This window comes from uncultured Ruegeria sp. (assembly GCF_947500045.1).
Taxonomy (GTDB): Bacteria; Pseudomonadota; Alphaproteobacteria; order Rhodobacterales; family Rhodobacteraceae; genus Ruegeria.
In genome coordinates this window covers 1-57,671 of the sequence record NZ_CANMQQ010000016.1, presented here as the reverse complement: position 1 = coordinate 57,671, position 57,671 = coordinate 1, and the positions used below count along the sequence as shown (strand labels likewise).

50 protein-coding genes and 1 pseudogene (1 of these 51 running past the window's edge) are annotated in these 57,671 nt (G+C 56.0%); 25 read left to right on the top strand and 26 right to left on the bottom strand.

What is annotated here, in order from left to right; translation table 11 throughout:
* Nucleotides 1-503, top strand: partial view of a flavin-dependent oxidoreductase gene (locus tag Q1B46_RS20225; protein WP_299951286.1) — the 3' end only. The gene continues 745 nt to the left of window position 1, outside the view; 503 of the gene's 1,248 nt are visible here — the last part of the coding sequence; its start codon lies off the left edge, out of view; it ends in the stop codon at nt 501-503.
* Between the two features lie 29 nt (nt 504-532).
* On the opposite strand, the gene Q1B46_RS20220 is transcribed toward Q1B46_RS20225, so the two are convergent.
* A complete protein-coding gene (locus Q1B46_RS20220; protein ID WP_299951284.1) occupies nt 533-1,009 on the bottom strand; it encodes a MarR family transcriptional regulator in 477 nt (158 codons plus the stop codon).
* Between the two features lie 282 nt (nt 1,010-1,291).
* The gene (locus Q1B46_RS20215; protein WP_299951281.1) at nt 1,292-1,807 is read right to left on the bottom strand and encodes a MarR family transcriptional regulator; all 516 of its coding nucleotides are present in this window, start codon (nt 1,805-1,807) and stop codon (nt 1,292-1,294) included.
* A gap of 125 nt (nt 1,808-1,932) precedes the next feature.
* Here Q1B46_RS20215 and Q1B46_RS20210 point away from each other — a divergent pair, with 125 nt between their 5' ends.
* Genes Q1B46_RS20210 through Q1B46_RS20200 form a run of 3 tightly spaced genes read left to right on the top strand, consistent with a single transcriptional unit; the run spans nt 1,933 to nt 6,431 of the window.
* A complete protein-coding gene (locus Q1B46_RS20210) occupies nt 1,933-4,284 on the top strand; it encodes an FAD-dependent monooxygenase (RefSeq protein WP_299951278.1) in 2,352 nt (783 codons plus the stop codon).
* 24 nt (nt 4,285-4,308) lie between these two features.
* On the top strand, nt 4,309-5,874 hold the full coding sequence (locus tag Q1B46_RS20205; protein WP_299951275.1) for a class I adenylate-forming enzyme family protein: 1,566 nt from the start codon (nt 4,309-4,311) through the stop codon (nt 5,872-5,874).
* Nucleotides 5,871-6,431 carry a carboxymuconolactone decarboxylase family protein gene (locus Q1B46_RS20200; protein WP_299951273.1) on the top strand — a complete coding sequence of 187 codons (561 nt, stop codon included), beginning with the start codon at nt 5,871-5,873 and terminating at the stop codon, nt 6,429-6,431. Before Q1B46_RS20205 ends, Q1B46_RS20200 begins: the two co-directional genes overlap by 4 nt.
* Before the next feature lie 93 nt (nt 6,432-6,524).
* Here the strand turns inward: Q1B46_RS20200 and Q1B46_RS20195 are convergent, their stop codons facing one another.
* The 10 genes from Q1B46_RS20195 to Q1B46_RS20150 all read right to left on the bottom strand — a co-directional run bounded on the left by Q1B46_RS20195 (nt 6,525) and on the right by Q1B46_RS20150 (nt 17,284).
* On the bottom strand, nt 6,525-7,127 hold the full coding sequence (locus tag Q1B46_RS20195) for an amino acid synthesis family protein (RefSeq protein WP_299951270.1): 603 nt from the start codon (nt 7,125-7,127) through the stop codon (nt 6,525-6,527).
* A 16-nt stretch (nt 7,128-7,143) separates the two neighbouring features.
* Nucleotides 7,144-7,935: an alpha/beta fold hydrolase gene (locus tag Q1B46_RS20190; protein WP_299951267.1), complete on the bottom strand. Its 792-nt coding sequence runs from the start codon at nt 7,933-7,935 to the stop codon at nt 7,144-7,146.
* Nucleotides 7,928-9,001, bottom strand: a complete 1,074-nt coding sequence (locus Q1B46_RS20185; RefSeq protein WP_299951264.1) for an ABC transporter ATP-binding protein — start codon at nt 8,999-9,001, stop codon at nt 7,928-7,930. The genes Q1B46_RS20190 and Q1B46_RS20185 overlap by 8 nt, the downstream gene beginning before the upstream one ends.
* Before the next feature lie 11 nt (nt 9,002-9,012).
* On the bottom strand, nt 9,013-9,816 hold the full coding sequence (locus Q1B46_RS20180; protein ID WP_299667997.1) for an ABC transporter permease: 804 nt from the start codon (nt 9,814-9,816) through the stop codon (nt 9,013-9,015).
* On the bottom strand, nt 9,816-10,640 hold the full coding sequence (locus Q1B46_RS20175; protein ID WP_299667999.1) for an ABC transporter permease: 825 nt from the start codon (nt 10,638-10,640) through the stop codon (nt 9,816-9,818). Before Q1B46_RS20175 ends, Q1B46_RS20180 begins: the two co-directional genes overlap by 1 nt.
* A 27-nt stretch (nt 10,641-10,667) precedes the next feature.
* A complete protein-coding gene (locus tag Q1B46_RS20170; RefSeq protein ID WP_299951260.1) occupies nt 10,668-11,744 on the bottom strand; it encodes an ABC transporter substrate-binding protein in 1,077 nt (358 codons plus the stop codon).
* Nucleotides 11,745-11,797: 53 nt separating this feature from the next.
* Entirely contained in the window at nt 11,798-12,850 is a 1,053-nt protein-coding gene (locus tag Q1B46_RS20165) for an LLM class flavin-dependent oxidoreductase (protein WP_299668003.1), read from the bottom strand.
* A 13-nt stretch (nt 12,851-12,863) separates the two neighbouring features.
* Nucleotides 12,864-14,372, bottom strand: a complete 1,509-nt coding sequence (locus tag Q1B46_RS20160) for an aldehyde dehydrogenase (RefSeq protein ID WP_299951256.1) — start codon at nt 14,370-14,372, stop codon at nt 12,864-12,866.
* A complete protein-coding gene (locus Q1B46_RS20155; protein WP_299951252.1) occupies nt 14,369-15,367 on the bottom strand; it encodes a flavin reductase in 999 nt (332 codons plus the stop codon). Before Q1B46_RS20155 ends, Q1B46_RS20160 begins: the two co-directional genes overlap by 4 nt.
* A gap of 93 nt (nt 15,368-15,460) precedes the next feature.
* Nucleotides 15,461-17,284, bottom strand: coding sequence for a helix-turn-helix domain-containing protein (locus tag Q1B46_RS20150; RefSeq protein WP_299951249.1), 1,824 nt, complete (start codon nt 17,282-17,284; stop codon nt 15,461-15,463).
* Between the two features lie 253 nt (nt 17,285-17,537).
* On the opposite strand from Q1B46_RS20150, the gene Q1B46_RS20145 reads away from it, so the two are divergent.
* Complete coding sequence (locus Q1B46_RS20145; RefSeq protein WP_299951246.1) at nt 17,538-20,072, top strand: CoA transferase; 2,535 nt, start codon at nt 17,538-17,540, stop codon at nt 20,070-20,072.
* Nucleotides 20,073-20,232: 160 nt separating this feature from the next.
* Here Q1B46_RS20145 and Q1B46_RS20140 read toward each other — a convergent pair whose 3' ends face one another.
* On the bottom strand, nt 20,233-20,946 hold the full coding sequence (locus Q1B46_RS20140; protein WP_299951243.1) for a GntR family transcriptional regulator: 714 nt from the start codon (nt 20,944-20,946) through the stop codon (nt 20,233-20,235).
* Between the two features lie 229 nt (nt 20,947-21,175).
* Between Q1B46_RS20140 and Q1B46_RS20135 the strand changes: the two genes are divergently transcribed.
* The 6 genes from Q1B46_RS20135 (at nt 21,176) to Q1B46_RS20110 (ending at nt 26,509) form a co-directional block, all read left to right on the top strand.
* Nucleotides 21,176-22,363: an ABC transporter substrate-binding protein gene (locus Q1B46_RS20135; RefSeq protein WP_299668015.1), complete on the top strand. Its 1,188-nt coding sequence runs from the start codon at nt 21,176-21,178 to the stop codon at nt 22,361-22,363.
* A gap of 95 nt (nt 22,364-22,458) precedes the next feature.
* Nucleotides 22,459-23,328 carry a branched-chain amino acid ABC transporter permease gene (locus Q1B46_RS20130; RefSeq protein WP_299668017.1) on the top strand — a complete coding sequence of 290 codons (870 nt, stop codon included), beginning with the start codon at nt 22,459-22,461 and terminating at the stop codon, nt 23,326-23,328.
* 19 nt (nt 23,329-23,347) lie between these two features.
* Nucleotides 23,348-24,319: a branched-chain amino acid ABC transporter permease gene (locus Q1B46_RS20125; protein ID WP_299668125.1), complete on the top strand. Its 972-nt coding sequence runs from the start codon at nt 23,348-23,350 to the stop codon at nt 24,317-24,319.
* Nucleotides 24,316-25,098: an ABC transporter ATP-binding protein gene (locus tag Q1B46_RS20120; protein WP_299668020.1), complete on the top strand. Its 783-nt coding sequence runs from the start codon at nt 24,316-24,318 to the stop codon at nt 25,096-25,098. The genes Q1B46_RS20125 and Q1B46_RS20120 overlap by 4 nt, the downstream gene beginning before the upstream one ends.
* A gap of 12 nt (nt 25,099-25,110) precedes the next feature.
* Nucleotides 25,111-25,824 carry an ABC transporter ATP-binding protein gene (locus Q1B46_RS20115; protein ID WP_366871609.1) on the top strand — a complete coding sequence of 238 codons (714 nt, stop codon included), beginning with the start codon at nt 25,111-25,113 and terminating at the stop codon, nt 25,822-25,824.
* Between the two features lie 7 nt (nt 25,825-25,831).
* On the top strand, nt 25,832-26,509 hold the full coding sequence (locus tag Q1B46_RS20110) for an aspartate/glutamate racemase family protein (protein WP_299951235.1): 678 nt from the start codon (nt 25,832-25,834) through the stop codon (nt 26,507-26,509).
* A gap of 45 nt (nt 26,510-26,554) precedes the next feature.
* On the opposite strand, the gene Q1B46_RS20105 is transcribed toward Q1B46_RS20110, so the two are convergent.
* A complete protein-coding gene (locus tag Q1B46_RS20105) occupies nt 26,555-27,478 on the bottom strand; it encodes a LysR substrate-binding domain-containing protein (protein WP_299951232.1) in 924 nt (307 codons plus the stop codon).
* A 145-nt stretch (nt 27,479-27,623) separates the two neighbouring features.
* On the opposite strand from Q1B46_RS20105, the gene Q1B46_RS20100 reads away from it, so the two are divergent.
* The 7 genes from Q1B46_RS20100 to Q1B46_RS20070 all read left to right on the top strand — a co-directional run bounded on the left by Q1B46_RS20100 (nt 27,624) and on the right by Q1B46_RS20070 (nt 33,677).
* Nucleotides 27,624-28,115 (top strand): TRAP transporter small permease subunit, encoded by a 492-nt coding sequence (locus Q1B46_RS20100; protein ID WP_299951228.1) that lies wholly within the window; start codon nt 27,624-27,626, stop codon nt 28,113-28,115.
* The gene (locus Q1B46_RS20095; RefSeq protein ID WP_299951224.1) at nt 28,112-29,410 is read left to right on the top strand and encodes a TRAP transporter large permease; all 1,299 of its coding nucleotides are present in this window, start codon (nt 28,112-28,114) and stop codon (nt 29,408-29,410) included. The genes Q1B46_RS20100 and Q1B46_RS20095 overlap by 4 nt, the downstream gene beginning before the upstream one ends.
* 36 nt (nt 29,411-29,446) lie before the next feature.
* Nucleotides 29,447-30,439 (top strand): TRAP transporter substrate-binding protein DctP, encoded by a 993-nt coding sequence (dctP, locus tag Q1B46_RS20090; protein ID WP_299951221.1) that lies wholly within the window; start codon nt 29,447-29,449, stop codon nt 30,437-30,439.
* Between the two features lie 74 nt (nt 30,440-30,513).
* Nucleotides 30,514-30,822 carry a (2Fe-2S)-binding protein gene (locus Q1B46_RS20085; protein ID WP_299951218.1) on the top strand — a complete coding sequence of 103 codons (309 nt, stop codon included), beginning with the start codon at nt 30,514-30,516 and terminating at the stop codon, nt 30,820-30,822.
* Nucleotides 30,809-32,206 (top strand): NAD(P)/FAD-dependent oxidoreductase, encoded by a 1,398-nt coding sequence (locus Q1B46_RS20080; protein ID WP_299951216.1) that lies wholly within the window; start codon nt 30,809-30,811, stop codon nt 32,204-32,206. Before Q1B46_RS20085 ends, Q1B46_RS20080 begins: the two co-directional genes overlap by 14 nt.
* On the top strand, nt 32,203-33,318 hold the full coding sequence (locus tag Q1B46_RS20075) for an FAD-binding oxidoreductase (protein ID WP_299951214.1): 1,116 nt from the start codon (nt 32,203-32,205) through the stop codon (nt 33,316-33,318). Before Q1B46_RS20080 ends, Q1B46_RS20075 begins: the two co-directional genes overlap by 4 nt.
* A 14-nt stretch (nt 33,319-33,332) precedes the next feature.
* Entirely contained in the window at nt 33,333-33,677 is a 345-nt protein-coding gene (locus tag Q1B46_RS20070) for a RidA family protein (protein ID WP_299951212.1), read from the top strand.
* Nucleotides 33,678-33,965: 288 nt separating this feature from the next.
* Here Q1B46_RS20070 and Q1B46_RS20065 read toward each other — a convergent pair whose 3' ends face one another.
* The 3 genes from Q1B46_RS20065 to Q1B46_RS20055 form a co-directional block, all read right to left on the bottom strand.
* Nucleotides 33,966-35,114 carry an amidohydrolase gene (locus Q1B46_RS20065; RefSeq protein ID WP_299951209.1) on the bottom strand — a complete coding sequence of 383 codons (1,149 nt, stop codon included), beginning with the start codon at nt 35,112-35,114 and terminating at the stop codon, nt 33,966-33,968.
* Between the two features lie 69 nt (nt 35,115-35,183).
* Entirely contained in the window at nt 35,184-36,554 is a 1,371-nt protein-coding gene (locus tag Q1B46_RS20060) for an aspartate aminotransferase family protein (RefSeq protein WP_299951206.1), read from the bottom strand.
* Nucleotides 36,555-36,628: 74 nt separating this feature from the next.
* Nucleotides 36,629-37,138, bottom strand: coding sequence for a MarR family winged helix-turn-helix transcriptional regulator (locus Q1B46_RS20055; protein WP_299951203.1), 510 nt, complete (start codon nt 37,136-37,138; stop codon nt 36,629-36,631).
* A gap of 313 nt (nt 37,139-37,451) precedes the next feature.
* Between Q1B46_RS20055 and Q1B46_RS20050 the strand changes: the two genes are divergently transcribed.
* The 3 genes from Q1B46_RS20050 (at nt 37,452) to Q1B46_RS20040 (ending at nt 42,105) form a co-directional block, all read left to right on the top strand.
* Complete coding sequence (locus Q1B46_RS20050; protein WP_299951200.1) at nt 37,452-39,008, top strand: sulfatase-like hydrolase/transferase; 1,557 nt, start codon at nt 37,452-37,454, stop codon at nt 39,006-39,008.
* A gap of 88 nt (nt 39,009-39,096) precedes the next feature.
* Nucleotides 39,097-40,107: a TAXI family TRAP transporter solute-binding subunit gene (locus tag Q1B46_RS20045; protein ID WP_299951197.1), complete on the top strand. Its 1,011-nt coding sequence runs from the start codon at nt 39,097-39,099 to the stop codon at nt 40,105-40,107.
* A gap of 78 nt (nt 40,108-40,185) precedes the next feature.
* Entirely contained in the window at nt 40,186-42,105 is a 1,920-nt protein-coding gene (locus tag Q1B46_RS20040; protein ID WP_299951193.1) for a TRAP transporter fused permease subunit, read from the top strand.
* A gap of 179 nt (nt 42,106-42,284) precedes the next feature.
* Here the strand turns inward: Q1B46_RS20040 and Q1B46_RS20030 are convergent, their stop codons facing one another.
* The 5 genes from Q1B46_RS20030 to hpaD are packed head-to-tail and all read right to left on the bottom strand — an operon-like array spanning nt 42,285 to nt 46,956.
* Nucleotides 42,285-43,688 (bottom strand): aldehyde dehydrogenase family protein, encoded by a 1,404-nt coding sequence (locus Q1B46_RS20030; RefSeq protein WP_299951190.1) that lies wholly within the window; start codon nt 43,686-43,688, stop codon nt 42,285-42,287.
* On the bottom strand, nt 43,685-44,578 hold the full coding sequence (locus Q1B46_RS20025) for an NAD(P)-dependent oxidoreductase (RefSeq protein WP_299951187.1): 894 nt from the start codon (nt 44,576-44,578) through the stop codon (nt 43,685-43,687). The genes Q1B46_RS20030 and Q1B46_RS20025 overlap by 4 nt, the downstream gene beginning before the upstream one ends.
* Complete coding sequence (locus tag Q1B46_RS20020) at nt 44,575-44,958, bottom strand: RidA family protein (RefSeq protein WP_299951184.1); 384 nt, start codon at nt 44,956-44,958, stop codon at nt 44,575-44,577. The genes Q1B46_RS20025 and Q1B46_RS20020 overlap by 4 nt, the downstream gene beginning before the upstream one ends.
* Complete coding sequence (locus tag Q1B46_RS20015) at nt 44,958-45,950, bottom strand: fumarylacetoacetate hydrolase family protein (protein ID WP_299951181.1); 993 nt, start codon at nt 45,948-45,950, stop codon at nt 44,958-44,960. Before Q1B46_RS20015 ends, Q1B46_RS20020 begins: the two co-directional genes overlap by 1 nt.
* Before the next feature lie 4 nt (nt 45,951-45,954).
* A complete protein-coding gene (gene hpaD, locus Q1B46_RS20010) occupies nt 45,955-46,956 on the bottom strand; it encodes a 3,4-dihydroxyphenylacetate 2,3-dioxygenase (protein ID WP_299951178.1) in 1,002 nt (333 codons plus the stop codon).
* A 164-nt stretch (nt 46,957-47,120) separates the two neighbouring features.
* Between hpaD and Q1B46_RS20005 the strand changes: the two genes are divergently transcribed.
* Entirely contained in the window at nt 47,121-48,455 is a 1,335-nt protein-coding gene (locus tag Q1B46_RS20005) for an aminomethyl transferase family protein (RefSeq protein ID WP_299951176.1), read from the top strand.
* A 171-nt stretch (nt 48,456-48,626) separates the two neighbouring features.
* Here Q1B46_RS20005 and Q1B46_RS20000 read toward each other — a convergent pair whose 3' ends face one another.
* The 4 genes from Q1B46_RS20000 to Q1B46_RS19985 all read right to left on the bottom strand — a co-directional run bounded on the left by Q1B46_RS20000 (nt 48,627) and on the right by Q1B46_RS19985 (nt 52,248).
* Nucleotides 48,627-49,007, bottom strand: a complete 381-nt coding sequence (locus Q1B46_RS20000; protein WP_299951173.1) for a TRAP transporter large permease subunit — start codon at nt 49,005-49,007, stop codon at nt 48,627-48,629.
* A gap of 205 nt (nt 49,008-49,212) precedes the next feature.
* Complete coding sequence (locus Q1B46_RS19995; RefSeq protein ID WP_299951170.1) at nt 49,213-49,965, bottom strand: DNA-binding transcriptional regulator; 753 nt, start codon at nt 49,963-49,965, stop codon at nt 49,213-49,215.
* Nucleotides 49,966-49,990: 25 nt separating this feature from the next.
* Nucleotides 49,991-51,610: a thiamine pyrophosphate-dependent enzyme gene (locus Q1B46_RS19990; protein ID WP_299951167.1), complete on the bottom strand. Its 1,620-nt coding sequence runs from the start codon at nt 51,608-51,610 to the stop codon at nt 49,991-49,993.
* Between the two features lie 170 nt (nt 51,611-51,780).
* On the bottom strand, nt 51,781-52,248 hold the full coding sequence (locus Q1B46_RS19985; protein WP_299951165.1) for an Lrp/AsnC ligand binding domain-containing protein: 468 nt from the start codon (nt 52,246-52,248) through the stop codon (nt 51,781-51,783).
* Nucleotides 52,249-52,370: 122 nt separating this feature from the next.
* Here Q1B46_RS19985 and putA point away from each other — a divergent pair, with 122 nt between their 5' ends.
* The 3 genes and pseudogenes from putA to Q1B46_RS19970 form a co-directional block, all read left to right on the top strand.
* Nucleotides 52,371-55,844: a bifunctional proline dehydrogenase/L-glutamate gamma-semialdehyde dehydrogenase PutA gene (gene putA / locus Q1B46_RS19980; protein WP_299951162.1), complete on the top strand. Its 3,474-nt coding sequence runs from the start codon at nt 52,371-52,373 to the stop codon at nt 55,842-55,844.
* Between the two features lie 234 nt (nt 55,845-56,078).
* Nucleotides 56,079-57,209 carry a reductive dehalogenase domain-containing protein gene (locus tag Q1B46_RS19975; RefSeq protein ID WP_299951360.1) on the top strand — a complete coding sequence of 377 codons (1,131 nt, stop codon included), beginning with the start codon at nt 56,079-56,081 and terminating at the stop codon, nt 57,207-57,209.
* A gap of 369 nt (nt 57,210-57,578) precedes the next feature.
* Nucleotides 57,579-57,671 (top strand): annotated as a pseudogene (locus Q1B46_RS19970) (amino acid ABC transporter ATP-binding protein); the annotation flags it as partial.

The window sequence follows — 57,671 nt, the reverse complement described above, 5'->3', positions numbered from 1 at the left end:
CCAAGATGGTGCCGCTTAGCACGGTTTTACCACATGCCAGACGGTTTTCGGTGCCCGGTTTTGATCTGGAAGGGTTGGTGCGCGCGACGCCTGCGGTTTTCGAATATCCGATGGCCGACCGCGATCCGCTGCCACGCTGGACCCACGGTCGGATCACGCTTTTGGGTGATGCGGCGCATCCCATGTATCCGGTCGGCTCGAACGGGGCGTCGCAGGCCATACTGGATGCGCGTTTCTTAAGTGACGCATTGGTCAGTGCGCCACATCCGCGCGAGGCTTTGTACCGTTATGATCAGGAACGACGCCCAAAGACCGCGGAAATAGTTCGATTGAATCGCAAAGGTGGCCCCGAACGTGTCATTGATGAGGTGGAAAAGCTGTGCCCGACCACGTTCAACAAAATCGAGGATGTGATGAGCCACGCCCAGCTTGAGGCCATTGTGAAAGGTTATGCCGGTACAGCCGGATATTCCGTGGATCAGACCGGCTTGAAACGTGTCTGAGGGGCTCAGGGCTGGTGGAGATCCAGTGATTACCGAGCCTGCCGCGCCTCCATCCCCTGAATGAAACCCAGCAGATGCTCTTCCAGATGTTCTGCTTCATCGGTGCTGACGTCCTGAAGCAATTCGTCGATCCAGCATTTATGCGCTGCGGCTTGCCGTTCGAACTCCTGCAAGCCGCGTTCGGTCAGGCAAACTCGCAATGCCCGACGATCCCCTTCGACTGCAGTGCGTTCCACCAGCCCTTCGCTGGTCAACCGATCGACGATGCCGGTAACATTTCCGTTCGATACCCGTAGCACATCTGAAATCTGGCTCATCTTCAGCCCGTCCATATGCCGCGAAAGCGCAACCATAACGTCGAACCGAGGCAGAGTGGTGTTAAATTCGCGTTTCAGATTGGTTCTGATCTGCGCTTCGATCATGCGGGACGTTTTGAGGAACCTGAGCCATAGCCGCAGTTTCTCTTTGCCATCGCCGGGTTGAGAAGGGCCTGTTTCCAATTTCATTTCCCTGACATTTTCCCGGATATTACGCTGACATAGCCGCAGAAATGCTGGCTTTTTGTCACCGTAGGCCGCCTGTTTTGGATATCGCGAATTAAATACAGCATTAAATGTTAATGCCTAAACTATCAATACTGAAGCAAACCGAAAGAATCAATGTGGTATTGTCTTGCTGGATGTAACGGATCATTCGCCAATTGATGTTTTCAGCGGCAATTTTGACTGCGCCTATGGCGGAGCAATCGCTCATTCTGTCGCGCAACACTGGACGCAGGTTCTAACCTGTTACCTGTTACCTGTCTTCCTAGGTTGAGGGGTTGAAGCAAAGCCACCACCGCTTCTTGAGCGAAAAACGGTTGCCGCGTTTTGCTGCAACTGCACAAGCGTTGCATTGAAGGCTTGAAGGTTCTTCTGACTTAACCCTGCAAACAGCTCGCCTCGGGCTGAGGCAACCGCTGCATCACATTCATCAACCAGCCGCGCACCGGCTTTGGTCAGAACCACCTGAATAGAACGGCGGTCATTCGGCAAACTGGTCTTTTCCACCAGCTCCCGTGCGACCAATTTGTCAACCAAGCGGCTGGTGACAGTTCGTTCTATCACCGCCATTTCTGAAAGGTCGTTGATCGTCAGGGTGTTCAACTGTCGCAGGCACTGTAGAATCCGCCACTCCGTCAACTTCAACCCGAATGGACGCACGACAAGGTTCATCATTTCTCGGATTTTTTGGTTCAGCACAGCAAGGTGATACTCTGGCGGGTCCCGATCTTCGATACTGTCTTTGACACCGCTTTCATTCATGTCCGTATCATCTTTTTCAGCTTCAGTTTCCTCCTTCGTACCACAACTGAGCTTTTTTTCTAGATATGTTCGAAAAATGTGCTAAACCATAATTTCAAGCTTAAAGGAAATGATGAGGCGTGCTCATGAAGATCTCGATTATCGGCGGCGGTCCCGGTGGCTTGTACACAGCGTTATTGACCAAAAAGGCACGACCGGACTGGACCGTAGAAGTGTTCGAGCGCAATCAGGCCGATGACACATTTGGCTTTGGCGTCGTTTTCTCGGACGAAACGCTGGATGAGTTTCTAAGCCGCGATAAGCAGGTATTTGAACGCATCCGGGGTGAGTTCGCCTATTGGGATGATGTCGCAGTTCACTTCAAAGGGCATGAGATGCGCTGTGCCGGGAACGGTTTTTGCGGAACCTCACGCCACACCCTGTTGCGCATTTTGCAAGAGCGCTGCGTTGAACTTGGCGTCGAAATGACGTTCGGAGCCGAGATTGATGCGGCAAATTTGAAATCCCAGTTTGCCGATTCCGACGTGATCATTGCCGGCGATGGCGTCAATTCCGCGATCCGCGAGCAGTATAAAGAGGCGTTCCAGCCTTCGGTTGTCTGGAAATCCAACAAGTTCTGCTGGATGGGTTCAACCCGACCTATGGGAGAATTCAACTACTTCTTCCGCGAAACCGAACATGGGTACGTGGTTGCCCATTGCTACCAATATGAAAAAGACCACTCGACTTGGGTGTTCGAGATGGACGAAGCCACATGGGCCGGGCACGGATTTGAAGATTTTGATGAAGAAGGATCAAAGCGCAAGCTCGAACAAATATTCGCTGAGGAGCTGCAAGGGCATCCTTTGATGCTGAACAGGTCGAACTGGCGCAACTTCCCCCGCGTATTTTGTGAGAACTGGTACACGGACAACATCGTTATTTTGGGCGACGCCAAGGCCAGTGCGCATTTTTCCATCGGGTCGGGAACAAAGTTGGCGATGGAATGTGCCATATCCCTGTCTGACGCCCTGTTGGAGCATGCCGAAACGGATGTCGAGGCAGCGTTCAAGGCCTATGATGATGCGCGCCGGACACCCTGCCAAATCACGCAACACAATGCCGATGTTTCGCTGGCCTGGTTCGAACATATGGACCGGTCCTGGGACATGGAACCCTATCAGTTCGCTATGGTGGTTATGTGCCGGGCAAAGTCGATTACCTATGACAACCTGATTATCCGCGACCCCGAGTTTGTGCGCAAAGCGGATGATGAATGGTATGCGCGTCACCTGCGTGAAACGGGCGAGGATTTGACGAAGACACGTCCGACACCGATGTTCTCGCAATTCAAACTGCGGGATATGCGCCTCGGCAACCGGGTTGTAATGTCGCCAATGGCGCAATATTCTGCCAAGCCGAATGGCGATCTGACCGATTGGCACAAGGTTCACTATGGTGGCCATGCGACTGGTGGTATGGGCCTGATCTATACGGAAATGACTTGCCCATCCCCCGACGCCCGGATCACGCTGGGATGCCCGGGCCTGTGGACTGATCAGCATGAAAGCGATTGGAAGGAAATCGTCGCGTTCATTCATGAACACTCGGACGCCAAGATTGCATTGCAGCTTGGCCACGCAGGGCGGAAGGGTTCAACTCAATTGGGGTGGGAGAAGATGGATTACCCCATCGCCGATGAAGGGTCCAACTGGCCCTTGGTTTCGGCCTCGCCCCTGCCATGGGTTGATGGGGAAAATCAGGTCCCGGTCGAGTTGGACCGCACCGGAATGGACCGGATCAAGGCCGAGTTCGTGCAGGCGACCGAACGGGCCGCGCGGGCCGGGTTCGACATGATCGAACTTCACTGCGCCCATGGCTATCTGCTGGCGTCCTTCCTTTCGCCGCTGACCAATATCCGCACTGATGACTATGGAGGCAGCCTGGAAAATCGCATGCGATATCCGCTTGAGGTGTTCGAAGCAATGCGCGCCGCATGGCCCACAGAACGGCCGATGGCCATCCGTGTTTCGGGCACCGACTGGAAAGAAGGCGGTCTGTCAGAGAATGATCTGCTGCACATCGCCGAAGTCTTCAGCGCAGCAGGATGCGATCTGATCGATGTGTCGGCTGGCCAGACTGTCTCTGATCAGGAACCGGTTTATGGCCGTATGTTCCAGACACATCTGGCCGAGGCGGTGCGCAACGTACCCAAAATCGCCTCGATGGCAGTTGGCGCCATCACCGAAGCGGCGCAGGTCAACACCATCCTGCACACACGCCGTGCCGATCTGGTGGCAGTCGGGCGTCCGCATATGTGGAATCCATATTTCACGCACCAAGCTGCCGCGTGGTATGGTGCTGTGAACCGCCGCGCCTGGGCCAAACAATACGAGGCCGGTGCGATGCAGGTATTCCGCGAAGCCGAGAAATCCCGCGAGCGCCTTCAAGATTTGCAGCGCAAGGCTGCGCCCGGCAGACATATTGCCTCAGAGTGACCGGATGGCGGAAAGGGACGTTCAATGACCGTTGAAAACAATCAGACTCTGGGCGACTGGCTAGCCGCACAAGCCAGCCTGCGCCCGGATGCCACCGCGCTTGTCGATATGGACGGCGCCATGAGCTATGGCGAGCTGGCATCGGCGGTATCGGCACTTGAGTCAGGATTGGCCGGGCTGGGTATCGGCAAAGGTGACGTGGTTGCGGTGCAACTGCCCAATATACGCGCCTTTGTTATCGCGTTTCTCGCCATCGCCGCCCGTGGCGCGATTGTTCAGACGTTGCACATGCCCTACCGCAGCAAAGAACTGGGTGAATTGTTGAAAGACTCGGCGGCCAAGGCGGTTATTGCCACAAACGCCGCGAAGGACAGCCGTACTGCAGACATTTTGTCCGTTCGCGATCAGTTACCCGCGCTAAACCATGTCATTGTCGCAGGGCCCGTGCCGGATGGCTGTTCCAGCCTGTCAGATCTGATGCAGACGCAGGTATCTGCAGCCGATGCTGTGCCAGTGGCAACCGATGACCGTTATCTGCTGCTATATACTTCGGGAACAACAGCAGCGCCCAAGGGCGTGCCCCATATCTACCGCAGTTTTCTCAACAACGCGCGGTCGTCCTCTCATGAACTTGGTGTTGGGCAGGATGATCGCATTCTTTCGTTGGCCCCGATGAGCCACCTTTACGGCTTGTTCACGGTGCATTTGGCACTGGCAAGCGGTGCAGCAATAATCCTGTTACCTGCGTTTGATCCAAAAACCGTGCTGGAGGACCTGCAAAACACAAAGCCCAGCCATGTTTTTGCGGCACCGGCCCATTTCGCCCCGTTTGAGGCGCAAGGAGTGCTGCACCCAGACCACTTAACCTCGGTCCGGTTGCTGTGCCTGTCGGGCGCGACCGTGCCCCGAGCGCTAGCCAGCGCCATAGACTCTCGCATGCCTGAGGGAAAGGTCATCCAGCTGTGGGGCATGAGCGAGCTTCAGGCCGGTACGTTCGGACGCCTGACGGACCCGGAAGACAAACGGTTCTCAACGGCTGGAAAGGCGGTTCCAAACACCGAATTGCGGGTTGTCGACGATGCGGGAACACCGCTTTCTGCCGGTGAAGAAGGTGCATTACAGGTGCGCGGCCCATCGGTCTTTGGCGGATATCTAAACCGTCCCGAGGAAACCCAAAGGGCATTTGATGCCGATGGGTGGTTTTCAACCGGTGATCTGGCGATTATCGACGACGACGGCTTCATGTCGATTACGGGCCGTACCAAGGAAATTATCAATCGCGGGGGGGTCAAATTCAATCCAGTGGAGATGGAAGAGATCCTCTTGAACGACCCATCCATCCAGCAATGCGCCATCATTCCCATCCCTGATCCGATCTTGGGTGAAAAAGGATGTCTTTGTGTACAACTTGCCCCGGGGGGTGAACTTGCACTGGAGAGCGTAACCGCCCGGCTGGAGAGGGCCGGTGTTGCAAAATACAAATGGCCGGAAGATCTGTTGATCCTCAACGAACTTCCTGCGACGCCCACCCGCAAAATCATGCGAGGTGCTTTGATAGAAATCGTACAAAATCAAAAGGAAAAGTCATGAGTGCTGAACTCTATACAGCAGAAAATGCACCTGAAGGGGCCCGGCCTTTGCTGGAGGCTGTTCAAAAGAAGATGGGTGGTTTCCTGCCCAACTTGTATCGTCAGATGGCTGGTGTGCCGGGCGTTCTGGATACCTATCTGATGTTGTCAGACCGATTTGGCGGGACCAGCTTTACGCCTGCAGAACAACAGTTGGTTCTGCTGACGGCCAGTGTGCGAAACGGATGTGTCTACTGCGTCGCCGCACATTCCTCGGGCGCTCGTATGGCGAAACTGGACAAGGGTTCAATTAATGCCATCCGTGACGGGGCTGCCATCGAAGACGCCCGACTGCAGGCGCTGCGCAGCTTTACCGAAGCCGCCATTGCATCGCGCGGCAAGGTCGAAGAGTCGGCGCTGAGCGAATTCACAAGCCATGGGTTCACACGGGACCAAGCGGCAGAGGTTTTAATCGGGATTTCGATGAAAGCGCTGTCAAACACCTATGCACGCATGTTCGACACGCCACTGGACGAACTGCTGCAGGCCATGGCCTGGGAAGGAAATGACCGGGTTTAAGAAAACTTTGCTGCGACCCTCGCCAGTCGAAAAACTAATTGTTCAGCGAGGGCCGCGGTTTTCCCGGTAGCGCCTTGGCTCAGAAGCCTCAGCTCAGGTGTTGTCGGGGCGCACTGTCTGATCGTGGTCCAGCTCTTCCATATCCTGGTAGCGGTCTCCGATGCGATGATGCGGCCGCCCGCCATTGGCGACGCCGATGGCGATCAGAATCTCATCCGGGCCGGGGGCATCGGGGATGTTGAATTCCACCGTCATGAAATGAGACCGCGCCCCACCCTTGGAAATATGGCGCAGCGGGAACGTAATTGAATTGCCCGGCCCACCGCGTTTGTTGGTAAAGGGGATAAACCCACTGCTTTGCACTGCATCACGCAGAAAATTACCGTATCGCAGCGTGTGGATGAGCGCCGAACCGTGCTCGATCTCGCCATTCACGCCAACGATAGCGGTTTTACCAAAGGCCTCGACATTCTCGCCTCCACCGATCAGCGGCATTAGGCGCTCCACCATCTCTTTGCCCAGTACGGGGGCAAAGGCGTGGATTTCGGGGCGCAGATCCTCGACAAAGCGGCCTGCCCAAGGATTACGAAGCACAGCGGCTACGGCCGCCATGCGCAGGGGGGGGTCTGCAGGCTTGTGGCCTTCGATCAGGACATCTTCAACAAAGGCAACATATTTTCGGACTTCGGGGGTCATAGTGTGGTCTTTCAAGTTAGCGGTCGATGTATTTTGCAAGGAAGGGTTCGATCAGCCCGCCGATCTGGTCAGGGGCTTCCAACAGGACAGAATGTTTCAGTCGCGGCAGGATATGCAGTTCGGACCCGGTAATCCGGTCATGGATGAACCGCGACATGCGCGGGTTTGACCCGATATCATTCTCTCCGGTCATGATTTGTGTGGGCACAGTGATGCGATGCAATTGATCGCCCAGATCACTGCCCGCCAGCACGCGGTAGGCCGCGACGTAGCAATCGGGATCGTTGAGCATGGATTTGCGGCGGCGTGCCTCCAGCACCTCGGGATGAGTGGCGACAAATTCAGGTGTGAACCAGCGGTCCACGGCATTGGACAGATGGGTCAGCGCGCCCTCTTGCGCCAATGTCTCGGCGCGGGCATCCACGCGCGTCTGCTCTTCCGCTGTCCGCCCGGCGACGGTCGAAACCAGTGTCAGGCTGGCCACCCGGTCGGGGTGGTTCAGTGCAATCGACTGCGCCACCAACCCGCCCAGCGAGAAGCCCACGATCGAGGCACGAGCCAGCCCAAGGTGATCCAGCAACGCCACGGCATCACCCGAGAGATCGTCCAGCGAATAAGGCCCCGGCGTGCGCCGCGACAGCCCATGCCCACGTTGGTCATAGCGAATATAGCGGCGGTCCGGCGACATGTGCGTCAGCACACCGTCCCAGCTTTCAAGATCTGCCCCAACGCCATGGATCAGCAACACTGGCGCGCCGCTGCCCTCATCGCTGACATTTAGCGCGACATCGGCATTCCGTTCAAACATCAGCTAGGATCCGAGCGTCACTTGAACGAAAACCAAGTGTTGCCTGTGCCCCCATTTCCAGCGCCGTCGCCTCGGCCTGTGCGGCCTGTTCCAGCGCGGTCACTTCGGTGCCGTCTTCAAGCGCGATGATCGCCTTGCGCGACTGGCCCAGATAGATCAGCTCTTTGACCGTGCCCGTTAGGCTGTTGTCATCCCCTGAGGCGTCGCCACCCAGAACGTGCAGTCGCTCGGGCCGGATAGCCAGCACAGCGCGGCTGCCTTCGGCCAACTGGGTGCTGAGTTGCCCATCAAGGCCTCGTACCTTTGCCACGCTGCCATTGACCGCCTCGACCGTGCCCGAGACAAAATTGGTCTCTCCGATGAAATCGGCAACGAATTTGGTTTGCGGAGCCTCGTACAGATCGCGCGGTGTACCGATCTGTTCGATCCGGCCCGCATTGAAAACGGCGATCCGGTCAGACATGACAAGCGCTTCTTCTTGATCGTGGGTGACGTAAAGGACAGTTGCGCCAAGGTTCTTGTGCAGGTGCATGATTTCCAGCTGCATATGTTCGCGCAGCTTCTTGTCGAGCGCGCCCAGCGGTTCATCCATCAACAACAGGCGTGGCTTGAACACCATGGCGCGGGCCAGTGCCACACGCTGTTGCTGCCCGCCCGACAGCTCTTTCGGCAGGCGGGTACCAAATCCGGCCAGGCCGACCATTTCCATCGCCTCTTCAACCTTTTTACGGCGATCTTCTTTGGCCACACCGCGCATTTCCAATGGGAAGGCTACGTTCTGCGCAACCGACATATGTGGAAACAGGGCGTAATGCTGAAAGACCATGCCGATATCACGCTTCCAGACCGGGATCGGATCAAGCGGCTTACCTTCCAGCTGGATGTTGCCCTGTGTCGGCGCAGTAAAGCCTGCCACCATCATCAGAGTCGTGGTCTTGCCTGACCCGGAAGGGCCAAGGAAAGTGACAAACTCACCGGGTTCTACGTCAAGGTTGATGTCGCGTGCGGCATTAACCGGGCCATAGGCCTTGCCGATGTCGCTGAGTTGCAGGATCGGGTCAGTCATTGGTCAAATCCTCAAAGTCCAGGTGCCTGGCCCGAGCGGCGGCGTGCGATGCCATCCATCAATAGGGCGAGGAGCGAAAACATAAACAACACGGTGGCGATGGCAGCGATGGTCGGGTCCGTGTCACCCTTGATATTAGACCACATCTGCACAGTGACGGGCCGCACGCGCGGCGTCGACAGGAAGAGCGAGACGATCAACTCGTCAAACGAGATCACCATGGCAAAGAGCATGCCCGACATGACCGAAGGCGAGATCAGCGGTAGTGTCACCCGCCGGAATGTCATCCAGGGCGTGGCACCGCAATTCATCGCTGCATCCTCTAGCCGCCGGTCAAAGACGGCAAGGTTGGCGCTGACGGTGGACAGGACGAAGGGCAGCGTCAGGATGACATGGGCGATGATCAACCCGTGCAGCGTGCCGTAAAGCCCCCATATGCGGAAAACACCGAAAATGGCAGCGGCTGTGATGATCACCGGAATGATAAGGGGTGCCATCAGCACGCCCCGGATCACCAAAGCCCAGCGTGAGGTCATCCGGTTCAGCGCTAATGCGGCAGCAGTGCCACAGATCGTGGCGATGAACGCAGCGGGCACCAGTATCTTGAGTGACGTCCAGAGGGCGCGCGTCCAAGTCGGGTTGCTGAACATCTTCTCATACCACTGCAGCGAAAAGCCGGGTGGTGGAAAGGTCAGGTATAGCGCCGAACTGAACGAGATCACCAGCGTCACCACCAGTGGGGCAAGCATGTATATGACCAGCAGCACATTGATAACGCCGCGCAGACCGCCCCAGAAACGCTCGGATTGGAACATCAGATACCCCTCCCGCGGATTTTGATGAGTGCGTTTACCAGCACAAAGAGCAGCCCCGTGCCCACCAGCAGCACAATTGCCAGTGCAGAGGCCAGCGGCCAGTCGCCAAATTCGTCGATCCGCTCGAAGATCAGCTGTGCGATCATGATATCGCCACGTCCGCCCAACAGGGCTGGCGTGATGAAGTAGCCAAGCGAGATGATAAACACCAGCATCGCCCCTGTGGCCAGCCCCGGCAGGCAGAGCGGCAGGTAGACGCGAAAGAAGGCCCGGATAGGTGTGGCCCCTAGATTGGTGGCGGCACTGAAATAGCTGCCGTCAATCCGCGTTATCACCGAAAAGAGCGGGAAGACCATGAAGGGCAACAGCACCTGCACCATGCCGAGCAATACACCGAACCGGTTATAAACCAGATCCAGCGGCTCGGCGATCAGGCCGATGCCTGCCAAGAAATCATTGAGGATGCCGCCACGTTGCAGGATCACCAGCCAGGCAAAACTACGCACAAGTATGGAGGTCCAGAACGGAATCAGAACCGAAAAGATCAGAACTTTGCGAATCCAGGGGCTGGAATGGGCCATGGAATAGGCCACTGGAAAGCCGATCAGTGCGCAAAGGAGCGTAGTCACCCCGGCAATGGCCACGGTGTTCCACAACACGCCCAGATAGATCGTCTTTGAAAAGATAGTGATGTAATTCTGTAAACCCCAGACGGGTTCAGAGACGCTGCGTTGCAACAGCCAGCTGACTGGGAACAGGAAACATATCCCGATCAGCAGTACCGCCGGTGCCAGCAGCCAGATGTTGCGGTTCTTCAGAAACATGGCGCAGCGCCTCCAGATCTTTTGCGTTTACGTGAGTTTCCACTCGGTCCAGCGTTCGGTCAGGGCCGCGAGGTTATCGCGCCAGTATTCCGCATCGATCAGGAAGCCTTTCTCGGCATTTTCTGGTGTGGTCGCAAGCCACGGCAGCACGCTTTCTTCAACGCCAGCAAAGGCTGCCGGGTTGCAAGGTGCATAAGCCAGTGTGTTGGCCATCAGCGCCTGATTGTCAGCGTCTACGGTGGCATTCATGAAGTGCTGTGCCACCTCGGCATTTGGCGCGCCTTTCGGGATCACCAGATAGTCGATAGAGCGGATGTTCTGGTTCCATGTCAAATCGACCGGCGCACCCTTTTTGTTCACGTCAAATGTCCGACCATTGAGCAATACACCAGTGCCCACTTCGCCATCCACGAAAAGCTGCTGCGCGGCTGAGTTCGAGGTATACCAGATCACATGATCCTTGATCGTGTCGAGCTTGGCAAACGCACGATCCACATCAAGCGGATAGAGGTCTTCGGGTGCAACGCCATCCGCCATCAGGGCGATCTCGAGCATTGGATAGGCGCGGTCGCGCAGGGCGCGCTTGCCGGGGAATTTCTCGACATCGAAGACATCTGCCCAGCTTTGCGGTGCGTTCTCGCCGACCACGTCGGTATTGAAGGCAATGTTGTAGGACCAGATGATGCAGCCGATGCCCTTTGCGTGAACATAGGCTTGATCCAGCGGGCTGGCATCCACGATGTTGAAATCCAGGTCCTCGAAAAGCTCTTCGTTGGCTGCAAGGAAGGTGTCGGTCACGTCCACCACATCCCAGATGGGTTGGCCGCCCTCAACCATGGTCCGCAATTTGGAGCCGTTCATCGGGCCGTCCTGAATGACGGTTGCGCCGGTGGCTTTCGTGAACGGGTTGCAATATGCGGTCTCTTGCGCCGCCTGATAGCTGCCGCCCCAGCTGGCAAAGACCATCTCGCGGCCTGACAGATCAACGGCCGCAAAGGCCCCACGCGTGCCAATGCTGAGCGCCGCCAGCGAGGCCGAGGCGCAAAGCGATGTTTTCAGGAAAGTCCGGCGGTTCAGCCCGCCTTTGGGTGTGGTCTTGGTCATTTCCTTGTCTCCTTGTTGAAGTTCGCTGTTTTTTTATTGTGGTAATCCGATAATCAAGCCACCATTTCCTTGGCGCGGAAATGCGGGATGACATGCTCACACCACAGCTCCATCGAGCGGATATTCCGCTCGCGCGACATGCCAAAGGCGGGGCCAATCATGATGTGATCAATGCCCGCAGCTTCATAGCGTTCCAGCTTGGCGATCACTTCATCGGGGGTGCCAAACATCAGGTTCTCGGCCAGCGCATCGGCCTGATATTCATCGCGGTTGGCAACGATGTCAAAATCCACCGGCTCGGGGAAGCCATTGGTGACTGTGCCAATACCCTTGAAGAGGTTCTCGAAATTGCGGCCAAAGTTGATGGCACCGCGCACGGCGTCATCGCGACCGGCCTGATCATCATATACCGCAGCCAGACGCATCGTGGTGTGCTGCAAATGAGCCGAGCCGGGTACGCTGGCCTGTGTTTCGTTGAAACGCGTGACGAGGGTCTCGACCTCTTCGAACGGGCGACGCAGAGCTGTCGACAAGATGTTGCAGTTGTTCTGAAGTGCAAATTCGAACGTATTGGGATCACGCGCCGCGATCCACATGGGTGGATCCTTTTGCAATGGCTTGGGCACGCAGGCCACCGAGGGGAACTGCCAGATTTCACCGTCATGGGCGTAGTCGCCCTGCCAGAGCGCCTGTACCGCCGGGATGATTTCCCGCAGATAACGCCCGCCTTCGCCTTGGGGCAGGCCACCGGCCATGCGGTCGAATTCATACTGATAGGAACCACGGCCCAGCCCAAGCTCTAACCGGCCACCGGTCAGCACGTCGCACATGGCGGCTTCACCGGCCAGGCGGATGGGGGTCCAATAGGGGGCTGCCACGACGGCGGTGCCCAGGCGTACATTCTTTGTATGCGCGGCCCAGTTGGTCAAAACCTGAAATGGGTTGGGCGAAATGGTCAATTCGATCGTGTGATGCTCGGCGGTCCAGACAATATCGAACCCACCCTGATCAGCGATCCGCACCATGTCGAGCGCCTCGGCCGCCACGTCTTCCATCGACCGTGACGTATCAAAGCGCGCCATGTTCACCACTGCGGAGAACTTCATATTCTAATGCTCCTTATTTTGTCACCCGCATCACGAAGGCGTCTTGCTGAGCGCCCGAATAGTCAATCACGACTGTTTTGATGCGGCTGTATTCCTGAATGGCGGCAAAGCCGTTGTGTTTGCCATAACCCGAATCCTTGAAGCCACCCGAGGGCGACATGATCGAAGGGCTACGGTAGGTGTTGATCCAGACCATGCCGGCCTCGATCCTGCGCATAAAGCGCAGCGCGCGATTTATGTTGCCCGTCCAGATGCCCGAGGCCAGCGCGAAATCGCTGTCATTGGCTTGGGTCAACAGGTCGTCTTCATCGGTGAATTTGAGGATGCCCAGCACCGGGCCGAAAACCTCTTCACGGGCGATATGCATGTCGTTGGTGACATCGGTGAATATGGTGGGTTCTACGTACCAGCCATCGCCCAACCCTTCGGGCCGCCCGCCACCAAAGGCAAGTGTGGCACCCTGCGACCGGGCGGTCTCGACAAACTCGGCGACCTTTTCTACCTGACTCCAAAGCGCCAGAGGGCCAAGCTGTACGTCATCACTCCGGGGGTCACCAATTTTGATGGCACGCGTCTTTTCAATGATCTTTTCGACCACCTCGTCATAGACATTTTCCTGCACGAAACAGCGTGAGCCCGCCACACAGGTCTGCCCGGCAGCGGCAAAAATACCTGCAACCACGCCATTGGCGGCGGCGTCCAGATCGGCATCGTCGCACACCACATGGGGGGATTTGCCGCCCAGTTCCAGCGAGGCTGGCGTCAGTTGCTCGGCAGCATTGCAGGCAATCACCCGGCCCGTTGAGGGTCCGCCGGTGAAATCGATCTTGGCAATCCCTGGATGGCTGATCAGCGCATTACCTGCACTATGGCCGTAGCCCGTGATTACATTGAAGACCCCGTTGGGAAAACCTGCCTGCGTCATCAATTCAGCAAAGGCAATCGCCCCGACCGAGGCATGCTCAGACGGCTTCACTACCACGGAATTGCCGCAAGCCAGCGCAGGCGCGATTGCACGGATCATCATGAAAAGTGGTGAATTCCACGGAATAATCACCCCGATAACGCCCAAAGGCTCGCGTACGGTGAAATTCAGCATATCGGGCTTGTTGACCGGTATGGTCGTGCCTTCGATCTTGTCGGCCATTCCCGCAAAATAACGCAAGCCTACAGGCAGGGCCTGCGCAAGCGCGCGCATTTCCCGCAAGAGCTTGCCATTGTCCTTGACCTCGATCTCGGCAATGCGTTCGACATTCTCTTCAAGGATATCGGCCAGGCGCAACATCAACGCGCCGCGTTGGCTTTGGGTGATATCGCGCCAGGCGGGATTGCGCATCGCGTCACCGGCGGCGCACACGGCGGCGTCCACCTCTGCATCGCTGCAATCGGAAATCCGGCACCATACCTGACCGTTGGTCGGGTCAAAGCAGTCAATCTCGGGGCCATCGGATTGGCGATATTCGCCGTTAATACTGATTGGCAGACACGTATCCTGCAGGGCGCTAACGGTAAAGGCGGTCATCTAGTCGCCCCTTCTTCATTCATGAGTTTGCTCCACGGAGTGGCATTTCGGTCGATTGTGTGAACTTGTCCGGCGCTTTTGGTGCCGTCGATGTAGAGCCCGAACCGCGCATTGCGGAACTCGGTCTGATACCGATGCACGGCGGCGCGGACTGGCTGCGGCGTGATGTCTTGCAATGGCAGATCATCAACCGAGAACAGGCGATAGCCTTCTGGTATGGTCCCGGCAGGCATATCACCCTGAAAAATCAGCCAGGTGGCATTGCCCGATGGTGCATCAAATACCGAATAGAGAAAGCCGAGTTCTGCGCTGATTCCATTGGCGGACAATTCTTCTTCCAGCGCGGCGCGGCCTTCGCGGAACCCGGAACGTGCGGCGCCCATGGGCAGGCTCCAGCCCTCGGACGTTTGGCGCAACAATATCTTGCCGTTGCATTCCAGCAGGCCGCCGACGCGGATGCCACCGTGGTGCGAGATTGATTCCGCAGTGGTCTCGGCCAGACCTAGATCAAGGTAATGCCCCCGCAAATAGGCCAGTGGGCGACCGTCAGACTGGTCAAACCCGGCAATGCGCCCAATCAGGATCATATGATCGCCTGCATCTACGATGTTGTCAGTTTCACAGTCAAACCAGGCAATGGCATCGTCGATCAGCGGATTGCCCAGCGCACTGTCTGACCACTGCGTTTCAGCAAAGCGGTCATCCACACGGCTTGCAAAGCGGGCCGAGACGTCCTTTTGCGTCTCACTGAGAATGTTGATCGCAAAACGCCCGGACCGGGAAAAATGGCCGATATTCGAGGAGGATTTGGCAAGACACACGAGCAACAGGGGTGGGTCCAGCGAAACAGAGGTAAACGAGTTGGCAGTAAAGCCAATCGGCGCGCCATCATCGCTGCGCGATGTCACAACCGTTACACCGGTCGCAAAGCTGCCAAAGGCCTGCCGTAGCTGCCGGCGTGGATCGCTGTTACCATCTTCTTTCTGCGATGCCATCTGCGGCATTCCCCCTGTCATTTTTGTTAAGACTAAGGGGGGAAGCGGACGTGTGACTTCCACCGAGTTGATCTAGATCAAATTATTTTTTTCCTACGATTCGTAGTAATTTATCAGTTTCATTAGCCGAATCGCCAGATCAATCTCGAAACACTTATCAGAATCATTGAAATTCAACCCATGCAATTCCTGCAATTGATCCAATCTGTATCGCAGGGTTGTGACATGGATTCCCAAGGTGTCGGCGGCTTCTTGATAGCGGCGACCGGACCGCAGGAAAACCTCGATGGTTTCGCGCGCAACCCGTGCTTTTCGGGTATCTGCGCGCAGTACTTCGGGCAGCGTGTTTTGCTGAAAGGCTTGAACCCTCCCGATCTCGGCCGAAGTCATCAAGGCCGGCAATTCACCCATGTTCATCTGGCTGATCCAACCATCAAGGTGCATCGAACGGGCTACATTCAGCGTATTGAGACCTGTCTGCCGGGCCTTGGGCAGATCACTGATGTCCGTGATTTTGTCGGACATCACCAACGCCACCTTCTCGGGTAGCACCGACCTTACGCGGGATAGAAAAGCCTTGCGCCCATTCTCGGCCTTGCCAGCCGCATCCCCCAAAAGCAGGACCAACTGTTCTTCCAGAACACATGAGATTGTTGGCCCCAAAATGGTCTGGGCGCCGCGCTGGATGAAACTATGTGCCCCTTCGTCGACCATGCGCCCTTCGGGCAGGCTGATCATCACAAGCCGCATATCTGCCTGAAGATCGAAATCCAGTATATGCGCTTCGTCGAACATCTCTTCGCGATCACGCCAGTCCCCTGACAACAACCGCGCCAGTACACGGCGCGCTGTCACGCGGCGCGAACGGAACTCGATAAAACTGCGCAGGATGAATGACGAGAGTGCCAGCCTTCCAGCCTTGGCCGCGATACGCTCGTGATCGTTGAGTGCGGCGTTACCAAAGAAGAAAAGTGTGCCGACGTGGTGTCCGTCAATCTGTAATGCACTGACTTCTGCGCGAATGCTTGAACCCATGATGCGCAATTCCATGGGTTCCTCGCTGGCATGTGTGCCTGCATCAATCGCCGCGCGGATCAATTCATCTGAAACGCGACGGACCGACAGGTCCGGTAAGGGCGGCGGCGTGGACGGATCGAAAAGACCTCGTCCGGATGTCAGATCGATTGCCAGCCACCCAGCCGGGAACAACTTGCTAAGCCCGCCTGCAAGCGCATCGGTCGCCTCAGATTCCAGCGTCTTGCCAAGCGATGCGGTCATGCTTTCCAGAATGGTTTTAAGCCGCAGTGCCTGCAGCCGTTCATCATCCAGTTTCTGAATCTTGCGAATGGCAATATTCGTCAGTTCGGCGACACATTGAAGAAACCCAAGATCGGCATCATCTACGGTCACAACCTTCTTGGCAGCTACCGAATAGACGATCGGGCGGCCTGTCGCATCGGTCACATCCAGCGGTATCATCACCGATGTATGGTAACCGCGCAGCATGGCATCATCGCGAAAGCCAGGGAAATCATCCTGCGCCGCTGCATCGTGCATGATGAAAGGCTCGCCCTTTTGCAGTACATGGCCAACCGGGCTGGTACGTGCATCCCAACCGGGCACTTTGCTTAGATCTCCGCCGTAATAAGGATCATGGCGCACGATAGGCACTGCCAGCCCTGCGTCCACATCCAGAACCTGAATGCTGCTGATATCCCACTTGGAATGCGCGCAAACGCCTTGTGTCAGTAACTGGTACGTCTCTTCGGCATTCTGGCTTTGGTCTATGACACGGGCCAGTCTGGAAACTTTATACAGTTGGTTGTCCGTTCTCGCGTAGGATTTATCCCGCAACTCGTCCCCCGACATCGGATGGTGATTGTTTTCGGACCACTTCCAGCCCGGGTTCAGCAGCACAGCTGAACAGGCTATCGGAGCAGTCTGCTTACGCTAGCCTTAATGGCGCAGGCCAGCAACAGATACAGGGCGCGGCGACCCAATGATTCGTTTCAGTGGATTAAACTATGCTGGATCTCGCGCAAGGGTTCCAGCACACAAGCCAGGAGCGTGTAAGAGATCTTCTCGAAGAGAAGGACGTTGGTGATAAACGACATCATTTTGTCCGATGTGGATTAGATTTTTGACGTTTCTGGACAATATGGATGCGAGCATGAAGGTTAGCTTTCCTGAAAACGCAACCGATGTTCCACCCGACCAAGTGAAAGATTCCGATCGAATGAACGACCGCCCCTTGTCGAATATCAGAGTTCTCGATTTTGGCCAGTACCTAGCCGGGCCGCTTGTCGGCATGATGCTTGCTGATATGGGGGCCGATGTGATCCGTATTGATCCACCCGGCGGCCCCCGGCTTAAATCCCCTGCGGCTGATATGTTGTCGCGGGGTAAAACTGTTCTCGAGCTGGACCTGAAAACCGCGCGCGGGCTACAAACAGCCCAAAGCCTTGTCGAACGTGCCGATGTTGTAATCGACAATTTCCGCCCCGGCGTTATGAACCGCCTGGGATTGGGGCCCGATGCGCTGAGCGCAATCAACCCGTCAATCATATCGTTGTCGATGCCCGGCTTTGCTTCGGCAGATCCCGAGCTGCCGGAAATTGCCGCGTGGGAAGCCGTGATCGCAGCGCGAACCGGTCAATTTACCGATATGGGGCTGAACCGGCGGCTGATGGGGATAAACCCATCTTTCACGCCGTTGGCGCTGGCTTCGGCATATGGGTCGACCTTTGGTGCAATGTCGGTGCTGTTTGCGCTTCAAGCGCGCACGCGCAATGGCGGTGAGCATATCGAAGTACCGTTGGCCTCGGCGTTGCTGGAAGGGCTGGTCTACAATTGCCAGCGGATCGAGGATTATCCTGAACGCTATAAATCGCCGCGTGAGGTAGAGCTTGAGAGGCGCGCTGCGGAAGGTCTGCCAACGACACTGGCGTTCCCGGAGCTTTCAGAATTCCTCGACCCGTTCTATCGAACGTACCCCTGTGCCGATGGGCGGGGCTTTTACGTCGTGGCTTGCAGTATTAAGGGGCATCCTGAACGTGCGCTGAAGACGCTGGGTCTGGGGGAGCTGGCAAAATCTTTGCCTGATTTCGACGCTTATCTGGATCAAGCCGTCTGGCCCGAAGGCTGGTCGATGCGCAACTATCCTGTAGGCGCGTCCGATCGGGCGCGCGTCTCTCATGCAATGAAAGAGGCTTTTCTAACCCGTCCGGCTCATGAGTGGGAAGAAATATTCGGAGCAGCCAAAGCGCCAGCCACAGCGCAGCGGACCACGAAAGAGTGGCTGGATGATCCACATGCTTTGGCCTGTGGTCTGGTACTGCGGGTCGATGACCCCAAACATGGAGAGATGCGGCAGATGGGCAATATCGCCTGGCTGGCAAACGACCATGGTGCGGCTGACAAGCAAGCCGCACGCCCGGCGGATCTGGATACGCTACTGTCGGAGGAGTCGCGCAACAACTCTGCTGTTGAAACCGCCGGTGGTGGGTGGCTCGATGGCTTAAAGGTGTTGGACCTCACCAATGTCATCGCCGGGCCGACCATTGGATCGACCCTCGCCCGGTTTGGGGCCGAGGTCACGCTGGTTCAGCCTGCGTCGCCGTCGGTCGACCCGTGGAACGCTGTTGTTTTTGGCATGCATGCGCATCGCGGTAAGGAAAGTATCCTTCTGAACCTGCGCACCGATGAGGGGCAGGACATACTGGCCCAGCTGATCGCCGAGGCGGATGTGGTTACGATGAACGGTACAGACGCGCAGCGCGATGGGCTTGGCCTGTCGCCAGAACGGATGAGAGAGATAAATCCGCGATTGATTTTGGTTCAGCTCGACGCATTCGGAGGGCCGATGCAGGGGCCAAAGTCGAACCACCTCGGTTATGATGATTTGGCGCAGGCGGCGACGGGTGTGATGCTTCGGTTTGGCGGCGGTATGGACACGCCTGAAGAGCACGCGCATTTTGGCACCATAGATGTGCTGACCGGATATTGTGCCTGTGTCGCGCTTGGTGGTGCCTTGGTTCAACTCAAGCGCACCGGCGAAGGCAGTATCGCCAGGGCATCCCTGGCCGGCGGCGGCAACCTGATCCAGGCCGAGTTCATGTATGACTTTGACGGACGGGCACCCTTTGATGAGCCTTCGGGGCGCGAAGTTCTTGGTAGTGGCCCCTATTATCATTGTTATCAGGCCGAGGACGGCTGGATGTTCTTTGCAGCTCCGACAGAACGCGAGGCCGCACTCTCTAAGGTAACAGAGTTGAATGATCTGGCTGATTTGAAAGAGGCAGAGCTGCAATCAGCGCTCGCCCAGCGTTTCGCAACCAAACCAGTGGCCTTCTGGGCCGCAGCGTTGTCCGAATCATCCAGCGCGGCGGTGCCTTTAGGGTCCCTGCATGAAACCCGAGATGCCTCTTTGCAGCTTGAAAGCGAAGGGGCGATTGATCTGACTAAGGACACCTTCCGGGTGATCCGCCACGATCAGCATCCGATGGGGCGCTGGTGTGATCTAGTGGCTCCGAATGCTGTCAGGCCCAAGCGCAGCCGTATCACAATCCCTTCGTATATGCCGAAATACGGCCACAACACGCGGGATATTCTGACGCGCCTAGGATTGGACAACGAATCCATCGACAAGTTAATTGAATCGGGTGCTGCTGCCACGCAATGGTCAGAAAAATATCTTCCCGAATGAGCGAAGACGAGAATACCCGGAACTTGTTAGATATCGCGGGGCTTTTGCGCAGTTTGCAAAGCACATTTATACACAAGTGGCATAAAGCGGGGCGAGAACTGTAGATGGTCTTTTGGCTACTGCAGCGCTGCTTGCCTGGCGGGTTTTACAACGAAATCGACTACATACGCCCAGTGAGAATCTTGGCCAGATCGGGTTCAACATTCTGCGATTGCTTCAGATCCAGGCTGTTTTTTACATGAAGCAGGTGGTGTTGAATGTTGTCTTCCGCAGATTGCGGGTCACCGCTTACAATTGCATCAATGATCGATGCGTGTTCGTCGTCGGGGCAGGATGAATCCTTGTTGGTTCCAAACAATGCAACGATCAAAGACGACCGGGTCACCAGTTCCCGAACGACGCGCGTGAGGACCGAGTTGTTGTGGCATTTGGCCAATTCGACATGAAATTCGCCAGAGAGCCTGATAATTTCAGTTTGGTCATTCCTTGCCCGCGCATCATCTTCTTCTTTTATGTGTGATCGCAGCGCATCGACGCCTGCGGTGCTGATCTCTCGGGTTAATTCGCGCACGATGCCGGTTTCGATCATGAGGCGCGCTTCAAAAACCTCGCGGGCTTCGTCGGGGCTGGGGCAGGCGATAAAGGCACCTCGGTTAGAGCGCAGTTCAACGATGCCCTGACTGCTCAACAACAATAGGGCACGGCGAACGCGCATACGACCGACGCCAAAGGTCTCACATAAGGTTTGTTCGCTCAACTTGGTTCTGGGCGCGAGCTTCTGCTCCATGACAGCAGAATAGATCCGATCCACAATAATTTGCTCGTCGGGATCAGCGCGTAAAGTGTCTAGTTTCTGGTCAGTTGCGTTCGTCATCTCGTTCGGCGTTGGTGGAAAAGGGTTGAAGATTGTTAATAGCTGCAAGGCCGTCTTCTGACAATATATTGGTTGTCAGTTAACAATATCAACAACGGTTTTGACAAAAAATGTTGACATAGATTGTTAACAATGCAGAAATTGGTGGCATCACCGGGATTCGACCTGTGACCTTTTAGTTGTTCAAAACGCCCGGAAGAGGCGCCGAAACCTCAATAGGGAGGAAATAATGAAACGCAGAAATCTGATGAAATCATCGGCTGCCTTGGCCTTGGCCGTGTCCGTACTCGGATCGGCGGCCTGGGCGGAGAACCCGGTGCTCAAGATCGGTTTTGTCGGGGTAACCTCGGGGCCGGCGGCGGCCTGGGGTATCTCGAACCAGCGATCGATGGAGGCGCGGGCTGACTGGATCAACGAATCCGGCGGTTACAAGATCGGTGACACCACCTATGACATCGAAATCGTCTCGTTCGATGATCAGAAGGACCCCAAGCGCGCGATCGCCGGTATGGAGAAGATGGCGCAGGAAGGCATCCACTATGTGGTTGGCCCTAACGTGGACGATGGCGCAGCCGCTGTTCGCCCCGTCGCCGAGGCGCAGGGGATCATGTATTTCCCATATGCCTTCCCGAAAGAGCTTTACTCGGCACCTGCATCGAATGCGGTTCTGGGCATGGTCGCAAACTATCAGTCAGGTCCTGCGATTTATAAGTACCTGAGGGACGAAAAAGGCGTAAAGACCGTGGCCTTTGTTGCCGCCAACGAGTCGGACCCGCTGAGCCAGCGGGACGGCGGGATCGCCGCAGCAAATGCGCTGGGCCTTGAAGTTGTTTCAGACAACGTGACCTATCAGGTGGACACGACCGACTTTACTCCGGTTCTGACGCCGGTCATGCGAACGCAGCCTGATCTGCTGGTTCTGTCGGGTGTCTCTCCCGCCAATGCTCCACAGCTGATCCGCTCGGCCCGTGAACTTGGCTTCCAGGGTGTCATTTCAACTGAAACGGCGCAGGATGCGACGGTTTTGCGCGAAGGTGCGGGTGATTTGGCCAACGGATTTATTTCCGTGGGCGGTGCCTCGACCCCTGAAATCGCGTCAGATGACATGAAGGAGTTCGTCAAGCGTTATACCGATATGTTCGGTGAATATAACGACGAGTCGAACACCAAAGTCTATGCGCTGGAATATATCCTGGCGACCCTGAACGCCAATCCGGCGGGTATCGAGGATGTGAACGCATTCCAGACGACAATGGATACGTTCGAAGCACCGAACCCCTTCATGAAGGGTGACGCAAAAATGCGGTATGTCGGCACGACTTCTTTCGGGCAAAAACGCCAGATCGCCGTGCCACTGGTGGTGAACGTCTACCAAGACGGTGTGTTTGAAACACTCTTTGTTGCCGAAGTTGACTGAGGCCAATCTCCCCAACTAGGCGAAAGCCTAACGGGCCTCTAACCCTCCCGGGCTGATGATCAGCCCGGGATACCCGAACCTTATGCGGGACACTCATGGAACAGATACTAGCAAATGGCATCTATCTGGGCGCGCAATATGCGATGATCGCCCTGGGATTGACGCTGATCTTTGCCCTGATGAACGTACTGAATTTTGCTCACGGACAAATGTACGTACTCGGTGGCTTCGTCACTTATACCTTTTACGGACAACTTGGTTGGCCATTCGTTATCGCGCTATTGGCGTCCTGCATCACTCTGGCCGTGCTTGGAGCGCTCATTGAGCGATTTTTGTTCGCGCCGGTCATACGACGATCATCCCGCGAGGAGAGTACAATGCTTCTGGCGGCGGGTCTGGCGTTTCTGTTCGATGCGATCATCCTGCTGGTCTTTGGTGAAAAGCAGCGCGGTGTTCCCAAGATCGTCGATGGCGTCTTCAATTGGGATTTCAAGTTGATCATGCCCTATGATCGCATCCTGATTTGCATATTGGCCATTCTGTCCATCGTCACTTTCATCCTGTTCATGCAATACTCAAAAACCGGCCGTGCCCTGCGCGCGTTGGCGCAGGACAGAACGGCAGCGCAACTGATGGGCGTGAATGTCAGCCGTTATTCGATGATCGGATTTGCCCTCGGCGCGATGTTGGCCGGGCTGGTTGGCGGATTGCTGGTGACGATCACGGGCGTCAACCTGGGTATGGGTGGACCGACCTCGATCAAGGCCTTCATGATGGTGATGATCGGCGGCGCGGGGGTGATCTCCGGCGCGATTGCGGGCGGGATCATCCTTGGCTTTATGGAAGCCATCGGTCTCGCTGTGCTCTCGCAATATGGCGATATCACTTATCTGCTGATCTTCGTCTCACTGATGATTTTCCTGGCCATCCGCCCGCAGGGCCTGATGGGCAAACCGTGGGGATAACGCAGTGCCGAAACTATCAATGATCCAATGGGCCGGTGTGGCAGTCTTTCTGCTGGCCATCTTCATCGCAATCCCCGGCTTTGTCGCCGCTTCCGGACGGTCTGATCTGTACTATACGCTGACGTCGGTGGCGCTATTGTCCATTGCCAGTGCGGGTGTCTGGCTGACCTTCTATATCGGTCGCATCAACATAGGGCAGGGCGCTTTTGCCCTGATTGGTGCCTACGTCTCGGCCATTCTGGTAACCAAGGCGGGCATCTCGTTCTGGCTGTCCTTGCCGCTGGCGGGCCTGTTTGCGGCAGGCGTGGCGGTGCTGATCGGGTTGCCGATCCTGCGGCTGCGAGGCGTCTATTTTGCCATGATCTCGCTTGTATTGACGCAGGTGGTCACGTTGACGGCGCTGGCCCTACCCATCACCAATGGGGCCAAGGGCATCACCTCGATCCCCTTGCCGGGGGGTGTGTCAATCTTTGGACTAACCCTGATCCCGGATTTCGCAACTTTGGAAAACCCAAGACTGGCTTTCTACTATGCGGCCAGTGTTCTGATGGTGCTGACCTTTGCGGCCATGTACCGCCTGGTGAACTCACGCCTTGGCCATCTATGCCGCTCGATGCAGCAGAACGAAGAACTGGCAAGCTCGATCGGGGTGAACATCTCGTATATCCGGGTCATCGTGTTCTCCATCTCGTCGTTCCTTGGCGGCATTGGTGGGGCTATGTTCGGCTCAATCGCGCAGTCGGTCTATCCTTCCAGCTTTCAGGTTGCTGACAGCGTGAACTTTATGCTGAACTGCTTCCTGGGTGGTCTGGGCTACGTCTTCGGTCCAATGCTGGGAACGCTGGTGCTGTACTTCGGATGGGATCTGCTGTTCGAACTTGGACGTTTCCAACTGCTGGCCTATTCCAGCCTGCTGATCATTCTGATGCTGTTCCTGCCAAACGGGCTGCTGAGCCTGCGATTGCCGGGCAAGAAAGGAGCGGACAAATGAGCCATCTTCTGGAAGTCCGCCATGTCACCAAGAAATTCGGTGGCCTGACCGCGAACAGCAATATCTCGTTCAACGTCAATGAAAACGAGATCCTGTCGGTGATCGGACCGAATGGCGCAGGTAAAAGCACGCTGTTCAAGATGATCTCATCGTTTCTGCCGACAACAACAGGCGAGGTATTGTACAAAGGTGAGAGGATTTCGAACCTGAAGCCGCATGTGGTGGCCCGCAAGGGAGTGGTCCGAACCTTTCAGGAAACCACAATCTTCAAGTCGATGACCGTGCGTGAAAGCATCATCGTTGCCCAGCACTTGCGCGCCCGCGCCTCATTGGCGGGGTATTTTTGGGGCACAAAGACAGCGCATGAGGATGTCGCCAGTTTCGGCCAATATGCCGATGACTTGATCGAGTTCCTCGGCATGACCGAGATCGCCAATGAACAGGCCTCGAACTTGCCACAGGGCAACTTGCGGGCGCTGGGGATTGCGATTGGACTTGCTACCGATCCCAAGGTGCTGCTGCTCGACGAACCTTTTGCCGGGATGAACCACGATGAGACCATGAAAATGGTCAATCTCGTGCGCAAGGTTCGCGATGATCGGGGTGTCACCGTGCTGCTGGTGGAACATGACATGCCTGCGGTGATGAATATTTCCGACCGGATTGTCGTCTTGAACTTTGGCGAAATGATCGCCGAGGGCACACCGGCGGAAATCCAGAACAACGAAAAGGTCATCGAAGCCTATCTGGGCAGCGCCGATGACGAAATCGGGATTTGAACCATGAGCAAGATGTTGGACTTTAAGGATGTCGAGCTCTACTACGATCACGTCTACGCGCTGAAGGGTGTGTCGATTGATCTGGAGCAGGGCGAAACCGTTGCCCTGATTGGTGCCAACGGTGCGGGCAAAAGCTCGATCCTGCGGGCGATTACCGGGTTGGCAAAAATCAAGTCAGGTTCGGTGGCGTTTGAAGGCGAACAGATCGCCGGAACAAACCCGGCCGAGATCGTCTCGAAAGGTATCGCGATGGTGCCCGAGGGGCGGCGCGTCTTTCCCTATATGTCTGTGAAGGACAACCTGCTGATGGGGGCGTTTACCCGCTCGGATAAGGCAGATGTTCAACGCACGCTGGATTCTGTTCTGGAACGGTTCCCACGCTTAAAAGAGCGCTACAGCCAATCGGCCGGTACCCTGTCGGGCGGAGAACAACAGATGATGGTGATAGGGCGCGCCCTGATGGCCAAGCCGCGATTGTTGTTGCTGGATGAGCCGTCGCTGGGGATTGCGCCCAAACTGGTGCAGGATATCGCCCGGTCGATTGTGGCGATCAACCGTGATGAGGGCGTTTCAGTGCTGTTGGTCGAACAGAACTCGCGCATGGCGCTATCGATCTCGCACCGTGCCTATGCGTTGACCACAGGAAATGTGGTGATCTCGGGCAATTCAAAAGAACTTTTGACAGATCCCCGATTTAAAGCCGCCTATCTGGGCGGGGAAGTATGAGGATGTTGTGAAGCTGCTTGTCGTCAACCCAAACACCACCAGTTCCATGACCCGCAAGATCGAGGACGCGGCACGCGCCGCTGCGCATCCTGAAACCAAGATCATAGCTGCGAATTCACAAAACGGTCCCGCCAGCATACAGGGCTATCTGGATGTTTCTACCTGCATTCCCGGGCTGTTAGACGTTGTGAATGCGCATCCGGACGCGGATGCCATTGTTGTTGCATGTTTCGATGATACTGGTGTCGATGCCGTGCGCTGTGTCACCTCGGCACCGGTCATTGGTGTTGGGGAAGCAGCCTATCATGCGGCATCCATGATCAGCCCAAAGTTCAGCGTCATAACCACCTTGTCCCGGTCTCTGGCAGGGCTTGAGGCTAACCTGTTGCGATACGGTTTGGATCGCAGATGTGTGCGGGTTCGTGCGTCAGACGTGCCGGTTCTGAAGCTCGAGGAAAACGATCCTGCGACGATCGACAAGATACGGTCCGAAATTCGGGCTGCCATTGACGAGGACAGAGCCGAAGCCATCGTTCTGGGCTGCGCAGGGATGACAGATCTGATGTCGCTCTTGTCGCAGGAATTCAATTTACCAGTCGTAGATGGCGTAGCTTGTGCTGTGACCTTCGCCGAAGCCCTGGTCAAAGCCAAGTTGACGACGTCCAAGCTGTGCTCCTACGCGTGATTATTAAATGATCGTAGGTATTTAGTATGTCTTCGTGTTGCGCTTTCAGGCACCTTGGAACTGTTCGTTCACCGTCTGAAGGGCCGCTTGCAACTGCAGAATGAACTCGCTTGCCAATGCGGATGGTGGGCGGTGTGCCGGGCGCATGATCGAGACGTTCAAAGCGACATGGGGTCGAAATGCCCGAAAGACGACCGGTCTGGGTTCTGGCCGCATTTTGACATATCCTGCCGCTGTGATCGGGTCGCAGATACAATAACAAAGGCCTTTTCCCACCAGTGTCAAAGCCGGGTTGAATGTTCTGAGCTCGAACCGTTGTTCGAAACTGGCCTTTTGACTGGCGAAGGCTCGTTGGGTGGCCACCAAATTCGGATGTCCGTCCTGCAGTCCAGCCATCGGGCGGCCTGACAGATGCCGGGCGTCGACTGTGTCCAACTGTGCCAGCGGATCGCCTGCCGGGATCGCACACACGCATCTCATGTCAAAGTCGACGGTTTCAATCGCCGCGGTGGGCTTTGGTGTTTCACCCAACCCGATGTCATATTGCTGAGAGGCGACCCATTCCTCGATCACCGGTGATGCGCGCATCATCAGCGATGCTTTCACATCGGGCTTGTCCAACAGAAATTCGCCCAGGATCTGTGGCATCAACAGACTGGCGGCAGCGGGCATGCAGGCGATGTTCAGGCGACCTTTGGTCAATGCACCGATCTCGCGCATGGTTCGGGTCGAAAGCGACAAGCGATCCAGTATCGCTTCAGCTTCGGTGATGAAGTACTGAGCCTCGGGGGTGGGGGCCATTTTACCACGTTGCCGACGGAACAGGGCGATCCCTAATTCTGCTTCGAGGTTTGCAACCAATGCGCTGATTGCCGGCTGCGTTCGACCGAGGATTCGCGCGGCATCAGACACCGAACCGGTCCGCATGACCTCACGAAAGGCCTGTAATTGGCGAAAACTGAGATTCATTTACCTTTGATATTCCATGATTTTTTTAAATCATATAAAGTAACTTTATTCACCAATCAATTTAATCGCTTTGACTTAATGCAATGCTCTCGCAATTTTTCCTGTCACGGATGCGCCACCTGCATTCGTTTTGACGGAGGGGGAAATGACACGCTTTGCAAGTGTCTTGCTGACGGTACTGATCTGTCTGGTTGCCATTGGGCAATTCGTGCAGGTGATCACTCGATATGTGCTGGAAATCCCTGTTATGGGGCTGGAAGAAAGCCTGCTGTATCCCACGCTGTGGCTTTACATGATGGGTGCTGTCAACGCCTCGCGTGAGAATACCCATATCCGCGCCAACGTGCTTGAGATCTTTCTGAGCACCGAACGTCAGCGTCAGGTGCTTGCCGTGATCGGAGAGGTCATCAGCCTGATCGTAGGCATCTGGCTGACCACCTGGGCCTGGGATTTCACGAAATACTCGATACGGGTCTGGCGCGAGAGCCCGACGCTTTATTTGCCGACCTTCTATGTCGATATCGCACTGTTCGCCGGGCTGGTTCTGATGATGATCTTCACCGCATGGCATCTGCTGGTGCATTTACGCGCACTGTTCACCCCCTCCACCCCCGCCCCTGAAGGAAACGCACAATGATCGAGATCGCGCTGCTTGCCGTCCTGGTTCTGGTCATTCTGCTGACGTTGGGCGTGCCGCTGCCCTATTGCTTCGGGGCGGGGCTGATGGTGATGTATTTCGCCGGTGACGTAGTCATGAAAGGCAACATGCTGTGGGGCTTCCAGCAGCTTGGCAACCCGGTACTGCTGGCCATTCCACTGTTTGTTCTGGCTGGGACGATCATGTCCGTCTCGGGCATCGCTGCGAGCCTTCTGAACTTTGTCAACATATTCATCGGCCACCTGCGTGGCGGTCTGGGCGTTGTGGCCACCGTGTCCTGTGCCCTGATCGGGGCCATTTCAGGATCCGGCCTGACTGGTGTTGCTGCGATCGGGCCCTTGCTGATCCCAGAGATGGAGAAACAGGGCTATCCCCGCGCCTATGCGACGGCGCTGATCGCCAATGCCTCGCTGCTGGGCCTTTTGATCCCGCCTTCGGTGACGATGATCGTGTACGGATGGGTGACTGATACATCCATTCTGGCTTGCTTCCTTGCAACACTCGGTCCCGGCCTTCTGATCATGGCCAGTTTTTCCGTCGTCAACATTCGCATGGCGCGCAAGTTCCCTCTGAAACTGGATGAGCCGTTGAAAGGGCAGGCCTTCGTGTCCGAAGCAACCTCTCGCGGGCTTAAGGCGACACCCGCCTTGCTGATGCCCGTAATCATTCTGGGCGGCATCTATGGCGGCATCATGACCCCGACCGAGGCTGCCGCCGTGGCCGTGATCTATGCGATCCCGGTGGGTTTTCTGATCTACAAAGGTCTTGATATGCGCACTTTCTTCGGCGCGGGCCGAGAGGCCGCGACTTCTGTGGGCGCCATCATGCTGATGATCCTGTTCTCGATGATCCTTAGCCAGATGTTCGTGCTGGAAAGCGTGCCACAGGCGATTGTCGAAGCGATCTTTTCGGTGACCGAAAACAAGGTCTTGCTGCTGATCCTGATCAACATCCTGCTGTTTCTCGTCGGTATGGTCGTGAATGACGTCACCGCCATCATCCTGATTGCGCCGCTATTGCTGCCGCTTATGCAGGCCATCGGTGTTAGCCCGATCCAGTTTGCCGCGATCATGGGTGTGAATACCGCCATGGGCGGTGTGACACCGCCCTATGCCTCGATCCTGTATCTGGGCGCGCGTATCGGTCAGGTGCCGGTCACCAAGGTGATCCGCCCGGCCATGACCCTGATCCTGCTGGGTTATCTGCCCGTCGTTTTCCTGACCAGTTTCTGGCCGGATCTGTCGATGTGGTTGCCTCGTTTCTTTGGCTACTAAGCCACCCATTTCATCACTCACGGAGGAGACTTATCCATGATGAACTTTCTGAAATCCACCTGTCTGGCTGCGGCCGTTGTAGCAACGGCGGGCATCGCTGCCGCCGAAACCCTGAAGGTCAGCCACATCCGCCCTCAAGGCGCGACCATCGATAATGAACTGCGTGCCTTTGCCGATGGGCTGAAGACCGCAACCGACGGTTCGTTGGAGCTGAACCTGTTCCCGGCATCCGCCTTGGGTGACTACACGTCTGTGCAGGAGCGGATTTCGGTTGGCGCAATCGACATGGCCGTGCAACCTGCGGCAACGGCGGTGGATCGCCGTATGCAAATCTCGGCCTTCCCCTATGTCGCGGCAAACTGGGACGATGCAAAAAAGATCTATGGTCCCGGTGGAGCTATTCACACGGCCATGAAGGATCTCTATGCCAAGCAGGATATCACCATGCTGGCAGCATATCCCGTGTATTTCGGCGGTGTGGCACTGAACACAGACGCCGTGAACCCCGGCGATCCGGCCACTGCTAAAGGCATTAAGGTGCGCGTCCCGGGCATCAAAAGCTTTCAGCTAACCGCTGACGCGCTGGGCTATATCTCGTCACCCATACCGTTCTCTGAAGCGTTCACAGCCGTACAGACCGGCGTTGTGGATGGTGTCGTGGGTTCGGGCGCTGAGGGCTACTATGCCTCGTTCCGCGACGTGACCACATCCTACGTGCCTGTGAACACGCATTTCGAGGTTTGGTACATGATCATCAACTCGGGCGCGCTGGCTGAACTAAGCGATGAAGATCGTGCAGCGCTGGAATCCGCGGCGTTGGCCTTCGAAGCTACGCGCTGGGAAACCGCCGAGGCCGATCAGGGTGCATTCGAACAGAAGCTCGCTGACAATGGCGCAACCATCGTGTCGCTGACAGACGAAGAGCTTGCCGCCACTGCTGCCCATGTACGTGCGCAGGTTTGGCCGCAGGTCCTTGAGGACGTGGGCCAGGATTGGGGACAGGCCATTCTCGACCAGATTGGTCAGTAACCAATAGAACCCCACGAACGGGCAAGGCGTGCTCCTCCCTGCGCCTTGCCCATTTCCCCGACGGAGATCAGCCTATGTTTAGATCGCTGCAATCGGATGACCACAATCTGATAACGCTGAGCGTAAATGGTCGGTCAGTCAAAGCCCGCAAAGGTCAGTCGGTCTGGTCTGCGATGGCCGTGGCTAGTGAGGTCGTAACCCGCAAGGCGGCTTTGTCGGGCAACGCGCGCAGCGCGTATTGCGCCATGGGTGTCTGTTTCGAGTGTATGGTCGAAATTGATGGTCTTGCCAATCAGCAAGCCTGCCTGAGCCGCGTGGCTGAAGGGATGAACGTCTCGACCCAAGTGATAACCGAGGATACTGAGGCAGATGCAGGCCTTTGATTGTGCCATAGTTGGAGCGGGTCCTGCCGGTATGTCTGCCGCGCTTGCGCTGACGCAGGGCGGAGCAGACGTGATTGTGCTGGATCGGGCAGACCGGGCAGGGGGGCAGATCTATCGCTCTGCCTCAAGCAGTCCTTTGCCTGACGCTGCAAGCCTTGGTCCCGATTATGCGGCAGGCGCCGATCTTATCACCCGATTTGAACGATCCGGGGCAAAACATCTTGCCGGGGCTGATGCATGGCATATCGGCGATGACGGGAGGATTCTGTTTTCCTATCAAGGCGATACCCGCGAATTGCATTGCCGCGAAATGCTGTTGTGCCCCGGCGCAATGGAGCGGCCCATGCCCATCCCGGGCTGGACCTTGCCCGGTGTCATGACGGCCGGTGCAGCACAGGTTATGCTGAAATCAGATGCCGTTGTTGCGGACGGGGCGGTATTCGCCGGGTCCGGTCCGTTGCTGTATCTGATCGTAGCGCAATATCTGCGATTGGGCGTTCGTGTTGCCGCGCTTGTCGATACGACCCCCCGACGGCACTACCTGGATGCCGCGCCTTTGTTACCACGCGCCTGGCGACAGGTTGGACAACTGCGCAAAGGCTTGTCTTTGCTGCGGGAAATTCGCGCGGCGGGCGTCGATACCTACCGCTATGCGGAAAATCTTGAAGTGATTGGGGAAGAAACGGCGAAAGGGCTGCGCTTTAGCATATCAGGTCAGCCGCACGAGGTCTCCGCCGATACCGTGTTCCTCCACCACGGCGTCCAGCCCAATCTGAATATGACCCGTGCGATGGGGTTGGCCCACCATTGGAATAACGCGCAGATGTGCTGGCAGGTTACTGTAGATGAATTCGGCCAAAGCGCGATTTCGCATGTTTCGGTTGCCGGCGACGGGGCCGGGATTGTCGGCGCAGACGGTGCATGCGCAGCGGGCCGGGTGGTGGCGCAGAACATGCTCTACCACCTAGGACGTGTTTCCCGGACCGGCAGGGATCGTAATTCTCACGCAGATTTGTACTATTTGTCGTCGATGAAGCCATTTCGACGTTTCATCGACTGTCTGTACCGCCCGACAGAAGCTTTGCGATTGCCGCGCGACACGGAAACCCTGGTCTGTCGCTGCGAAGAACAGTCGTTGGGTGATCTGCGTGCAGGTTTCGAACAAGGTGCGCGTGATCCCAACGCGCTGAAGTCCCTGACCCGTTGTGGAATGGGCCCCTGTCAGGGTCGGCAATGTGGTCATGTAGTGACCGGGCTTTTGGCGCAGTGGCGAAAAGAATCCCCCGATGCCGTGGGATACTATCGGCTGCGCAGCCCTCAGCGCCTGCTAACAGTGGATGAGCTTGGCCGATACAACACAATCCCCGCAGAGGCCGCGAAATGAAGGCGGACGCTCTGATCATCGGTGGTGGTATTCAGGGATGCGCCACCGCCTATCATCTGGCACGCAAGGGCGTATCGGTGATCGTAGTCGAAAAGGACTACGCCGGGCGGCATGCATCGGGCGTGAATGCGGGCGGCGTGCGTCTGTTAGGCCGGGATATGGCCGAGGTTCCGTTGTCGAAAGCATCGATGGAGATGTGGCAAACCCTTGATGAAGAGCTGGGTCACGACACCGGCTTTCGCCGCCAGAGCCTGATAAACATTGCCGCAGATGAAGGCGATCTGGACACATTGCGCGCCCGCGAAGCCAAGATGCATGAGGCCGGATACGCGTATGAGCGGATGATTGATCAGGCCGAACTACGAGACCGGCTGCCGCACGTGAATTTCGATTGCGTGGGTGGCGTGATTTCTGAGCTGGACGGCTATGCCATTCCGTATAAAGCCACGTCCGCCTTTCGTCTGGCGGCAGAAAATCTGGGTGCGAAGGTGATTGAAGGCGAGGAGGTACTGAGCCTCAGGCGGGTCGGAAATACTTGGCTGGCGCAAGGCTCTCGGAACGCTTACGAGGCCGAAGCGGTCATCAATTGCGCCGGGGCCTGGGCCGACCGGATTGCGCTGATGATTGGGGACAATGTCCCTCTTAGCCATGCTGCGCCGATGCTGATGATCACTGCCCGGATGCCGCATTTCGCCAAACCGGTTGTAGGTGCAGTCAGCCGTCAGCTCAGCTTCAAGCAGTTCGAGAATGGCACCGTACTAATCGGCGGGGGGGCCAAGGGTTTTGCTGATCGGGCCAACAATCGCACGCGGTTGGACTATGCCAAGCTTGCCGCTGCCTGCCGTACAACGGCCGAGTTCTTCCCAAACATGCGCAAAGCCAGCATCAACCGGATGTGGGCGGGACTTGAGGCCTATATGCCCGACAACCTGCCTGTGATCTGCCCTGCCGTAAATGCCCCACGCGCTTTTCATGCATTCGGCTTTTCTGCGCATGGCTTCCAGATGGGCCCCATCGTTGGGCAGGTTCTAGCGGATTTAGTGACTGGTGGCCAAAGCCGTTTCAATCTATCGCCTTTCCGCATCGACCGATTTGACCGCAAGGTCCTGTAATGGAGATATCCGACATGACAATCACCCGTATCGAAACCGGCCAACGCATGAGCAAGATCGTCAAGCACAATGGCATTGCCTATCTGTGCGGCCAGACTTCGGATGCCGCCACAGTCGCGGATCAGACCCGTGAAATTCTGGCCAAGGTCGAGGATCTGTTGGCAAAGGCGGGCAGCGACAATACCCGCATATTGCAATGTGTGATCTGGTTGGCAGACATGGCGGATTTCGCCGAGATGAACGCCGTCTGGGATGCCTGGGTCCCGGAAGGGCACGCTCCGGCCCGTGCTTGTGGCGAAGCAAAACTGGCGCGCGATGCACTGAAGGTAGAGATGATCGTCACGGCGGCTTGCGACTGATTTCAAATCAGAGAAATGTCAATGTGATCTGAAAAATCAGCAAATCATGTGATCGCCCTAAAAATCCTCGGGGCGATCCGTTAGCGCCGGCAACGAAACGCAATGCTCGCCTCACCACACAGACCCTTTGGCACAAATCGGCCTTGGTTGATATATTCAAGCTATCCGCTTGCAGATAGCTCGACGTATCTAACCCAAGCCTCATTCCCAACGAATAAGAAGTGCCGTACAGCCAGTCGGCATTGGCAGGTCGACTGAGAAATACAAATGCCAGGCTGGACCCTCAAGTTAAACCACTCTCCCTACAATTCCCAGGAACATCCGAACGCCATCTTCGATAAGTACGTTTGGAAAATCGTAGTGCTGATCGTGCAACGGGGGGGTTGTTTCGCCAGCGCCCAATCCGAACATCGCACCTTCGCACATACCAGTTACAGCGCCGAAATCTTCCCCCCAACGAAACGCCTCGGTGGTGTGTACGAAGGATGTCATCAAGTCGTTTGCCGTTTGCTGAATGATCTCAACCGCGACTGCCTGATTTTTCGTTGCAGTAAACTTTTCAAGCGTTTCAAATTCGTACTCAAGACCGTATTGCGCTGCCAGATCTGCAGCACGGGTATGGATGGTCTTTAACATCTGCGCGATGATCCGGTCGTCATCGGAGCGTAGGGTAAAACCAAGCTCACCGTAGGAGGGAGCCACCCCTGAGGAGGCGACGCCCATTTGCGCGTGGATAGGCACCACAAGTGCGTATCCCTCATCAGGTGCAACATCCAAGGCAAGCTGGTCTGCCGCAAAAATGAGTTCTGCGATGGCCTTTGCAGGGCTGGCACCGGTATGTGGCTGCGAACTATGGGCGGCCCGACCCGTGAAACGAATAGCCTCGAAATGAACCGCTGACGCAAAGCTGCCGGGTTTGCACAGAATCTGACCCCGGGGGAATCCCGGCAGGTTATGCAGTGCAAAGGCATAGTCTGGGGTGATTTGCGTGAAGTTCGGATGGGAAAGGCACCCAATCGCACCTGTTCCTGTTTCTTCGTCCGGTTGAAACAGTAAAACAACGCGCCCCGTTTGCGAGCGTTTCTTTGCCAAGGCAAAACCAACGCCAATCATGATTGCCATATGGCCATCATGTCCGCATTTGTGCCCAACACCCGGGTTGGTCGATATATGAGACAAATCGGAATTGCGCTCGTGAATGGGCAAGGCGTCTAGTTCGCAGCGAAGCAAAACAGTCTTTCCTGGCGCACCGCTTTCATAGATGGCGGCGAATCCGGCCCCTTCAAGATCGACAAACCGGTCTGGCGCAGCTTCGGCTTGCAAAACGGATTTGACGTAGCGGGCCGTTTCATACTCGTGTCGCGACAATTCCGGATGCGCGTGCAACCAGTGACGGATTTCGCACAACCGGGCGAGTTCTGTTTGGGTCAGTTGCACCAGTGATCTCATTCGTTGGAAACAAGGGGGTTTCGGCTCTGGCCCAAAGGCCTGCTTTGGAATGCCTCGCTAGTCGAGCACCTCGTGCACTGCGCTTACGGTGGCATCAACAACGATATCGGCTTCTTCCGGGCTCAGGCAGAATGGGGGTGCAAAGCCCAGAATATCACCCTGCGGCATCGCGCGACCAATGACACCTTTGGTGGCCAGGCTGGCAGAAACCTTGGCGCCGACGGTCGCTGATGGGTCAAAGAATGTACGGTTTGATTTGTCTTGGACAAACTCAATCGCCGCCAGCATACCAATCCCTCGAATCTCGCCCACGTTTTTATGATCTCCCAGCTTTTCGATAAGCTGTGCGCGAAAGTAATCTCCTGTGTGCGTGGTATTGGCGATCAGATCAAGCTCATCAATCAGCTTTAGGTTTGCCACCCCGGCGGCGGCTCCGATGGGGTGCGCGGAATAGGTCCAGCCATGTCCGATGGGCCCGAATTCATCGTTGCCTTCCTCCAGAACCTTCCAAACCTTGTCCGAGACGATGGAGCCCGACAAAGGGGCATAGGCAGATGTGAGGCCTTTGGCGATTGTGATTATGTCCGGCTCTATTCCATATGCCGTGGACCCCATCATTGAGCCTGTGCGCCCAAAGCCGGTTACGACCTCATCCGCGATCAAAAGGATGTCGTATTTACGCAGAACCGCCTGGATCGCGGTCCAATATCCTTCTGGCGGGGGAACAATGCCACCGGTGCCCAAGACCGGTTCGCCGATGAAGGCTCCGATCGTGTCGGGCCCTTCCCGCAGGATCAGCGCTTCCAGCTTGGTCGCGCAATGGGCTGTGAAGTCTGCCTCGGACATATCCATTTCGTTGCGACGGAAATAGTATGGGGCTTCGGTGTGGATGACCTGAGCAAGCGGAAGGTCAAATTTCTTGTGGAACAGTTCCAGCCCTGTCAGCGATCCGGTGATCAGGCCCGAACCGTGGTAACCGCGCCAGCGCGAGATGATTTTTTTCTTCTGCGGCAGGTCTCGGATGTTGTTGTAGTACCAGACCAGCTTGATGTTGGTTTCATTCGCATCTGACCCCCCAAGTCCAAAATAGACCTTTGACATGTTGGCCGGTGCGCGGTCCAAGACCATTTTTGCCAGAGTGATCGATGTTTCGGTCCCGTGACCGACATAGGCATGATAATAGGCCAGCTCGTGCGCCTGTTTCGCTATCGCCTCGGCGATTTCAGTTCGACCATACCCCACGTTCACACAATAGAGCCCGGCAAATGCATCCAACAGTTTCCGTCCATCCCGGTCTTCGATGAAAACGCCCTGTGCCCCTTTGATTATCCGGTTCGGGCTGTCTCCACGGGCGTGGTTGGCAAGATGCGTGGAGGGATGAAAGAAGTTCTCACGATCCCATTGATCAAGTTGGTCGTTACGCAGCACTTCTGTTCTCCTTGCGCCCAGTACGGCATGTCTTGCCATAGACTGGCGTTGATTCACCTTGTTGCATCATACAATTAGGTATTCGTGTTGATAGACTGAGCAGAGCGTCGCACAATTTCACCAAGCACTCTGAGAGTCTGTTTTTCTTCTTCTTCTGTTAGATGAGACGACAGGCTGGCATTGTGTTCGGCGACTTTGGGCCGGACAGATTCGAAGGCCGCGCGCCCCTTGGGGAGCAAGGAAAACAGACGAACACGCCGGTCGTTCGGATAAACGCAGGATTGCACCATCTGGCGTTTTTCCAGCGACGCAAGTGAGCGACTGACCTGCGCCTGCTCCATTGCAGCTCCTAACGCCAGTTCCTTTTGTGTTGCTACATCAGCTTTGCTGAGATGGCGCAGAAGGCGAAAATCGGCAAGGCCCAGATCGCCATGCGCCATCAGCAGTTTGTGCAAATCGGATTTGAGCTTCCGGGCCGCACGTTGCGTCGCAATCGACAGAAGGCTTGCGCTGCGTGGTATTTCCTCAAGGTTCAACACATCGTCCGCTGAGAATTCACTCTCTTTGGGTTTTGTCTTTGTCATCCCGTTACCTTGCGATCTGCCCCAGCCGATGACCCCATTCTTGACCAAAGGACAATCGAGTGGTAGCGATAATTAAATGACTTGTCATATATTGGTGAGATCACAGTGTTCCAATCGCTTCCGGCACCTGAACCCGATGGTATCTTGCAGTTATCTCAAGGTTTCCGAGCCGATTCCAGTGTGAACAAAATTGATCTGAGGGTCGGTCTCTATCGCGACGCCTTTGGCCATACCTCGGTCATGGCTGCTGTTCAGGAGGCTGAGAAACGTCTTCTCGCTGAATCTGAAAGCAAGGCCTAAACTGGGGGGTAAGATGCCAAAACAACCCAACTTTGTCTTATTCATCACCGACCAGCATCGCGGTGACTGGCTGGGTTGTGCGGGGCACCCGGTGGTCAAAACGCCCCATATTGACGCAATCGCGTCAAAGGGGACGCGATTTACCGATTTTCACGTCGCGACCCAGATTTGCATGCCAAACCGGGCATCGCTGCTGACCGGGCGTTTTCCATCGGTTCACGGCTTACGCAATAACGGTGCCATTCTGCCCCGATCCGCCAATACATTCGTCGATGTTCTGGCAGCGGCGGGTTATCGCACGGCGTCCATCGGCAAAAGTCATTTGCAGCCGATGACGGGTATTCGCCTGCCGGAAGCTGAGGTTGACGGGCAACCGATCAAGGAGGCTTGGAAACCGGATGGGGCGGATTACACCGCCGAGTCGGGCGAGGCCTTCGAGGCACGGGGCGGCCTCATCGAAACCCCATATTACGGGTATCAAAAGGTGATCGCCGCCAGCCGCCACGGACCAAACAGCGGAGGGCACTATGTCCGCTGGCTGAAAGAGACGGCAGAGAATTGGCAGGATCTTCTAGACCCGACAAACGAGTTGCCGCACAACTATTCCTGTCCACAAGCCTTTCGCACGCCGATGCCTGAAGAGCTTTATCCGACGTCGTTCATCCGTGACCAGGCGATGGCTTATCTGGATGAAGCCACAGTGTCTGATGACCCGTTTTTCCTGTTCGTCTCGTTCCCCGACCCGCATCACCCGTTTAATCCGCCGGGGAAATACTGGGACATGTACGATCCTGAAGATTTTGAGGTATCGCTGCCCTATGAAGCCCATCAAAACCCGACACCACCACTGAAATATCTGAAGGGCGAATTTGAGGCGGGCAAACCGCCGCCAACGCCGCAATCCGCCTTCATGGTCGAAAACCGGCACTTGCAAGAAGCGATGGCTTTGACGGCGGGTATGATTACCATGGTGGACGATGCGATCGGGGCCGTCATCGACAGGATGCAGGCGCTGGGTTTGGAACAGGACACGGTGGTTCTGTTCACCGCAGATCACGGCGATTACATGGGCGATTTCAACATGCTGCTCAAAGGATCCCCGCCATTCCGGTCGGTAACGAATGTGCCATTCATTTGGTCGGACCCGGAAAGCCCGACATCGCGTGTCTCGGGTGAAATGGGCTCGACCACCGATATTAGCGCCACGATACTCGAACGAGCGGGGCTGACGCCGTTTAATGGAATTCAGGGACAATCACTGTTGGATGCCATTCAAGGGAATGCCGGTCCGCACAAGCATTTATTCTGCGAGTTCAACGATGTGTTTCCGCGGCTTGGGTTCAGCACGCCGCCCACGGTTAGATCTCTGATTACGCCGGACCACCGGCTGACGGTCTACCTGAACGAGGATTGGGGTGAGCTTTATGACCTGAAGGCCGACCCTAAGGAAACCTGCAATCTATGGAATGATCCGGAGCACAGCGACACCCAGTCAGACCTGATGCTGAAGCTCACGCATGCTTTGATTGGGCAAATGGACCGGTCACCGGCAACGGCGTTTCTGGCCTGACTTCACCTGATGAAATGAAAGGCGGAATTGATTTGGCCGAAGCAGGGCTTCTGCCATTCTGAACTCAAAAAAGCAAAGGGAGATAACGATGAATCTGAACTTTACAAAATCCGCGATACTCGCAGCATCGGTGCTGATCGGCAGCGCCACACTGGGAGAGGCCCGCGAACTGAAGGCTGAATCTGCGTCGCCCGCAGGCCTGACTTCGGTGGTCCTGCAGGTAACTGCGCGGGATTTGGCCGGATCCGACACGTCGATCAGCCTGAACACTGGTCAGACTTTGACGCGAACCGCACTGAAGCTTGCGGCAGGTAAGATTGACGTTGGAATTGTGCCTCCTGGTGCTTTTGGGGCAATGAAGAAAGGCGTCGGCCCGTACAAGGAAAATCCCGATCAAGCGAAGGAATTGTCGGGCAATCTGCGTTCGCTTTATTCCTTTATCGGCGGCTCGGTTCACCCGATCGTGCGTGCGGATAGTGGTATCGAAAGTTGGGACGACATTGCAGGCAAGCGTGTCTTCGTCGGCCCCCCGGGTGGTGCTGCGAACCGACAACTGACCAGCCTGGTGCGTGTGATGACTGGCCTTGAACCGGATACGGGCTATGACGCCGTGAAGATGGGCTGGGGTGCCGCCGGACCCGCCTTCCAGGACGGACAGTTCGACGTTTATCTGGCGTCGACCGCCGTCGGCAGTGCCAGCCTCGTACAACTGTTCCTGCAGGGTGACTACCGGTTCTTGCCCGCGCCGGATGGGGTGGCTGACAGCGAAACTTATGCCGCCATGCTGGTTGATAATGGCAGCGTCACGGGTGGTGTTCCTGCTGGGGCCTACGAAGGCGTCGAAAACGGGGACCAGAACATTGATACATACGCCTACACGATGCTGGTGTCCGTCAACAAGGACATGTCTGATGACGAGGCATATCTGCTGACAAAGACCTTCTGGGATAACCTGGATGCCAACAAGGAAGAAATCGCGGTGCTTTTGACCGTTGAGAAAGTACCGTTTGCGGGCAACAACATGCTGCTGCACCCAGGTGCAATTCGGTACTACGAAGAAATTGGTCTTGATGTTCCGTCGGAGCTGATCGCGAACTAAGCGCACAGAATTGCGCACGTGACATGTTCTTTCGCGGCGACACCCGCGAAAGGACACGTTGTCTACGGAGACTGTGTCATGCAAAGCCAGACATCGCCGATAAAATCCTGGACGACCGCTTCAGCCCTTTTATCGATGTTGATAGCTTTTGCTGCGGGTCTGGTTCTGATCGCGCACAAGCTTCCGGCAATCGGGCCCTTGCCGCGCATCGGGCCTTTTGAGGCAGAGCCATACAGGGCAGGGGTGTTCTTTCTATGTGTGGTGGTGGTGGTTCTGGCTGCGCCCCTTGCCGCAGAAGTGAGCGGGCGGGGCAAGAAGTCGTTCGCCCTTGCGGTAGACATGATAGTGCTTCTGGCTCTTGGTTACGCAAGTTGGCGTTTTTTTGTCGATGTCACGCTCATGCACGACACGATCGTTTTCTTTGAACCGTATCAAGCCTGGACAACGGCTGCGGCCTGCGTTGGGATATTGTACCTGAGCTGGCGTCACTGGGGTGTGCCGCTGACGGCCGTTGCCATACTGTCGCTGATATACTTTGCATGGAGTTTCCAGGGCTCACTGGTCGACGACCTGACAGAAAACCTGTGGCTGGCGCTTGACGATGGCATCCTCGGGAACATCACTGCAATCGTTCTGTCCACCGTGTTCCCGTTCATAATTCTGGGCGCGATGATGGAAAGCACCGGCGCGGGGATGTCGATGCTGAAGATCTCATTGCGCTTGCTGCACAAATACCGGGGCGGCCCGGCACATGCGGCTGTGCTGGGGTCGGGCCTGTTTGGAACGATATCCGGTTCGTCAGTTGCCAATGTTGTGGGGACGGGCGTCATCACGATTCCTCTGATCAAGCAGCGAGGGTTTTCACCAAACTTTGCAGGCGGCGTAGAAGCGACCGCATCCACTGGCGGGCAGATCATGCCGCCAATCATGGGTGCAGCAGCGTTGATCCTGGCGGATTTTGTGGGTGTTTCATATGTCGTCGTGATGACAGCCGCCGTGGTGCCCGCAGTTTTCTACTATGTCTCGCTTTTCATGACCATCGTCTTTGAAAGCCGCAGGCTGGGCGTTGAGGCAGCGACTGAAATTTCCGAAGAAATGCAGGTGACTCCTCAGGATGTGTTGAACCTTGTTCTGATCCTGGCGCCGATCGGGATCATTGTCTATTCACTACTCCGGGGTCTTTCGCCAGCAGGGTCCGCCCTGTTTGCCCTTTTCGCGCTTTTGTTCCTTGCATTCATCAACCCGGATGTGCGTCGCGAGCCGTGGCGTCTGGTCGTGGGGTTTGCCCGAGGAAGCCAGGCATTTGCCAAGCTTCTGATTGCAGTCTGCTGCATTTCGATCATAGTGGCGACAATGCTGTCGACCGGGCTGCCATCGCAGCTGTCCTTCTTCCTGAATGGTGTCACGAATTCCAGCCTTTTGGCCACATTGCTGCTGGCAGCAGGCGCTTGCCTGTTATTGGGTATGGGGATGCCGACATTGCCTGCCTATCTGACGATTATCATCGTTCTGGGCAGCACCATGAACTCTTTTGGGTTAGAGCCGCTGACCGCACATTTCTTTGTCTTCTACTATGGTGTGGCATCGGGGATCACACCGCCCGTTGCGGTCGCGGCCTATGCGGCAGCGGCGATATCGGGGGGGAATCCATCGAAAACTGGTTTTGCCGCGCTTCGGATAGGGATCGTAATCTTCGTGCTCCCGTTCTTTTGGGTCTACAACCCCGAAATGCTGCTTGTGCCGGAGGCCGGTGGTGAATTCGAACTGGTTGGCTTTGTCCTGATCGTGCTGCGCCTATTATTGATGACCTATCTGATTGCAACAGCCGCCAGTCGATTTGACTTCACACAGCTCGGTTGGGTCGAAACAGCGCTTCGTATGGTTGCTGCTCTGGCGCTGATCAGCCCGCTCATGATCGTCTGGGGGCCGGCATTTGCGGTTGGTGTAGTGCTTGTGGTGTTGAACAGACAACGCAGCCCGGCCACCGTGCCGCAATGAATGAAAACCCGACTTTCTAGTCCTAATGACCGATCAGCATCGCGCAGACTGGTTGGGATGTTCGGGATATTCTGTGGTCAGAACACCGAATATCGACGGGCTAGCCGCACGCGGCTTGCGCTTCGCCAATTGACGGGTCTTATGGACGAAAGTCCGCGTGGGAAAAGGTCGGCCTGACCCTAAAGGTGAACGACCTGGATGTCGGTGTTTTCTGCCAGGCCTTCTTCGCCAAATTCCACTCCAATGCCCGACTGCTTGACGCCAGCAAACGGGGCCATCGGGTTCAGAGGCCCGTGCCGGTTGATCCAGGCAGTGCCGCTTTCCAGCCGCAGGGCAAGCGTTTTCGCGCGATCAAGGTCTTTCGACCAGATCGACCCGCCCAGCCCGACCTCCAATCGATTTGCGTTGGCTATGGCTTCATCAACGTCACTGTAGCGGATGATCGGCATGATCGGGCCAAACTGTTCCTGATCCACCAGAGGGTTGCCGTCATTGATGTTGCCCACGATGGTCACTGGATGGAAATTACCACCTTCGGGCACTTCGCCCTGGTACAGAATCTCGGCCCCCTGTTCGACGGCAGCGGCAAGAAGCGACCGCACCTTTTCCAGCTGCATCTTGTTCTGAACCGGGCCAAGGATCGTGTCGGGCTCGTTCCCCGGCCCGACCTTGATGCCCTTGGCGACTGCGATCACCGCCGCACAGACTTCTTCATATATGTCCTCGTGCACGTAGGTCCGCTTCATCGCAGCACAGGTCTGACCATTGTTCACAAAAGCACCCCAGAACAGGCCTTCGGCAATTTCACCGGGGTCGCAGTCGGGCAGAACAATGCCTGCATCGTTACCGCCGAGTTCCAGCGTCAGTTTCTTGAGGTTCGAAGCGGCCGAGCCCATGACCTTTTTACCCGTCTCAGTCGAGCCGGTGAAAACCATCTTGCGAATGCCAGGGTGGGCCGACATCTGTGCGCCCAGGTGATCCTCACCGGCCACAACATTCAGAACACCTTTGGGAAGTACACCGTTGGCAAGTTCGACCATGCGCAACGTCGTAAGTGGCGTATAGGGCGAGGGCTTGATCACCACCGTATTTCCGGCGCGGATCGCTGGCATGATGTGCCAAATCGCAATCGTGATCGGAAAGTTCCATGGCGTGATTGAGCCAACAACACCAATCGGTTTGCGGTGCAGTTCGATCCGGCCTTCGTTGTTGTCCTGAATGATCTTGACCGGCAGTTCCAGCGCGCCGGTGGTACGTGCCCAAACGGCGGCGCCACCAAGCTCGAACCGAGATCCGAGCCCGCCAAGCGGCTTGCCCTGCTCGGCGGTCAGGATCTGGGCCAGTTCCTCGGCATTTTCTTCGAGCACCTCTGCCACGGCAATGCAGGCGGCTTTGCGCGTCGCGTCATCTGTGATTGACCATATCCTGAACGCACGGCCCGCCGCAGCGATTGCGTCATCCATCTGATTGGTTGTGCCGCATGGGCATTGACCAACAACCGAGCTGTCCGCCGGGTTGATGACATCGAAATAGGTGTCTGCTGGGGAGGCCGCGCCGTCGATAAAGTTGTGATATCGTGTCATGAGGCTGAACCTTTCTTGTCAAAGGATGGCTGGATTGCCTTGATAGTGGCTTCCAGACTTCGGGATTTGTCGCGGGTGCGACGTGTTTCATGACCAAAAGGTGAGGCGGATATAGTGGCCATGACAGCCTCGGCGCCGTGATGGAAATAGCTCGTCAGACCTATGTCCTCAAAGCTCTGCGCGATTTGGCGCATCTCGTCCTGCCATCGCGCGGCATCGGCGGGCAGACGGGGGATATTGGCGCGCGCCCGCGCGGCAAGTTGCGGTTGGCTGGCCTCAACCTCTGCCAGGAATGTGTCCAGCAGATCATGCGCATCAGCCGCAAGCATTGCATTGAACAAAAGCGCGTTCACCCCTTTTGTCATCGCCGCATATGCCATCTTGAACGCCGAAGCTTTGCCGATACCGCCCGATAGTTCGACCAGATCGAACCCGGTCTGGTCCAGCACCCGCAGTGTTGAGAGATCCCCGCCACAGGCGTAAAGCCGGGGTCGCGTGGTTTCTGAGGGGGGCGCTCCGACGAGCCCAGCGTCGATAGCGACGGCACCAGCGTTGGTGATCAGCCCTGCGATTTCGCAGGTTAACCGAGGTGAAATGGCATTGGCTTCGACGAAAATCGGGGTTTTGCCCGTCTGCTCGATTAGGTCTGCGACTTCGGCTGCAGCCTCTTTGGCATATTGTGTGGGAAGAACGGAAAACAATATATCGGTTTCCGCGACGACCTGAAGCAAATGTGCGGCTTGAATACCGGCTTCTTGCGCTCGTGTGTGGGTTTCTTCAGATCGCCCTCTCAGGTCGGACAGAACCTGATGACCGGCTTCACCAAATACCCGCGCCAAGGCAGCACCCATTTCGCCCGCGCCGATCATGCCGATGGTAAGCCTGGTCATTGGGCCAGCATGGCTGTCGCCACAGCTTGAAGACAGCACCCTGGGGGCAGGACCACCTGATGCGCTTGCCGGGCCGGGCGGAGGGCCTGGTCTGGCCAAAGGCGCAACCAATGAGTGTTGGCAATATCCCGATCTGCCTTGTCGGCAAAATAGAGGTCCAGTTTGACGACATCCTGCAGGTCAGCGCCTGCTTCGGCAAGGATGGCTTCGAGGTATTGGAAGACCAGCGTGACCTGACGTTCCTTGTCTGTCGGATAGGCCCCGCTGTGCAACTCTTTGCCCAGAATGCCGGATGTGATCAGCAGCCCGTTGTGAACTGCAGCATTGGGCACAGGGTTCAGGTGCTGCGCCGCTTTGGGAGAATAAACGGCGCGCACCATTAGGCACCACCTTTCTGGTGCCTGATCGGATTTTCGAGACGGCCGAGCGGCTCGATCTCGATCCCGATCGTTCCTTGTTCTTCCCCGATTAGAAGGCTCTTGTGTCCGCGTGGAAAACGGCCAGCGCCCTTGCCGGTGGTCCCAAAGGAAATTAGATCACCGGGTTCAAGGGTGAAATATCGGCTGGCTTCAGCAATGCACTGCTCGACGGTAAAGCGATAGTTTCCCGTGTGGTCCAAGGTGAAGGTTTCGTTGTCCAGCGTACCTTTGACATGCAGGTCGTTGGGGTTACCGACCACGTCCGTTGTGGTAATCCATGGCCCCATTGGTGCGAATGTATCGGTGCCCTTCGACCGGGTGTGATAAACATAATATGCATCTGTATCGTCGGGCCCATTCAGATGTCGCCAAGTATAGAATTCAGGCCGCGCCATATCCTTGTCATAGGTCACGGCGATCGAATCCTTCTGGAACTTCAATCCGTGGCTTGTCACGTCATTGTGGATCATGAATCCGAACACATGGTCCAACGCCTGATCTTCCGAAATGTGTTTCGCGCGTTTGCCAATGACTGCACAAATCTCGGGCTCGGGTATGACCGCGCCCCAATCTGGGTCAACGATGATCGCTTTGCCATGTCCGATCAGTGCGGATGGCGGTTTCAGAAAAAAGTTCGGCACGCCCGGGTCGCGATGCGCCTTTTTCATCAGTTCTTTGTTGTTGAAGGCGACCCCGAGGATCTTGGAGGGGTTCGTCACCGGCGCGGCCCATTCAATCGTGGACAAATCGAAGTCCGCGGCTTCATCGGCTTTAGCCTGCAAGCTCTTAAGAACCGACGCGTCTTGCTGAGTGGTCTTTATCAGCGAAAGAATATCTGGAACAGGCTGGATGCCCGCCAGCGCCGCGACATCAGATACCAACCGCACCCGTCTATCGTTGCCTTGCAGAACAGGGGCCGTGGTGCCATTCAGAATGATCGTGCCGAACTTCATGAAATCACCAGTTTGCAAGAAAGTCTTCAAGTGTGACAGGAGGCGCGTTGACCAGCGGGTCCTTCACGGCGACGCCCTCGAACGCGCTAGCTTCCATGAACCATTTGCGCGGCGCAGGAAATCCCCACAGCTGAGACCGACGCGTATCGGTCAATTCCCACCGTTTAGGAGCGTGGTCGATATCTATTACGTTGTAGTGGCTCGAGAATATCTCGACCCGGTGCCCATCGGGATCGCGGAAGTAGATGAAAAAGGCGTTGCCGATCCCATGCCGACCCGGTGCGCGGTCCATGCTGCCAGCCAGATCAAGCGAAGCCATGACATCGGCCGCGTGGATGATCGAAGATATTTCGGGCGTATGGAAGGCAAAGTGGTGCAGTCGTGGCCCCGGTCCATTGCCAAACACCACATCCTGAGTGTTGTTCTTGCGTTTCAGCCAAACGCCCCACATCTCATCTGTGCCGTCCTTAGCCGTGTATTCCGTCAGCCGGAACCCCAGATCATTGTACCATTGATAGGCGCCAGCCACGTCATGACAGGCTATCTGGACATGATCCAGAAAGGCCAGCCGCCCGCCTGCGTGGGTATGGAACCGCTGCATGCGGTTTTCGGTCTGATCCATCGTGGCGCAGAACTCCACAGGCACACCAACGCCATCATCCAGTTGGAGCGTGAGGCCCTGATAGGGCCGCTCGATAAATTTTGCCGCATGACCCTGTTCGTTGAAATAATCATACGCTCGTTTCAGATCATCGTCAGAAAACATCCGATATCCGATCTGTCGCGCAACGCCCGGCCCATCGGATTTCTCGAATACCAGCGAATGATGCCCGGTTTCTTCGATTGCACGCAAACACAGATGAGTGTCTTCGTGCGACGTTACTTCCAAACCAAGTCCGCTTTCGTAAAAGTACCGGGTCTTATCAAGATCTTTGCTGGTCAGCACCACATGACTGAGCCGTGTGATGTTGAACGGAATAGCGGTGTTTGGGTTCAGGATCGACATTGATATTGCTCTTGGTAATTGCCTGAGTTCAGATTAGCTGCCGGTTCAAGGGCACGGAACAGTAGGACTGAATAAACTTCATTCTGTGAAGCTTGTATGTTGGCCAGTTGCGGGATCATCACGAAGATAGTTTGTGACAATCAAACCCAAGTGAAGGAAACGCCATGCCCAACAGTATGAACGACAAGCTTCGGACCTATCCGAGTACACTTGATATGTTGAGAAATGCGCAGGTTGGGTTTTACCAGTTTCCGGTGCCGGACGAGCATGTGAACTGGAGAGTAGAGCAAAATGGCTGGCGCGACACGGCCGTGTTGTTCGAGCAGTCCTACCACATGACGGACATCTACGTAGATGGGCCAGATAAGCTAAAATTCCTGGCTGATATCTCCATCAACAACTTCACGGATTTCGCGCCGATGAAGGCGGTGCAGATGGTTGTCGTTTCGGACAGCGGGCACATTATCGGTGATGCGGTGGTCTTCCACCTTCAAAACGGCGAATTGCAGATCATCGGCAAGCCGTCTTGTGGGAATTTTGTCGAATATGCATACGAGACGGGCGACTATGACATCACGCTGCGCAAGGATCTGCGCGTCTTGGAAGGCGACTGGAACCGCGAGATGTATCGCTTCCAGATTCAGGGGCCAAACGCCTTTAAGATTCTTGAAATTGCTACTGGCAGTCCAATGCCCGAACTGCGGTTCTTCGGCATGTGCGAAATCACCATTGCCGGATGCCTTGTGACCGGATTGCGCCATGGTATGGCGCAGGCCCCAGGGTTGGAGTTCTGGGGACCATATGCTGAACGCAAAAAGGTTTTGAACGCGGTAATGGCAGCAGGCAAGGATCACGGCCTTGTTCGGGGTGGCGGCAGAACCTATTCCACCGCCGGGCCTCAGTCAGGGTGGGTCGGGTCTGTTCTTCCTGCTGTGTACACAGGTGACGATATGAACGATTATCGTGACTGGTTGCCGGACACATCTTACGAGGCAACATTATCCATTGGCGGAAGCCTGATCAGCGACAAGATCGAAGACTATTATCTGGATCCCTGGGATGTCGGTTATCATCGGTTGATCCACTGGGATCATCAATTCAAAGGGCGCGAAGCATTGTTGGCCAGAAAAGACGGGCCGCATCGTAAGAAAATTTGGCTGCAGTGGTCGCCCGAGGATGTACTGAAGATCCAGGGCTCGATGCTGAAAGACGGCCCGACATATAAGTACCTGGAAATGCCTGCCGCACACTATGCGACAGTGCCATATGATCAGGTTTTGATCGACGGCAAGCCGGTTGGTATCTCAATTTACGCGGCCTACACGACGGCGGTCGGGGGATGGTTCTCGATCGGTATTATCAATGAGGTTGATGTTGAGTTTGGACAAGAGGTCGAGATCGTTTGGGGTGAACCGGGCGGCGGCACCCTTAAACCGACAGTCGAGCCGCACGAACAGACCACCATTCGGGCGAAAATGACCAAGACAGCGCTCGGATAATGGCCAGGGCATCCAGAAAACAACCAAGAGCAAGGTAGATCAGCAGAATGATGGCCATAGTTGCCATTGGTGTGAAATACAGGTTTGTCACAAAGCTGGATAACCCGCTGGCAAGTCCTGAGAATACGATAAGATTGTTCAGCGTGAGGGCACCAAACAGCACGACAATGATCATCGTAATGTCTCACGGAACGCGGCCAGCAAGCGGGTACGATCCATTTTGCGGCGAATGAAGGCGATCAAAAAGGCACCAACAGCTCCCATGCCGGACGCTTCGGTCGGTGTGAACACGCCAAGATAAATCCCGCCGATGATCAGCCCGAAAAGGATCAGAATAGGCCATGTTTTCAGAAGCGTGATTGCCTTGTCCCAGCCGCTGGTCTTGTTATCGGTAGGGCCCTGCCGGGGATGCATTCGTGTAATTATCGTGACCACCTGCATGAACCCCAGGATAGTCAGCATACCAGGGAGTAGCCTGGCAATAAAGAGATCTCTGATAGAGGTCTGTGTCAGCACACCGTAAAGGATCATGACGACATAGGGACGGATCAATATCCCGAAAATCCCACCCGCCGCGACCGACGCCGCCGAGCGGCTTTAGACTACGTCATGTTGTCCGGGCGGTTTGTCGATAGGGACCGGATCAAGTGCCTTCGATTACTGGATCACATCTCTGTAAACTGAGGCAACATTGCGTCGGAAGTACTGTTTGGTGGAATGGATTCAGCGGTCGGTTCTACCGCTGCAGTTTGATCATCTATGGCTCAAGGGCTTCAAGCTTGTCCAAAGCCCGCTGCATATGCTCTAGAATGCTCTTTCTATCGGCGCGGGCACCGCGAAAGAAGGTAACGCCAATCGTTGCGCTGAGACGGCCGGAAAAGAACACGGGCATAGCAACTGTGGTCGTCTGTGGGTCGATTTCGTGGTCGCGCTCTGCATAGCCAAGGTGGCGGACATGGGACAGGATTGGGCGCATCCGTGCGTCAAGTTCCGGCAGATCCAGCTGTGTGACCTCTTGCTCGATCAGCTTGCGATACAGGCTATGACGTTCTTCGTCGGGGCAATGCGCAAGATACGCTCTCCCATGTGCCCGGACCAGAAGTTCCAATCGTTTCTGTAACGTGGAATGAGTGTGTGCCAGCGGGCTTTCGGGTATTGTGCTGAGCCTGACAACCATGGACACATTGTCCAATGTTGCCATTGCGGCGGGCCAGCGAATGGCTTCGGTCAGATCAAGCAGTACCGATTTGGCGCTTTCCAGAATCAACGGCAGCCCGTGAAACCCCGAGCTCAGTTCCAGGACTTTCTCGGTCAAGGTATAGCCGATCCTGCGACCGTGGTTTTGGACATAGCCCAGGCTGACCAATGTCTCGATTATTCGAACAACCGTGGCTGAGGGTAGTCCGGTCTTGTCCTGCAGATCTGAAATCCGCGACAGGTTGCCTTCATTCATGGCCTGCAACACCGAAAGGGTGCGTTCTACGGACCGGATGTTATTGAATGACGGCATATCGATAGTTCCGGATCAATGCTGTTCAATCATGGGGTGCCGGGTGCAGAAACTGCCAGGGGGGCGTCTCTGAACCGGTTTCGACATCCACTTCGATCAGCGCGGGCTTGTTCAGCGCAACAAATGCGTCCAAACTTTCCTTCAGTGCTTCCGCCGTTTCAACGCGTGCCGCAGCGATGCCATAGCTTTCGGCCAAGGCAACAAAATCTGGATTCTCCAGATCCGACCCGATGACGTTGCCACCAAAGACATTCATCTGATCGCGCCGGACGTTGCCGTAAGCCTTGTTGTTGAACACGATCGCCACAACCGCGATGTTGTGTTGCTTGGCCGTGGCAAGTTCCTGAGCACCGAACATGAACCCACCGTCGCCTGATACTGAGACTACGGTCTTGTCAGGGTGGGCCACTTTTACACCAAGCGCGGTATTGTACCCGAAACCCAGATTATCTTGATACCCGCAGGTCACATATTGCCTGGGTTTGTACACGGGAAAACCAAACCGTGCGGTAAAGCCCATCTGGCTGACTTCTTCGACAAAAAAGCCATCCTCGGGCAGTGCCGCGCGGATGGCGTCAAGGTAAGACATCTGTGGCTGTACAACCTGCATCGCTTTGATCGAGCGGGCGCGGTAACCTTCAAATTCTTCTCTGCGCTTTTCCGGGTTGTGATCGCCAAGGGCCTCGGTCAATGCAACACTGCAGAGCGCAGCATCCCCCACAATTCCGTGATCGGGTTTCAGGCGGACCATTTCGGTCGGATCAATATCGACCCGCACGATTTTCAAGCCCTTTGGCTGCCATTTCCAGCGCATGAACTGAAGTTCCAAACGGGATCCGATGCCCAACAGAAGATCGCAGGTCTTCCAGTACTCATAGCCTGCGATCAGGTTGAAACTGTAAGGCGACTTGTCGGAAACGATGCCCTTACCTGACCTGTGCGCGACGACCGGTGCCTGCATTTTTTCGGCTAGCGCAAGAACCTCAGAAGCCGCATCAAGTGCGCCGCCCCCAACCATGATCAGCGGGTTCTTCGCTTGCCTGAGTAAAGCGACGGCATCCGCAATTTGATCTGGATCGATCGCTGGTGGGCTTGGTTGAACGACCTTCGCGCCCTCGATCACAGCCGCGTTTGCGAATATGTCCCACGGCACTTCAACCGCCACCGGGCGTTGGCGTCCGGATGTCATATGCGCGAAGGCCGTAGCCATTTTCGAAGGTGCTTCGGTTGCGTGATTGATCCGGTCGGACCATTTCGTCAACCCGCGTAGCGTTGCCAGTTGATCGGGTAGTTCATGCAACTGGCCGCGCCCCTGTCCCATGAGATGCGTCATGATATTGCCGGTCAAACACATCACTGGGGCATTTGCGCCATAGGCCGTACACAGTGCTGCACCTGCGTTCAATATTCCGGGGCCGGGCACAACAGTGAACACGCCGGGTTTGCCCGAAGACTTGGCGTACCCATAGGCCATATAAGCTGACCCCTGCTCGTGCCGGGTGTGGACGAAGCGGATCGAATTCTTCGCCTCGTGCAGAGCGTTGGTCAGGTTATAGGTATGCGCGCCCGGAATGCCGAAAACGGTGTCAACATCATTGGCAATCAAGCTTTCAATGATAGCTTTGCTAACAGTCTTCGTTTCCAAGTTCGGTCTCCCTGTTTCATGCCTGACCCGGCTACGTGATAAACCCGTGGCGAGGTTGCTATTCAGTGATCAAAATCCCGCATCAGGGGTGCGCGACAGCTATATCACGAAGGTACGAAACTTCTTGCGTGATGAGAATTAATTTCACCAGTCGAAGCAAGCGAACCCATTCAATAGGCTTCGTCCTTGACGGATTGCATTGAGACGTGGGTTGACGTGCTTCCGACATGGGGCAGGGATGAAACGACTTCCCCGAGTATTTCGCGATAGCTTCGCATGTCTTGCGTTCGAAGCTTCAGCAAATAGTCAAATGCACCGGCTATCATGTGGCATTGTTCGATTTCCGGCACCTTCTGGACGGCTGCGTTGAACTCGGTCAATGCGCGCTCTGTCGTGTCGGTAAGCCTTACTTCAACAAAAACGACTTGCTCCATCCCAAGTTTCAGAGGATCGAGCCTTGCTTTGAAGCCCTGAATATATCCCTCTGATATCAAACGCTTCAATCTCACCTGGCATGGGGTTTTTGACAGGCCCACGCGTGCAGCCAGTTCGGTCACCGGTAGTCGACCTTCGCGACTGAGAATCTGCATTATTTCCCGATCGTATCGGTCCAGAAGACTTTCTTGATGAATAATCATGGGCAAAATCCCTAAAATAAGTGGCAATATAAGTCTATACGTCGAGAATTATCTAGAGAAAAGTCAACATGACTTTTTCTCGTCAGATAGACTATCTGCAAACCTCATTTCTAGGAGACAAGATGTCCAGCTTGAACGAGATCCGCGCTCATCTCCGCCGCAACCATCTTCGCAATGAAGTTCAGGTCTTGCAGGAACTCACCGATACACACCCATTCACGGCGGCAGAGCGCGCGACTGCCCGCAATCGCGCGACTGAATTGGTCAAGGCAATTCGCGATGACAGCAGCCCTGGGCTGATGGAAGTGTTCCTGGCAGAATACGGTCTGTCGACAAATGAAGGCGTGGCGCTGATGTGTCTGGCCGAAGCGCTACTGCGCGTGCCCGACGATGAAACGATTGATGCGCTGATTGAAGACAAGATCGCGCCATCATCCTGGGGACAGCATCTTGGGCAGTCGTCCTCTTCACTTGTGAACGCGTCGACTTGGGCATTGATGCTAACTGGTAAGGTTTTGCAGGACGGAACAGGCGTCGCGGCCACGTTGAAGGGCGCAGTGAAACGGCTTGGCGAGCCGGTCATCCGGGCAGCTGTGGGCCGCGCCATGAAGGAAATGGGCGCACAGTTCGTACTTGGCCAAACAATTGAAGAGGCCGTTAAGCGCGGCAAGAAGAAGGAAAAGGAAGGCTATACCTATTCCTATGACATGCTGGGCGAGGCAGCTCTGACGGCTAAAGATGCCGCGTCTTTCCTGGATGCATATTCGCAAGCTATCGCCAACTTGGCTTCTGAATGCCGGTCCAGGGATATCCGTGAAAACCCCGGTATCTCGATCAAGCTGTCCGCATTGCACCCGCGTTATGAGGTTGGGCAGAAAGATCGCGTGATGCAGGAACTGGTGCCAATCACGCTGCAATTGGCACAACAGGCAAAAGCTGCGGGCATGGGGCTCAACATCGACGCAGAAGAAGCTGATCGTCTCGAACTGTCTCTGGACGTCATCGAAGCCGTTTTGCGTGACCCTTCGCTGGCGGGCTGGGATGGCTTTGGCGTTGTGGTTCAGGCCTATGGCAAACGCGCGCCTCAGGTGATTGACTGGCTCTATTCCCTGTCGAGCGAGCTGGACCGCAAAATCATGGTGCGCCTTGTAAAAGGCGCCTATTGGGATACCGAAGTCAAACGCGCGCAGGTCGAAGGTTTGGTCGGCTTTCCGGTTTATACCCGCAAGGTTGCTACTGATATTTCCTACCTTTGCTGCGCCCGCAAACTTCTTGGAATGACGGACCGAATATATCCGCAATTTGCCACGCACAACGCGCATACCGTCGCTGCGATCCTTCAACAGGCCAACGATTCACGCAGTTTCGAATTCCAGCGCCTTCACGGAATGGGGGACAGCCTTCATGATTTGGTGCTGAAACTGAATGGCACCCGCTGTCGCATCTACGCACCGGTCGGCGCGCATCGCGATCTGCTCGCCTATCTTGTGCGGCGACTGCTTGAAAACGGGGCAAACTCTTCTTTTGTCAATCAGATTGTTGATGAAAATGTTCCTGCTGAAACCGTCGCAGCCGATCCATTTGAAACATACGGAGCGGGGGGGCTCAACACAGCGGTTCGGTTGCCCAAGGACATCTACGGCGCTGAACGCCAGAATTCCCGGGGCTGGGATTTGCACGATGTCGAGGATCTTGCAGAAATCGAAGCCGCGCGAACCCCGTACCAAAGCCATTTCTGGAAAGTGGGCCCAATGATTGCAGGTTCGATTCAGGGGGATGCAGACCGCCCGGTTGTTAGCCCGTCCAATCACGGGGATTCCGTTGGAACCGTCAAGCAGGCTTCCGCAGAGGATGTGGAAACAGCGCTGGCGAACGCCACGACCTGGGATCAAGATGCACATACCCGCGCCGAAGTGTTGAGCCGAGCCGCCGACCTTTATGAAACCAATTTTGGTGAGTTGTTTGCGGCGCTGACCCGCGAGGCGGGTAAGACGCCATTGGATGCGATTGCCGAACTGCGCGAAGCTGTGGATTTTCTGCGCTACTATGCTGTCAGGGGCACTGAACTGTCCAACCCTGCGCGGGGCGTCATGGCCTGTGTTTCACCGTGGAACTTCCCGCTGGCAATTTTCACCGGGCAGATAGCGGCTGCACTGGCCGCCGGAAACGCGGTTGTTGCAAAACCGGCTGATCCGACTTCGATCACAGCGGCCATCGCGGTTCGTTTGATCCACGAGGCCGGCGTTCCAACATCTGCCCTGCAACTTTTACCGGGTCGCGGTTCAGTGGTCGGTGCCCGTTTGACATCTGATCCGCGCATCGCCGGTGTCTGCTTTACCGGTTCAACCCACACTGCGCAGACCATCAATCGGGCGATGGTGGACCAGATTGCGCCCGGCGCCCCGTTGATCGCCGAAACCGGCGGGTTGAACGCAATGATTGTGGATTCGACCGCGCTGCCCGAGCAGGCGATCAAGGATATTGTGGCATCAGCATTCCAGTCGGCAGGCCAACGATGCTCGGCATTGCGTCTGTTATACGTACAAGAGGATGTTGCTGAACCCTTCCTTGAGATGCTGTACGGCGCAATGGACGAGCTGGTCATTGGCAACCCATGGGAATTCAGAACCGATGTGGGCCCGGTCATTAACAAGGGCGCATTTGATGAAATCAGCGAATATATTGAAGCTGCGCGCAAAAATTGCCGTTTGCTGAAAGAGCGCGTGGTACCAACGCAGGGAACTTTCATTCCGCCAACAGTCCTAAAGGTCGACGGCATCGCGGATCTGGAAAAGGAAGTTTTTGGGCCAGTCCTGCATGTCGCGACCTACAAAGCGTCCGAGCTGGACACCGTTGTGGCGGCGATCAACGCCACCGGTTTTGGCCTGACCTTCGGGATGCACTCGCGGATCGACGATCGGGTCGAACAGGTCACCTCTCAGCTGAATGTCGGAAACATGTATATCAATCGCAACCAGATTGGTGCGATTGTTGGTTCCCAGCCCTTCGGCGGCGAAGGTTTGTCTGGCACCGGCCCCAAGGCTGGTGGTCCATCCTATGTTAAGCGTTTCGCGCAGCAATCAACACGACAGATCAACACGGACAGCGCACCTTTTGCAGGGCGTGTCGACGTTCAAGCCGCGTTGGATTCGGCACCGCGCCCATCGCGCCGCCCGCTGAGCCAGGAGGAGCTGCCCGGACCGACCGGAGAATCCAACATGCTGTCGACTTATGGGCGTGGCGTATTCTTGTGTCTGGGGCCAACCTTGGAAGCCGCGCAGCAACAGGCGGAAATTGCCCGCGCCCATGGCTGTACAGCAGTGGTTATTGCCCCGGATGCGGTCGGTGATGGATGTGTCGATGGCGTGCTGGAAACTAATCAGCTTGGCGAGTTGAATGGGTTCGACGCAGTGGTCTCATGGGCCCCTGAGGCCGAGTTGCGGGACATTCGCAAAGTTCTGGCTGCCCGCGATGGTGCCCTTGTGCCGCTGATCAATGACGAGGATTTCGGTGAACGCTGCCATCTGGAACGTCATATCTGCGTTGATACAACAGCGGCCGGCGGAAACGCGTCGCTTCTCGCGCAGGCAAGCTAACATATTCCGGTTCGACGCTGGCGGGTGACGGTTGAATGGGCCGTATTCCAGCGTTACGAGTATCAATCAAGCTAGGGGTCTGATTAACCTCCGGCTTGAATTGCGTGTGATTGTAGCAACCAACATTCTACAAATCGGAGAACAGCCGTGCCCTGGCCGAAGAACCAAAGTGTCACCCCCGAAGACCGCGAAAGGTGGCGCACCAAGTATCGCGAAAGCGATGCCGCAGCCGGGATCGAAACAACCGACGCGTTTGAACCGTTTTCCCAGCGCAATGACATGTTCACGCGCGCATTCTGGGATGAAACCGTAAGATCCAAGCTGACGGACAGGTTCTTTGGCAGTTACCGGATGCGCGCCAGTTATCGAAAAGGCGATGGATTTCGCCAGAAAGATTTCGCCTTGCGTAATGCAAGCTGGATCATTTCGGATATCGTCAGCAACCGCAGCGCCGCAGATGGTCGGCGCGAGGGTTTTCAGGCTCCGATCTCTGATGACACGCCCATAGCAACCACTAAAGTGGAGGTAGACGACCCCGAAGCCATGTCGCACGAGGTCAAGCGCATCGCGCGGTTCTTCGGTGCTGATCTGGTTGGGATTACGGATTTTGATGATCGCTGGCTTTATACCGCGCGGGTAGACACGCGCGATTTTTCAGAAGCTGAAAATGCATTGCCCGAAGGGTTGACGAGTGTGATTGTCCTGGGTCACCAAATGGATCAAGAGCTGGTGGCGACATACCCGTCTGCATTGGCTGGCGCTGCCACAGGGCGCGAGTACAGTCATGAAACGTCAATTATTATTCAGCTAGCGGCCTATATCCGAAATCTGGGGTACGAGGCTGTACCGTCCATGAATGACACTGCTTTGGTCATTCCCTATGCCATTAAGGCAGGGCTGGGGGAATATGCCCGCAATCAAATGGTTATCACGCCCGAATTTGGTCCACGACTGCGGTTTTCAAAGATTTTCACAAACTTACCGCTTTCGCATGATGTTCCGAAACCATTGGGGGTTCAGGCGTTTTGCGACATATGCACCGAATGCGCTGACGCCTGCCCCGCTAAGGCCTTGCCTTTCGACGCACCAAAAACCAGTGCGGAATCGGATCAGTCCGCCATTCAAGGTGTGCGCAAATGGACCTCGGACGCAAAGGCCTGTTTTCAATACTGGGCCAAGCTGCAAAGCGATTGTGCGATCTGCATGCGGGTTTGCCCGTTCAATCGTGACTATGACAGACTGCGAGACCGCGTTTGGCGCGCTTTGGCGCTTGGCCGAATGCGTAAAATTGCACTTTGGTGGGACAAACGCAGTGACAGGGCCAATCGTCTGAAACCAAAGGATTGGTGGTCTAGGTCACAATGATCATTGCATGGCTTTTGGCGACTGTGTGCGGGTTCAGCTGACGTCGATTGCACATCCGGGATCAATCCCTCAACACGAATGTTCTATGTGAACGGGTGCGCGCACACTTCTTGTTCTACAAAGTTAACTTCTTCTTTTGTCTATTTTCCAGCAACCGGTAAATAGGCGAGGTTTCGTTTAGCTTTTGGAGGTGATTTTGATCCAACACTGTACAAGCGCCAATTCTCCGAAGTCTCCCGACTTAGGAGAAATCAGCGTTGTTGCGCTCAGACGCCGCGCCTTTGGGTGGGCGAAATTGGCAATTGCGGAATTATCGCTAAGCGCGCGGTCGCTGGTCTCGGTTCCCCGAGCAAATCGGATTCAAGCAAGATGACGCAGTCAGAAGCCGTCATTGAGATCAATAACCTTCACAAAAGTTTTGGCCGCCTTGAGGTTCTCAAGGGTGTGGATATTACCGCGCAT

Bases quoted from the DNA above. Each gene is read 5' to 3' on its own strand.
- Q1B46_RS20220 (WP_299951284.1), bottom strand. From the start codon at position 1,009: ATGAAATTGGAAACAGGCCCTTCTCAACCCGGCGATGGCAAAGAGAAA.
- Q1B46_RS20215 (WP_299951281.1), bottom strand. From the start codon at position 1,807: ATGAATGAAAGCGGTGTCAAAGACAGTATCGAAGATCGGGACCCGCCA.
- Q1B46_RS20210 (WP_299951278.1), top strand. From the start codon at position 1,933: ATGAAGATCTCGATTATCGGCGGCGGTCCCGGTGGCTTGTACACAGCG.
- Q1B46_RS20205 (WP_299951275.1), top strand. From the start codon at position 4,309: ATGACCGTTGAAAACAATCAGACTCTGGGCGACTGGCTAGCCGCACAA.
- Q1B46_RS20200 (WP_299951273.1), top strand. From the start codon at position 5,871: ATGAGTGCTGAACTCTATACAGCAGAAAATGCACCTGAAGGGGCCCGG.
- Q1B46_RS20195 (WP_299951270.1), bottom strand. From the start codon at position 7,127: ATGACCCCCGAAGTCCGAAAATATGTTGCCTTTGTTGAAGATGTCCTG.
- Q1B46_RS20190 (WP_299951267.1), bottom strand. From the start codon at position 7,935: ATGTTTGAACGGAATGCCGATGTCGCGCTAAATGTCAGCGATGAGGGC.
- Q1B46_RS20185 (WP_299951264.1), bottom strand. From the start codon at position 9,001: ATGACTGACCCGATCCTGCAACTCAGCGACATCGGCAAGGCCTATGGC.
- Q1B46_RS20180 (WP_299667997.1), bottom strand. From the start codon at position 9,816: ATGTTCCAATCCGAGCGTTTCTGGGGCGGTCTGCGCGGCGTTATCAAT.
- Q1B46_RS20175 (WP_299667999.1), bottom strand. From the start codon at position 10,640: ATGTTTCTGAAGAACCGCAACATCTGGCTGCTGGCACCGGCGGTACTG.
- Q1B46_RS20170 (WP_299951260.1), bottom strand. From the start codon at position 11,744: ATGACCAAGACCACACCCAAAGGCGGGCTGAACCGCCGGACTTTCCTG.
- Q1B46_RS20165 (WP_299668003.1), bottom strand. From the start codon at position 12,850: ATGAAGTTCTCCGCAGTGGTGAACATGGCGCGCTTTGATACGTCACGG.
- Q1B46_RS20160 (WP_299951256.1), bottom strand. From the start codon at position 14,372: ATGACCGCCTTTACCGTTAGCGCCCTGCAGGATACGTGTCTGCCAATC.
- Q1B46_RS20155 (WP_299951252.1), bottom strand. From the start codon at position 15,367: ATGGCATCGCAGAAAGAAGATGGTAACAGCGATCCACGCCGGCAGCTA.
- Q1B46_RS20145 (WP_299951246.1), top strand. From the start codon at position 17,538: ATGAAGGTTAGCTTTCCTGAAAACGCAACCGATGTTCCACCCGACCAA.
- Q1B46_RS20140 (WP_299951243.1), bottom strand. From the start codon at position 20,946: ATGACGAACGCAACTGACCAGAAACTAGACACTTTACGCGCTGATCCC.
- Q1B46_RS20135 (WP_299668015.1), top strand. From the start codon at position 21,176: ATGAAACGCAGAAATCTGATGAAATCATCGGCTGCCTTGGCCTTGGCC.
- Q1B46_RS20130 (WP_299668017.1), top strand. From the start codon at position 22,459: ATGGAACAGATACTAGCAAATGGCATCTATCTGGGCGCGCAATATGCG.
- Q1B46_RS20125 (WP_299668125.1), top strand. From the start codon at position 23,348: ATGATCCAATGGGCCGGTGTGGCAGTCTTTCTGCTGGCCATCTTCATC.
- Q1B46_RS20120 (WP_299668020.1), top strand. From the start codon at position 24,316: ATGAGCCATCTTCTGGAAGTCCGCCATGTCACCAAGAAATTCGGTGGC.
- Q1B46_RS20115 (WP_366871609.1), top strand. From the start codon at position 25,111: ATGTTGGACTTTAAGGATGTCGAGCTCTACTACGATCACGTCTACGCG.
- Q1B46_RS20105 (WP_299951232.1), bottom strand. From the start codon at position 27,478: ATGAATCTCAGTTTTCGCCAATTACAGGCCTTTCGTGAGGTCATGCGG.
- Q1B46_RS20100 (WP_299951228.1), top strand. From the start codon at position 27,624: ATGACACGCTTTGCAAGTGTCTTGCTGACGGTACTGATCTGTCTGGTT.
- Q1B46_RS20095 (WP_299951224.1), top strand. From the start codon at position 28,112: ATGATCGAGATCGCGCTGCTTGCCGTCCTGGTTCTGGTCATTCTGCTG.
- dctP (WP_299951221.1), top strand. From the start codon at position 29,447: ATGATGAACTTTCTGAAATCCACCTGTCTGGCTGCGGCCGTTGTAGCA.
- Q1B46_RS20085 (WP_299951218.1), top strand. From the start codon at position 30,514: ATGTTTAGATCGCTGCAATCGGATGACCACAATCTGATAACGCTGAGC.
- Q1B46_RS20080 (WP_299951216.1), top strand. From the start codon at position 30,809: ATGCAGGCCTTTGATTGTGCCATAGTTGGAGCGGGTCCTGCCGGTATG.
- Q1B46_RS20075 (WP_299951214.1), top strand. From the start codon at position 32,203: ATGAAGGCGGACGCTCTGATCATCGGTGGTGGTATTCAGGGATGCGCC.
- Q1B46_RS20070 (WP_299951212.1), top strand. From the start codon at position 33,333: ATGACAATCACCCGTATCGAAACCGGCCAACGCATGAGCAAGATCGTC.
- Q1B46_RS20055 (WP_299951203.1), bottom strand. From the start codon at position 37,138: ATGACAAAGACAAAACCCAAAGAGAGTGAATTCTCAGCGGACGATGTG.
- Q1B46_RS20050 (WP_299951200.1), top strand. From the start codon at position 37,452: ATGCCAAAACAACCCAACTTTGTCTTATTCATCACCGACCAGCATCGC.
- Q1B46_RS20045 (WP_299951197.1), top strand. From the start codon at position 39,097: ATGAATCTGAACTTTACAAAATCCGCGATACTCGCAGCATCGGTGCTG.
- Q1B46_RS20040 (WP_299951193.1), top strand. From the start codon at position 40,186: ATGCAAAGCCAGACATCGCCGATAAAATCCTGGACGACCGCTTCAGCC.
- Q1B46_RS20030 (WP_299951190.1), bottom strand. From the start codon at position 43,688: ATGACACGATATCACAACTTTATCGACGGCGCGGCCTCCCCAGCAGAC.
- Q1B46_RS20025 (WP_299951187.1), bottom strand. From the start codon at position 44,578: ATGACCAGGCTTACCATCGGCATGATCGGCGCGGGCGAAATGGGTGCT.
- Q1B46_RS20020 (WP_299951184.1), bottom strand. From the start codon at position 44,958: ATGGTGCGCGCCGTTTATTCTCCCAAAGCGGCGCAGCACCTGAACCCT.
- Q1B46_RS20015 (WP_299951181.1), bottom strand. From the start codon at position 45,950: ATGAAGTTCGGCACGATCATTCTGAATGGCACCACGGCCCCTGTTCTG.
- hpaD (WP_299951178.1), bottom strand. From the start codon at position 46,956: ATGTCGATCCTGAACCCAAACACCGCTATTCCGTTCAACATCACACGG.
- Q1B46_RS20005 (WP_299951176.1), top strand. From the start codon at position 47,121: ATGCCCAACAGTATGAACGACAAGCTTCGGACCTATCCGAGTACACTT.
- Q1B46_RS19995 (WP_299951170.1), bottom strand. From the start codon at position 49,965: ATGCCGTCATTCAATAACATCCGGTCCGTAGAACGCACCCTTTCGGTG.
- Q1B46_RS19985 (WP_299951165.1), bottom strand. From the start codon at position 52,248: ATGATTATTCATCAAGAAAGTCTTCTGGACCGATACGATCGGGAAATA.
- putA (WP_299951162.1), top strand. From the start codon at position 52,371: ATGTCCAGCTTGAACGAGATCCGCGCTCATCTCCGCCGCAACCATCTT.